This window comes from Lactobacillus sp. ESL0237 (assembly GCF_003692985.1).
Lineage (GTDB): Bacteria > Bacillota > Bacilli > Lactobacillales > Lactobacillaceae > Lactobacillus > Lactobacillus bombicola.
The window spans coordinates 57,672-115,342 of the sequence record NZ_REHE01000009.1 but is presented as its reverse complement, the minus strand read 5'-3'; the positions used below and the strand labels follow the sequence as shown (position 1 = coordinate 115,342).

Below are 57,671 nucleotides of genomic sequence, written 5' to 3'. Positions count from 1 at the left end.
AATCAAGAAGCATACACAGCTGATGGGGTCCATTTTGATTCTGAATTTTTAGATGGATTAAACATTGCCGATGCTAAGGAAAAAATGCTGGCTTGGTTGGAAGAACACCATGTTGGTCAACAAAAGGTCAATTATAAGTTACGTGATTGGGAATTTGGGCGTCAGCGCTATTGGGGCGAGCCGATTCCAGTTATCCATTGGGAAGATGGTGAAACTAGTTTAGTTCCTGAAAATGAGCTACCACTTGTCTTGCCCCATGCAACTGACATTAAACCTTCTGGAACACCAGAGAGCCCCTTAGTTAATTTAACTGATTGGGTTAATGTGGTAGATAAAAATGGGCGTAAAGGTAAGCGTGAAACTAATACCATGCCTAATTGGGCAGGTTCTTCCTGGTATTTCTTGCGTTATATTGATCCTCACAATGATCAAAAATTAGCCGATTATGAATTGCTTAAAAAGTGGATGCCGACTGATTTATATATTGGTGGGGCTGAACATGCCGTTCGCCACTTGCTTTATGCAAGATTTTGGAACATGGTTTTATATGATTTGGGAGTTGTACCAGAGGAAGAGCCATTTAAGCGGCTTTATAATCAAGGCTTAATTTTAAAAGATCATGAAAAAATGTCTAAGTCGAAGGGAAATGTTGTCAATCCAGATGAAGTGATTGAAGAATATGGTGCAGATAGTCTTAGAATGTATGAGATGTTTATGGGACCACTAGATGCTTCAATTGATTGGGATGATAATGGTCCCGCTTCAACTAAGAAGTTTTTAGACCGGATTTGGCGTTTATTTGTTAACGATCTTGATCTTGAAGCAATTCCAAAGGAAAATATTGTAGCAGATAATGATGGTGCACTAGACAGAGTTTATAATGAAACGGTTAAAAAAGTTACTGAAGATTTTGATGCCCTGCACTTTAATACGGCAATTTCTCAATTAATGGTTTTTGTGAATGAGGCGCAGAAGGTGCAAACAATCCCACGGGAATATGCTGAAGGCTTTATTACATTAGTTGCGCCAATTGCTCCTCATATGATGGAAGAAATTTGGCAAATTTTGGGTCATGAAGAATCTATCACATTTGCTAAATGGCCAACTTATGATCCTGCAAAGTTAATTGAAACTAATGTTGAAATTATGGTTCAGGTAAATGGTAAATTGCGGGGCAATTTCAAGGTGGCAAAAGATAGCCCTAAAGCTGAAGTAGAAAAAGAAGCATTGGCTTTACCACATGTTCAAAAGTTTTTGGACGGTAAAGACGTGAAAAAAATAATCGTTGTACCCAACAAAATTGTCAATATTGTAGCTAAATAAAGTTAATTTTTCCTAAAGTAGTTATCATAGTTGTTGTTAATTATAACTGTTGATTCAAAATAAGATAGTTATTAGTACATTAGATTTAGGAAACATTAATGAAAGAAAATAATTTAACCAAACCCAACACGCAAGACACCTTTATTAAGGGAAGTGCATGGATGACTTTTGGCTCTATTACTTCACGTATTTTAGGTGCGCTTTACATTATTCCGTGGTTCAGTTGGATGGGGCAGTATGGTAATATTGCTAATGCATTAACAGCTAGAAGCTACAATATTTATAGTATTTTTATTTTGATTTCAACTGCTGGTATTCCTGGCGCTGTTGCTAAACAGGTAGCAAAATATAACGCATTAAATGAATATGGAGTAGGTCGAAAATTATTTCGTCGTGGATTAATTTTAATGGTTATTATGGGAATAATTTCGGCAGGCATTATGTATTTTGCCTCCCCCTTTTTAGCTTCAAATGGATCACGTAGTGATCCTAGACAAGTTGCAGTAATGCGTAGCTTGTCTTATGCAATTTTAGTTATTCCTGTGTTAAGTATTATGCGGGGATATTTTCAAGGATATGCTGATATGATGCCTTCAGCCATGTCACAATTTATCGAACAATTGGCTCGTGTAATCTGGATGCTTTTAACGGCATATATAATCATGCAAGTGCAACATGGGGATTTTGTTAGTGCAGTTGTTCAATCCAACTTGGCAGCTGCAATAGGCGCTATTTTTGGTATTGCAATTTTAGTTTGGTTTTTACTGTCAAGACGCAAAGAAGTCAATTATTTAGTTGAAAACTCAAATAAGCAAATTCAAGTTTCTACATTATCACTGTTTAAAGAAATAATTGCTCAAGCCATCCCCTTTATTATTATTGATGCTGGAATTCAGTTATTTTATTTGGTTGACCAGTATACTTTTCATCCAATGATTGCCAGTTTGGTGCAAGCCAGTGATAATACAATTGAAACTTGGTATGCGTTATTTGCACTTAATGCTAATAAGTTAATTATGATTATTGTATCCTTAGCCAGTGCTATGGCGGTAACAGCAATTCCACTTTTGTCAGCAGCAAAAGCTAAAAAAGATATCAAAAATATTTCTGAGCAAGTAAGCAACACACTTGATTTGTTCTTGTTTATTATGATACCAGCTGCTTTTGGGATGGCTGCTATTTCAACACCTATTTATACAATTTTTTATGGCTTTGATCAGTTGGGATCGAATGTGTTGTATCTGTCATCCTTTACAGCAATTACGCTAGGGCTATTTACTGTATTAATGGCTATTTTACAGGGACTTTCAGAAAATTCGTTAGCTATTAAGTATTTAGTCTTAGGATTGATTATCAAATTAGTTGTGCAATATCCAATGATTTATTTATTTAAAATTTATGGTCCTTTGATTGCAACTAATTTGGGGATGCTTACTATTATCTTTTTTGCTCTTAGGCATTTGCGCGTTACATTCGACTTTAACCAAAATCGCACAAGTAGACGTTTTATTGGTATTACTGTTTTTTCGATAATGATGTTTATAGCGGTTTTAATAACTGAAAAAGGATTAGGGCTGTTCTTACAAGTTTCTAATCGTTGGCAGGCAGTTGTAATTGTTCTAGTTTCTGTAGTTATTGGTGCAGTAGTTTACAGCATAGCAGCAATTAAATCGAATTTAGCTCAGAGAATTTTGGGCGATAAGATCGTGCTAATACTGCAAAAATTACATATTAAAGCATAAAAATCGTTGAGTTTTATTACTCAACGATTTTTATTTATAGTTATCAATATTAATTGGCTTGCCATCTTTTTAGGCAATAAAAAAGTTAAAAACCACTTAACTTTTACCTGGAATCTATATGCCCCGAAAAAGATTCGAACTTTCACTTAGTTACCTAAACAGCGACCTGAACGCTGCGCGTCTGCCAATTCCGCCATCGGGGCCTAATATTTTTAATCTAGTAATAATAATACCAAAAATTTGGTAAAATGTAAGCATAAAACGGAAATAAATTGAAATTTTGCTTTGAAAGGAGATTATTATTTTGAAGCATAAAATTAAAAAAATAATTGGAGTACTTGTAATCGTTTGGGGATTAATGGTACCCACTCAAGTAGTTATCGCTCAAGAACTACCGAATAATTATTGCAACAATCAGTTAAACTTAAAAGTTAAATCGGCGATAGCAATTGATAGCAAAACCGGTCAATTATTATACGGACAAAATATTAATCAGCCTTTACCAATCGCTTCTATGACAAAATTAGTAACCGTTTATTTGACCCTAAAAGCAATTGAAGAAAAGAAAATCACTTGGACAACTACTGTTCAACCCACGCATCAAATTGTATCAATTTCAAATAATCGTGATTTTTCTAATGTACCGCTACGTTATGGTCATTCATATACTATCAAGCAACTTTATCAAGCAACTTTAATTGAATCTGCAAATGGAGCAGCAATGATGTTAGCCCAAGCAATCAGCGGTTCACAAGTTATTTTTGTCAAAATGATGCGTGAGCAACTACAAAAATGGGGCATAACAGATGCTCAGATTTATACAACTTGTGGGTTACCAAATAAAAGTGTTGGTTCAGATGCTTATCCGCAAGCAACAAAGAATGCTGAAAATACTATGTCAGCCAAGGATATGGCGATTGTTGGACATCATTTGATTAATGACTACCCATTTGTAATTAAGACAACCAAATTGCCGCGATTAAATTTTATTGATCAAAATTTTAAGACTCCAATGACTAATTTTAATTGGATGCTGAAAACTTTGCCGCAATATCATTCAAAAATAAATGTTGATGGCTTAAAGACAGGAACAACTGATGCTGCAGGTGCTTGTTTTATAGCTACGGCAAAGCATAAGGGAGTTAGATTGATAACAGTAGTCATGGGAGCACGTCATATTAATGGGACAGATCCTTCACGCTTTGAAGAAACGAGTAAGTTATTTGAATATATATTCAAGCATTATCATCCGGTTATTTTTAGGAAAAATGAAGTAATTATGGGTAGAACTGGTATACAAGTCAACTCCGGTAAAGCTAAGCAAATTAGCATAGGAATTAAAAAGGCTAGTGAAGTTTGGGTACCGATCGATCAAAAATTAAAAGTGAATTTGACGCAAACTGCTGTAGAGGCACCAGTGAAAGAAAATCAGGTTGTCAGTGAATATAGTTTTGAAGCTGGACCCGAGAAATTAATTTCTTTGACCAATCCTAATGGTCTAAAAATACCTGCTAAAGCTTTGGAAGCGACTGATCGAGTTAACTTTTTAGTTAGATTTTGGCGTTGGCTTTTTGGGGGATAATTTAAGTGATAGAAATTTCACAAGAAATGCTGACCAGAGTAATTAAAAAACGTTCCAGTAATACACATAAGGGTAATTTTGGTCGGATATTACTTATTGGCGGTAATGAAAATTATGGCGGAGCAATCATTATGTCAGCAGAAGGTGCATTAAATAGTGGCGCAGGTCTAGTAACCGTGGTAACCCATTCGCTCAATGCTGCTGCTTTACATGCTCGACTTCCTGAAGTAATGTATGTCGACTGGCGCCAGCGCAATTTAGCTGAAATAATCAAAAAAATGGATGTTATTGTATGTGGACCTGGTCTGGGTAATAGTTTGTTTGCTCAAAACATTTTAATTATGATTAAAGAAACGATTGCTAAAACACAAACTCTAATTTTGGATGCTAGTGCTTTAGATTTGCTAGCGCAAGATCATAGCTTAGTTCCAAGTAGTGCAGGCACAGTGGTACTTACGCCGCATCAAATGGAATGGCAGCGCCTTAGTCAAATTCATATTCCGTTTCAAGCTGATCAAGCTAACTTGACTGCGTTACAGACTCTTTTTCCTCGTGAAAATGCTATTCTGGTTTTAAAAAGTAATCATACCAAGATTTATGATGCTAAAGGTAATGTTTATCTTAATCCACTCGGGAACCCTGGAATGGCTGTAGGTGGAATGGGCGATACTTTAACTGGAATAATTGGTGGTTTTGTTGCCCAGTTTGGGTCAAATATTGACACAGTCTTAGCAGCAGTTTATTTACATTCTTTAGCAGGTGATGAACTTGCAAGTAACAATTATATAGTTCGTCCGACAAGGATTAGTGCATTGCTACCTGAATTAATGAAAAAATACGCTAATTAGAGTACATAAATAATAATTATCTGGAATAAAGTTTATTATAATTAGTAGAGGTTTACGCAGAATGAAAAATAATATTTTAAAACCGCTTACAATTTGTTTGATTATATTAATTGGTATTATCAGTTTAGCGCGAATTTCTATGCCTCCTACTGCAAATGAAGTAAATCAAAGGCATCAAACAATAATTAAAAAAAAGACAGCCGCTTCTTATCGCCCCTATAAAGACCCTGAAGATTTGCGTCGGCCCTATAATTGGCGTAAGTCAAGTGAAATGAAGCGATATCCTAATATTAAGCGATTAGAAAATGATTTAACAATTAGAGTTTCGCTTAAGGGCAATCGAGTATATATTTTGCGAGATGGTCAGCGAGTATATACAATGTTGGCAAGTAGTGGTATTTATAAAAATGGCAAATCGCTAACTCCTACTGGTAATTTTAAGATTAACTATAATCGTGGCACCTCATTTTATAACCCTGAATTAAATGAAGGAGCCAATAATTGGACTAGCTGGGATGAAAAAGATGAGTATCTTTTTCATTCCGTACCGACAAAAAGTAATGGTCGATATAATATAACAGAAGCAAGAAAATTGGGAATTAAGGCAGGTTCTCATGGTTGCATTCGATTAAGTGTTTCTGATTCAAATTGGTTAATGAAAAATATTCCTTATGGTACGAAAGTAATTATCAAAAATAATTAAAAGTATTGGCTTAGATAAATTTTCCTGCTATAATCACTTTGAAGCTGTTAGAAGTAGTAAGCATCTAATCTATTTAGCGAGTTCGCGTTGGTGTAAGACGAACTAGATTAGTGTATGAAGGCGTGTCTAACTGATAAAACAAAAAAGTTAAAGCGGATACTTTGTATCAATTAGAGTGGTACCGCGGGTAAAATCTCGTCTCTTCCTTTGTAAAGAAGGAAGAGATTTTTTTATTATTTTGGAGGTAAAAATGGATTTTAAAAGTAAGGTAGTTGACCTAGTTGCAAGTCAAGTCGATCTACCAAAAGAGAAAATTAATCAATTAATTGAAAGACCGAAAAATGAAAAAATGGGTGACTATGCTTTTCCAGCTTTTGCCTTAGCTAAAATAGTACACAAAAATCCAGTTGAAATTGCCACATCAATTGCTGCAAATCTCAAAAGTGCAGACTTTTCAACTATTCAAGCAGTTGGCCCTTATGTCAATTTTGCAATTAATCACGAAAAATTAATTACACAAACTTTGCAGGAAGTCTTGGCGCAAAAAGAGCACTACGGTGATCAAAAATTAGGTGAAGGTAATGTACCTATTGACATGTCTAGCCCTAATATTGCCAAGCCAATGTCAATGGGTCATTTGCGGTCAACTGTGATCGGTAATTCAATTGCTGAAACTTTAAAAAAGGTTGGTTATAATCCAATTAAAATTAATCACTTAGGTGATTATGGTACTCAATTTGGTAAATTGATTTCGGCATATAAACACTGGGGTGTCGAAGAAGACGTTAAAAAAGATCCGATTATGAGTCTGTTTAAATACTATGTTAAATTCCATGAAGAAGCGGAAAGGAATCCAGAACTTGATGATGAAGGCAGATCATGGTTTAAAAAACTTGAGGCAGGAGATCAAGAAGCAGTTGAACTATGGCAATGGTTCCGTGAAGTTTCTTTGGCTGATTTTAAACGGATATATCAAGAATTAGGTGTAACCTTTGATTCATATAAAGGGGAAGCATTTTTCAATGATAAAATGCAACCAGTAATTGATGAATTGAAGCAAAAGAAACTTTTGCATGAGTCTCAAGGTGCCCAAGTTGTTGATATGGGTAAAGATGAAAATCCAGCCATGATTGTTAAATCTGATGGTACTAGTATTTACTTAACACGTGATTTAGCTGCTGCAATATACCGAATGAATACTTATCATTTTGTAAAGATGATTTATGTAGTTGGTAATGAACAATCACATCACTTTGTAGAATTAAAGACTGTTTTGAAAAAGATGGGTTATGACTGGGCAGATGAGATATACCATGTGCCGTTTGGTTTAATTACTCAGAATGGCAAGAAATTATCTACAAGAAAAGGTAACGTAATTTTTCTTGATCAAGTATTACAGGATGCTGTTAGCTTGGCTGGTAAACAAATTGAGCAAAAAAATCCCGACTTAGCACATAAAGAACAGGTTGCTCATGATGTTGGTGTTGGCGCAGTTGTCTTTCATGATTTAAAAAATGAGCGGACAGAAAATTTTGACTTTGATTTAGAAGAAGTTGTCCGTTTTGAAGGAGATACTGGTCCATATGTTCAATATACAAATGCTCGTGCCCAAAGTGTTTTGCGCAAAGCAGCAAAATTAGGGCAAAAGCCAAATCTGAATAATATTGCTCTTAATGATGATTGGTCTTTTGCCGTAGCAAAAGCTTTAGCTGATTTTCCAAGAATAATTGTCCGTAGTTGTGACAAATTTGAGCCATCAATCATTGCTAAATATTCGTTAGATTTAGCCAAAAAATTCAATAAATACTATGCCAATGTAAAAATCTTAACTGATAATCAGCAAATTAGTGCCCGTCTAGCTTTAGTTCAGGCAACATCAATTGTTTTAACAGAAGCACTTAGATTATTAGGTGTTAATGCTCCTAAAGAAATGTAAAACTAATCATTTTCAAAAAATAACGCTTACATTGATTAAAAGCTTGTTCAACAATTAATTATTACGGTACAATGAAACTGTAAGTTTTATAGGAGGAAATTATCAATGGCATATTTAGATAATGGTAACCAAATTTTTAAAGATGCTCGTAAGAACCACTATGCAGTTGGTGCATACAACACTAACAACTTAGAATGGACACGTGCAATTTTACAAGCGGCTGAAGAAACTAGAACTCCAGTATTAATTCAAGTTTCAATGGGTGCAGCTAAGTATATGGGTGGCTACAAGATAGCTAAGGATATTGTTGAAGATTCAATTGACGCAATGGGAATCTCTGTACCAGTTGTTTTGAACTTGGATCACGGTGACTTTGAAGCAGCTAAAGAATGTATTGCTCTTGGCTATTCATCTGTTATGTTTGATGGTCATGCTTTACCAACTGAAGAAAACTTAGCCAAGACTAAGGAAATTGTTAAATTAGCACATGAACGTGGAATTTCAGTTGAAGCTGAAATTGGTAAAATTGGTGAAAATCAAGGTTCAGAAGGTGGAGAACTTGCATCTGTTGAAGACGCTAAAGCCTTTGTAGCTGCTGGTGTTGACAAGCTTGCTTGTGGTATCGGTAACATTCATGGTGTTTACCCAAGTGATTGGAAGGGATTAAACTTTGATCGGTTAAAGGAAATTGCTGATGCAGTTTCAGTTCCTCTTGTATTACACGGTGGTTCAGGTATTCCTGAAGAACAAGTTAAGAAGGCTATTTCACTTGGTATTTCAAAGGTTAACATCAACACTGAATTCCAATTAGCCTTCCAAGAAGCAACTCGTAAGTACTTTGAAGCTCATAAGGATGAAGATAAGGCTAACAAGGGTTATGACCCACGTAAGCTTCTTCTTCCTGGTACTGAAGCAATCACTAACTCAATGAAGGAAATGATTACTTGGCTTGGTACCCCATCAATCGATGACCAAATCAAGTCTGTTGCTTTTGATAAGAGTTCATTAAACTTAGAATAATTGCTATTTAGTTTATAAAATATATAAAAAAGGCTAACTCGATTAAGGAGTTGGCCTTTTTTATATCTAATGGTGTAAATAGTAGTACAAAAATTTCATCATATTTTTCTTCAGAATTAATACCTTTTCAGATATCCTTGCGTTAAATAGTTATTTAAAATTAACATCAATATACAAGAATATTTGATATGAATAATTTCTTCAATATGTTTTTAACGTAGGTTATTTCAAGTGATAGACTTTTGTTAGTTTTAGCGGTAGTAATAGAAAAGTCAATTTTAACTTTATCAGAAGGTAATTTAATGTAGTTAATATTGCTGTAGCAAGTATTTTGAACAGCTTCTAAACAAGTTGACATATTGCCAAGTCCTTTTCCAGCAAGCTTGAGAGCAGTGATGGAATCTCGAACATGAATTTTAGGGTAAAAACTAATTCCCATTTCATAAAAATAATTATCAACAATTTCTTGATAGCCTTGCTGACTATCAACTACAATAAAATTTTCGTGATTAAGTTGTTGCAATTCTTGTGGACTTACTTGAATTTCTTTTTTATGAGGATGATATAAATGGGAGTTTTTGCTTAAAACCAAGACCTGTTTATCGGTATATATTTGTTCACATTCAGTATTAGGAAGATGAATAATATTGCCAACAAATAAATCTAGTTGATAGTCCTGAAATGCTTTTTTTGCTTCTATCGTGCCTATTTCAATAGTTTCGGTGTTTAAAGCGGGAAATTTTTTTAATAATTTAGGTAGTATTGTTAAGTTGAAGTTTTGACCTAAAGGAGGGGTAATACCCATTCGTAAAGTAGAAAAATGCTTATTTTGGAATTGGTGAACTTCTACTTCAAATTGTCTTTCTAATTGTAAACTTTTACGCAAGTGTTTAATTAAAAGATGACCAGCAGGAGTTATTTGTATTGGATATGAATTTCTATCAATTAAAATAACATTATATTTTTGTTCATATTTTTTTATAACGCGACTAATGTATGGCTGTGTCAAATATAGCTTTTGTGCAGCTTCAGAAATAGAATTACTAGTTTCAATGGTTTCTAAAAACAGTAGTAATCGATTATTCATATTTAGCGCCTATTCCTATTTAGTAATATTAATTTTAATAACTAAGCATTTAACATACATTAAATTATAGTGTTAAATGAAAATGTAGGCAAGATTAATTAATAAATGGAGAAATTTTATGATTAATACAAAAAAAGTTAAATGGGATGCAACTTATGATGTCGTTGTATTAGGTTTTGGTGGTGCTGGTGCTGTTGCCGCCAGATTTGCTGCAGATAATGGTGCAAAGGTTCTTTTAGTAGATAGTGCGCCAGAAGGACATGAGGGTGGTAACACACGTTATTCAGCTCAATTAATTGGTACAGGAAGCGATTTTGCTAGTACTAAAAAATATTACCAAAATTTAACGGCACCAATGTCTCTTGACGAAGATATGATTGATACTTTTGTTAAGGGAATGATTGATATGCCCAATTTTGTTGCTAAATACTTAGAAACAAAACCATGCAGTGCAAAAGAATATGCACCTGAACTAAGTGACTCTTATCGAGAATACCCTGAATTAAAGGGCTCTGAATCATATGACTACACAACTGTTCGTAAAAGCTATTTTGATGCATCTTTGTGGCAAGTTTTAAAAGATCAAGTAATTAAACGTCAAGATCAAATCGACGTTTTGTATAATACACCTGCTGAAAAGTTAGTCCAGGATAACGAAAGCCATCAAATTACTGGTGTTGCTATCAAGCGTAATGGGAAGTTACTTTGTGTCAGAGCAAAAAATGGTGTTGTTCTGGCTACGGGTGGTTTCGAAAATAATCAACAAATGGTAGAAGATTACTTAGGGGCTAAAAATCTAGCACCATTGGGTACACTTTATAATAAGGGTGACGGTATTCGTATGTCACAAGAAGTTGGGGCTGATTTTTGGCATATGAATAATTTCGAAGCACTTGGATTACTTCATGGTATGGCTTTTGCAGTGCCAAAAGGTGAGCGTGCTCGTTTACTCCTTGGTCAGCAAAATAAAGTTGTTTCAACAGGAAGCGCATTAGTTGTTGGTGATGACGGTACACGATATTTCAATGAAGCTGAAGAAAATAGACATGGACATATTAAAAACCATGGTCAATGGAAAGTGCCCTTAAATCAAGAACATCCGTATCTTATTTTTGATGAAACAAAAAAGAAAGAACTTGATGCTGATGAAATTATTGGTGAATACAAGATATATACTCAAAATGTGATTTCTGCAGATTCAATAGAGCAATTAGCTGAAAAAATTGATGTTGATCCTGAAATTCTTAGCGATACGTTAAAACGATTTAATCAATCAGCGAAAGAACAAAATGATCCAGAATTTCGACGTGATCCGACAACGATTTGTGCACTAACTGGTAAAAAGATTTATGCTATTGGTTTGGAACAAACAGTGCTTAATACTCAAGGTGGACCAAGAAGAAACACTAAAGCTGAAGTTTTAGATACAGAAGGGAAACCAATTCCTCACTTGTATTCAGCAGGTGAATTAGGAGGACTATGCGCAAATCAATATCAAGGTGGAGGTAACCTAGCTGAGTGTTTGATTTGGGGTAAAATTGCTGGTGAAGAAGCTGCTCAAAGAAAAGAAGGAGACGCTTCTGTGGATATTGCTACTGGTACTTCAGAACATGAGGTATGTCTAACTTCAGATCTCAAACAAGAAGATTATCCGACCACTAAGAATCAATACATAGGTAGATCTAGTCGAGGGATGGGTGACGAAATAGTTGTTCGTGTAACAGTGGATGAAGAGAAAAATTTAAAAAATATTGAAGTTTTAAAGCAGGCAGAATCTGATGACTATGGCTTAAAGGCCATTAAGACGATGCCAGCTGAGATGATAAGGCAAAATAAAGTAGATGTTGATACAGTATCAGGAGCATCGAGTTCAAGTCGTGGATTAAAAGATGCAGTCAATGATGCTTTAAATAAGATAAAATAGCCTAGCGACCATCAATGAGGAACTTTATTGAAATGAATGTTAAATAATAAGTGAAACAGCACTAAGCTATCTTATAGCTTAGTGCTGTTTTTATAATTAACAATCCGGATTAAATATTTCTTGGAAGTGAAAAACCCCATTACTAAAATTATATTTAAGAACGGAACAATTTTTGATCCGATCTTTACGTTCAAAGGAATTATATGCAGCCCATTTTTTATAAAAATTCGCAATCGCCGCGCCGTGAGAAACGATTAGAATATGTTTTTTGGTAGAAGTTGTGACAATAGTTGTAATAGCTTGATTGATGCGCTCGGTTAATTGTTTTTGTGATTCACCACCAAATTGTACGAAAAAGTCATTATATGGCAGCGGTGGGTTAAGGTGTTCACCTTCCCCCTCATAAGTACCAAAATTCCATTCACGTAAATCTTTATGCACTTTAAATGGCAAATTAGTAATTAGTTTCAATGTATCAACTGCTCTTTCAGAAGTAGAACAGTGGGCTTCATTTAGTGGTATATTTAGTTTTTCAAAATATTCTTTTTTAGTAGCTTTGGCCTGTTTAATACCAAGTTCTGTCAGTGGAGAGTCACAAAATCCTTGAATTTTATGCTGAACATTAAACAAGGTTTGACCATGGCGGACTAAATAAATTGATTTCATAATTAATACCTCTTTTATTTAAGTTTAAACTTTATTGTAGCGAAAGAATAGCAAAATAAGCAATGTTCTTTAACATGAAAGTGATTAATTTTACTTGACTTAAAGTTGAATTGAAGGGTTAAACTAAGATAATGGAGGGAAAATTATGATATTAAATGAAAACTTAACTTTAAATAATGGTGTTAAAATTCCTAAGCTAGCTTTAGGAACTTGGCAAATATCTAATCAACAAGTCACAGATGTAGTTAAAATGGCAATTCAAATGGGTTATCGTCACATTGATACTGCTCAGGCTTATGGTAATGAAGCTGGAGTTGGGAAAGGTGTCAAAAATTCTGGAATTAAGCGTGAAGAAATTTTTATTAATTCTAAAGTAGCAGCCGAAATTAAAAATTATGCTGAAGCCAAAAAATCAATTGATGATACTTTACTAAAGCTGGGTTTAGATTATCTTGACATGATGATTATTCATAATCCTCAACCATGGGTAGAAGTTAATCAATCAACGGATCGGCATTTTCAAGGAAACCTTGAAACTTGGGGAGCCTTAGAGGATGCTGTTAAAGCTGGAAAACTTCGGGCAATTGGTGTTTCTAGTTTTGAGGAAAAAGATTTACAAAACTTAATTGATAACAGTGACACTAAACCGATGGTAAACCAAATTTTGTGTCATATTGGAGCAACGCCAAAAGATTTAATTGATTTTTCGCAAAATAATAGCATAATAGTTGAGTCTTTTTCTCCAGTTGCTCATGGAGCGGCTTTAAATAATCCTATAATTGTAAAGATGGCGCAAAAATATCATGTTTCGGTTGCACAATTGTGTATTAGATATGATTGGCAGCTTGATACAGTAGTATTGCCAAAAGCTGCGCAGTTAGAACACATTAAGCAAAATGCCGAAATTGATTTTACAATTACTGACGAGGATATGGAATCCTTGGCACAACTTAGCGGATTAGATTACGGTTCAGCTAGTCATTTTCCGGTCTTTGGTGGCAAGCTGTAAGAACATGAAATATTTCTAGTGTTACATTACATATTTATATAACAAATTTAACTTAGCCGCATATTCATTAAAATGGATATGCGGCTATTTTTTGTTCCAAATAGTTGAGCGATTATTACAATAAATTTTTTTATTAGGGCGCAAATAGCATGAAATTAAAGCTTTTTATGCTACTTAATTTAAATAAATGTCCATTGCAAGAAGTTACTACGGACACTTTTTGATTAATTACTCGTTTATATAAAAAGCAAAATATAGGTATCGGGAGGGATGAAAAGTGCAAAAAGAAATTAGTCAACAAATTATTGATTATCTTAAGGTTCATAATCGGTTCATAACTTCCGATGAACTATCAAGTGGGCTAAGTGTTTCTAAGAAAACAATTGCACGTCATATCAATAGTTTAAATGAAAAGTTTCCCAAACCAATTATTATTTCCCAGAGGGGGCGAGGCTATGAGCTAAATTATTCCAATTACTTAGATTATGCGAACCAAAATTTTCATCACGATTCATCAACACATTTAAGACAGGAAAATATGCTAACCAAGTTGCTATTTGCATCACCAAATGAAGTAAAAATTTATGACTTGGTGAATAGTTTATATGTAAGTGAATCAGTTTTATGGAATGATGAAAAGCAGATAAGCAAAAAGATCCAAAAATGGAATTTAAAACTTAAACGTAAGCAGCGATCAATTCAAATAGTTGGAAATGAAAAAGATATCAGAAATGCTCTAATCGAGTTGGTTTTGCACATTAATAATCTAACTGATATTGAAACTTTGCGTAAAAATACATCTCGACCTTATCAGAAAGACTTTAATTTTGCATTAAGTCAAGTTGAAATGGCATTACGTGTTTTAAATGGATCTTTACCATACCCATATAATATTAATTTTTTTGCTCATATTTACATTTTACTAACTAGAGCTAGTAAGTATAAATCTGTTGATAAGTCAATAATCTCAGAAAACAACCTGCAAGAAGAAATAAAAAATAATCCTGAAATTTTTAGTATTTGTAAAACTATTATTGATAACATCAAAAAATATTTAGGAGTTACAGGAACTGATTTAGACTCGGAAGTCTATTACTTGTTTAAATACTTGCTAACATCTAGATTTAATTCATTTGATGGAATTGTTTTGGATGATTGTGATTTAGCAGAAGAATTAACCGACTTTTTTATACAAGAAGTTTCGCAAAACTTAAATTGTAGTTTTGAATTATCAATTAAAGACGAGATAAAAGATCACGTTCTAGCGATGATTAGTAGACTGAAAATGAAAGTTTTGCTACCTAATGCCCTAATAAATGATATCAAGTTAGAGTACCCTAAAGTTTTTGCAGCAACTAAAATGGCGGCAATAAAAGTAAGTCGCAAGTTTGTTTTACCCAAAATTTCAGATGATGAAATTGGCTTTATCTGTCTATACTTTGCAAAATATTATGAAGAGAAAAATAAATCAAATACGAAAATTAAGACCTATGTAATTTGTACAACTGGAATTGGTACTTCTGGTATTATTTCAACCAAAATAAAGAATAGTATTCCAGATATTGAAATTATTGGATTAGCTTCAAATTTTGATGTTAAAACAATTTTAAAAAAGCAACCAACTGTTGATTTATTAATTAGTACTGTTCCTATCAATTATCATGGGGAAATTCCCATTGAATTAGTAAGTGCATTTTTTACAGAAAAAGATGAGCAAAAGGTGAAAAACGTTGTTAGAAAAATCCAAAGCAAAAAAAGATCTATTTAAAGGCAAGGATGACAGTATAACTAATCAAAAAAGTACATTTCAGGAAATAGCCACTTCTATTGCTAAAATTATGAAAATCGATTCAGATGAAGTACTTGCTAGTTTAGAAAGTAGAGAGAAAGTTAATAATACTGCTTTAGTTCAAGGATTAGCACTTCCACATATAATTTTAAAAGAAAATTTTTCACCTTGGTTATATGTTTTTACATCAGACAAATGCATTGCAGATTGGGACTGCCTTGATGACTCAAAAGTGAAAATTTTAATTTGTTTAGTTATTCCTCAAAAAGTTAATCAACAGGATGATAATTTTAAAAAAATACGTCATGTTATTAGCAAATTAGCAGAAGACGATATCGTTTCACAAATTAGCAAAGCGAAAACTGCCAAGCAGGTAATAAATATTTTAGAAAAATAGGAGGTGAAAATTTTGTCGGAAGAAAAAGTAGACATCGCTAAAATTGTGTCCCCTAACTTAATTAAACTAAATTTAGTTGGCACTACAAAAGAAGAAGTTATCGATGAACTTAGCGAACTTTTAAAACAAGATAATGATGTAGATAATAAACAAGTTTTTATTGAAGATGTGTTTAAACGTGAAACAGAAGGAGAAACAGGTATTGGTCAAGGTGTTGCGATTCCACACGGTAAGTCACTAGCCGTTAAAAACACAACAATTGCAATTGGATTGAGTAATCATCCAATTCCATGGGAAACACTTGATGATCAGCCAGTAACCGCTGTGATCCTCTTTGCCGTAAGAGATCAAGATGCAAGTACATTGCATTTAAAACTTTTACAGCAAATAGCAATTTTGTTATCAGACGATGAGTTTATCAATAAACTCCATCATGTCAATACTAAAGAAAACGTGATTCAACTTTTATGTAATAAATAAGGAGATGATTTTTATTATGAAAATTGTTTGTGTATGTGCCTGTACATCAGGAATAGCTCACACCTATCTGGCAAAGGCTAAATTAGAGAAAGCTGCAAAGGAACTTGGATACGAGATTCATATTGAAACCCAGGGGACAATTGGTACTGAAAATGAATTGACTGCTAAGCAAATTGCTGAAGCGGATGTTGCATTGTTAGCAGTTGATATTGCAATCACTGGAAATGAACGTTTTAAAAATCTACCAACTGTTAAAGTTGGTACTTCATTAGTTGTGAAAGCGCCTAAGCAATTGCTTGAAAAAATTGAAAAAGAAGTTAATGCAAAGAAAAGTCAGAAAGCGTGATACAAATGGATAAATTTGTTAGTGGTGCAAAGAAGGCAGGATCTACCGTTAAGAAACACTTGTTAACTTCCATTTCTTATATGCTTCCATTAATTGTTGCCTCTGGATTACTTATTGCAATTGGTAATTTAATGGGTGGTAAGCAAGTGAATACTTTGGCTCAGATGAACTTCCCGAATTCTATGACAACACTTGGTGTTTTGGGCATGGGGCTATTGCCATCATTTATCGCTGGCTATATTGGTTATTCAATCGCTGATCGACCAGGAATTGCTCCTGGATTTTTATCAGGACAAATTGCTTCTTTTCTTGGGTCAGGCTTTTTAGGCGGTATTATCGGTGGATTTATCGCTGGTTATATTGCTTTAGGAATTAAGAAAATAAAAGTTCCAAAGTGGGCAAGCGGATTAATGCCAATGTTGATTGTACCAACTGCTACAGCAATTTTTACTGCTTTTATTATGTTCTTCTTATTAGGTAATCCACTCACAGTTGCAACTAAAGCATTGAATCATTTTATAACCGGTTTGGATCGCTCTCAACGAGCATTATATGGTTTTTTAATTGGTCTAATTGGATGTGCTGACTTTGGTGGGGCAATTAGTAAGATTCCTAATTTAATCTGTGATGGGCTACTACTAGACGGAATTAAAGGTCCAGAAGGAATAAAAGTTTTAGCAGCAATGGTTCCACCATTTGGAATTACGATGTCATACTTGCTAGCTAAACTTTTCCATAAGAAAATTTATACTAAGCAAGAAGTTGAAACAATTGAAGTTGCTTTTCCAATGGGCTGTTGTATGATCACTGAAGGCGTCATACCAATTGCAATGAACGACTTGTTAAGAACTTTACCACGTACCTGGATTGGTTGTGGTATTACCGGAATGATCAGCTATGCTTGGGGAAATGAAAGTCCAGTTCCTTCTGGAGGAATTTTCGTAATTCCTGCAATGTCAAAACCAGTGGTTGCAATAATTGCTTTAATTGTTGGTTCACTTATAACAGGAATTTTGTTAGCTATTTTTAAAAAGTCTTTAAAAGATGCCGAAGTTAGCGGAACCACGCAAACTGATGACGAGAATGAGACTAACGTAGACTTGTCAGGAATTAATCTTCAATAGCTTTAAGGATGTGATAAATGGACCACAAAATGTTTCGAGGAAATATTCAAAAACAAATATTAAATAAAAAAGTTAATTAAGGAGATAAAATAATGACTTTAGTAAATATGAACCAGTTAATGGAAATAGCTAGAAAAAATAATTTTGCAGTAGGTGCATATAACGTTTCAAACTTAGAATTAATGCGTATTGCCATCGAACAGTGTGAAGCAGACTATGCACCTGCAATTATCATGATTCATCCAACTGAATTACGTTACTGCAAGGATGATTTTATTAGTTACGTATTAACTAGAATTCGTGACAGTAAAATTCCTATTGTACTTCATCTTGACCATGGCGACTCCGTTAACATTGCAGCACGTGCAATTCATGATGGATTCAGTTCGGTAATGATCGATTTATCTGCTGAGGAATGGGATACTAATGTTGCTTTAACTAAAGAAACGGTAGAAATGGCTCATAGAGTAGGTGTGTCGGTTGAAGGTGAAGTTGGAACAATTGGTCAGACCGGTGTCCACGTTGAAGGGCATAAAAAAGAAGGAATTTACACCACTCCTGAAGAAGCACAAAAGTTTGTTGAAGAAACAGGCGTTGACACATTAGCTGTTGGTATTGGTACCAGCCATGGTATTTATCCTTCAGATGTTACACCCAAAATTAGAATTGATATTTTGAAAGATATTGTTAAGGCTGTTCCAGATACTCCTTTAGTTTTGCATGGTGGTTCATCAAACCCAGATGAACAAATTGCAGAAGCTGTTAAAAATGGAATTAGCAAGGTAAATATTTCTTCTGATTACAAGCATGCGTTTTTTGAAAAGGCTCGTAAAATTTTATCTGAAGATGATGGGTGGGACCCTAATAATTTGTTCCCGGAGGCAATTAAATCAGCAAAGAAAGTTGTACATCATAAAAATAAATTGTTTGATGCTATTGGCAAAGCTAAATTGTATGAAGGAATTGATCCTTGGCGTGCAGATAAAATCTAGCTTTAATAAAAAAGAGAGAGTTCAAGCTTTTTATTTTGATTTATAAAGGAATAGTTAATGATAAAATTAGGATCAATTGAAGCTGGAGGAACAAAGTTTGTTTGTTCAGTTAGTGATAAAAAACTAAATATTATTGCTAAAACTAGAATTCTAACTACTGTACCAGATGAAACTATGTCAAAAATTTATCATTTTTTTCAAAAAAACCAGCCAGATGCGATTGGAATAGGATGCTTTGGACCAATAGGAATGAGTGAAGGATGTGAAAATTATGGAAAAATATTAGCAACTCCAAAAAAAGGATGGGTAAATTATCCCTTTTTAGAAAAAATACAGTCCCATATCAGTGTACCTGTATTTTGGACAACAGATGTGAATGCTGCTGCATATGGAGAGTATAAACTAGGTGCTGGTAAAGGACTTAAAAATATTATTTATTGGACTGTAGGTACTGGTATTGGGGCAGGCGCAATATGCAATGGTAAAATCTTAAATGGAGTAACCCATTCAGAAATGGGACACATTTTAGTGGTTAGAAATCAGTACGATCATACTGAAGGAACTTGTATTTATCATTACGATTGCTTAGAGAGTTTGGCTAGTGGTCCTGCAATTGAAAAAAGAGTAGGCACAAAAGCTGAAAATTTATCTAAAAGTAGTAAACAGTGGGACATGGAAGCATATTATCTTGCCCAAGCATGTGTCAATGCAACAATGATTTTGTCACCTGAGAGAATTATTTTTGGCGGAGGCGTGTCAAATCAAGAACAATTATTTCCCAAAATTCGTTATGAATATAAAAAAATGGTCGGACAATATCTTGAAACCACTTCACTTGATAAATTTATTGTTCATGCAAAACTTGGTAATGATGCGGGTACAATAGGTTGTCTTTTGTTAGCAAAAGAAGTACTAGCGATATAGATTACATGATTGGTGCCGAAGCTGGCTGTAAAAGATTCACTATCTAAAATCAAATAGTTGTTATTTCAAATATGATTAATTAAAGTCTATATTAATACACATAATGTTAACTCTCTGATTTAAATTTAAAGTCAGAGAGTTTTTATTTTGATAGCAACTTAAATTCTAAATAATATTTTTAAAATAAGTAAAATCATATTGATTACAAACAAAAATAGACAAGATCAAATTAAAAAGACTAGCTCTAATCAAATATTAGAAGTTAGTCCCTAAAAGTACTTAATAATCTCTTTTAAATTTAAACTTGTTTTTTAAAAATTGTCGGCTTATTTAATGCTGGCTCAGTCATAAGTAAAATTTTATTTGCTTTAAATTGAATTGGTAATAGTTCATGCTGGTATAGTCTTTCTTCAACAAACATTTCAGCGCGATCATTAACAATGACCGGATAATTCCATTTGCCGATTTTAACTACTAAGTAACCATTATCATCACTAACTGTCAGTAGTCCATAACCGGGGTGATAATAGTCACCACAATATGCTTGAATAGTATTAAATCGGTGGGATGCATTTCCTTTTAGCTTGGCTAAGTGAGATTCATGCGTAGTGACTTTATTTGCCATAATTTTACTTACTTTATCTGACCAATCGGTATCATTTATACCCATTATTTCGTCAATTGTTTGATAGGCCAATGAAAAAATAGCATCAGTTGAGTCCAAATTGGTTGTAAACACAAAGGCTAAGTCAAAATCAGGGACAAAGCCTAAGAATGAACAATATCCAATATAAGAACCACTGTGATAGAAATACTTGTGTCCCCGATAATCTTCCATCATCATGCCTAGACCGTAGGCAGCAAAGTTAGCCCCACCATAATTGCGACTAGGGGCCATGATTGACTGTGGTAAGTATCGTTGCGCCGTAATCTCAGTTGAAGTGGTTTTTTGAGTTTTCAATTGAAATTCAGCCCAAGTGAGTAAATCTGCAATTGTGGCTAACATGCTGCTAGCGCCACCAACTTTACCTGGTGCAATAAAAGGTACTTCTTGAGTAAGATTATTATCGCGAATAAAGGGTTTTACAATTCGTGCTTGAGGTGCTTCATGATGATTAATAAAAGTATTATTCAGTCGCAGTGGTTTAAGCAAATTTTCCCGTTCATAAGCACCATAATCTTGTCCAATTGCCTGTTCCATTGCATAAGTAGCTACTGCATAAATTAAATTACTATATTGCATTTTGTATCGTAATTCATGATTGGGTTCTAAGTAGCCCACATGTTCAGCTTTTTCCTTTAAAGAAAGGTCATTTTTGTTCATATTGGTAAAACGCATCAGATCATGAGCAGGGAGCCCACTTTGATGACTGAGAGCGTCTCTAAAGGTTAAATGATTTTCGGCCTGTTTATCAATTAATTTGAAATCAGTCCAGTATTTCTTTAATGGATCATCTAGGTTGATTTTTCCCTGATCAGCTAATTGGCAGATTGCGGTTGCTAGAAATGTTTTTGAAATAGATGCTAGTGGATACAAACTATTTTGTTCGGCTGCACCGTAAACTTGACTATAGCGATCATTGGCATGATAAATTCCAATTCCCAGACTGGGTAAGTTAAATTTAGAAATCATTGTTTCTGCTAAGTGATTAATTTTGCTATTATCCATTTTTACTCCTTTATATAGATGCTTATAAGCAAATCTTTAACTAATATTTTACTCCTTAATAAAAAACAATTAAATATTTTTTATTAAATAATGAATTAAATGTATTAATATGATATATTTATTATAATAATTAAATAAAATTTAAATGGAAGTGAAAAATTACAATGAAAAGAGAAAATATATTAGCTTCTTTAGGTATTTTAAGCATGGCTGCCATGACTTTAGCCGGTTGTGGTAAGAATAATGCTACTAAAAATGAAACCAAAACAGTTGCTAAATTTCCCGTGGAAACACCTATAAAAACACCAAAGCAAGGAGGAGTAGTTAAGATTGCAGTAGAAACAGATACCCCTTTTTCTGGCATCTTCTCTAATGAATTATCTTCTGAAGATGTGGATGCACAAGTTGGGGCACCAGGGCAAGAGACGTTATTTGATAGTGATGATCATTACAAAATAAATGATAAGGGTCCAGCAACCTTAAAATTAAATTTAAAAAATAACACAGCTACTATTAATATAAAAAAGGGAGTTAAATGGTCTGATGGTAAACAAGTAGTAGCTAAAGATTATGAATATGCATATGAAATTTTAGCTAACAAAGAGACAATGTGCCCAAGATATACTAACCAATTTGAAATCTTAAAGGGTCTAAAAGAATATCATGAAGGCAAGGCAAAAAATATTTCTGGAATTGAAATGCCTGATGGTGAAAATGGTCGAAAAATTGTACTGCACTTCTCGCATTTAAGTCCAACTATGTATAATGCCGGTAACCGATATTTGTGGTCATCAGTTGAGCCGTATCATTATTTAAAGAATATTCCATTTTCTAAATTAAAATCATCTGATCAAATTCGAAAAAATCCATTATTTTTTGGCGCATTTAAATTGGCTAAATTAGTTCGTGGTCAATCAGCTACTTGGGTACCCAATGAACATTATTGGCGTGGAAAGCCAAAATTAGACAAAATCGTAATTTCAGTTGTTTCACCGAATTCTGCGACTCAAGCAATTAAAAGTCACAAATTTGATGTAATTCAAGTTATTAATACTCAATGGGATCAAGTTAAAAATACAAAAGATGTTAATTTTGTGGCACAAATACCTTTAAGCTATCGTTATTTAGGATTTAAGGTTGGTAAATGGGATAATAAGTTAAATAGGAATGTCGAAAATCCAAATGCTAAAATGAACAATAAGGCGTTAAGACAAGCGATTGGCTATGCAATGAATGTTGATGAAGTTAATAAACATTACACCAGTTCATTATCCTTTAGAGTAACTACATTAATTCCTTCTAAGTTTGGTGACTTTTTTGATAAGGATGCAAAAGGTTTTCCTTATAGTTTGAAAAAAGCAAATGATATTTTAGATAAAGCTGGTTTTAAGAAAAAGGGCAAGTGGCGTACTCAACCTAATGGCAAACCATTGACCATAAAAATAGCAGCAATGAGTGGGGATGCTACGCAAGAACCAATTACGCAAAATTATATTCAGCAATGGAAGAAAATTGGGTTGAATGTCCAATTAGCAACTGGTCGTTTAATTGAGCATAATTCATTCTATGACAAACTTCAGCATGATGATAAAGGAATTGATATGTATATTGGAGGCTGGTCGATGCCATCGGAACCGTCGCCACAGTCATACTATAGTGAGTCAGCACCATTTAATATGGGCCGTTTTGTAACGGCAAAGAATACTAAATTGCTTGAGGACATGAATTCACAAAAAGCCTTTAACCATAAGTATCGGGTGCAAAAGTTTCATGAATGGCAAAGATATATGAATGAAGAAGCGTATTATATTCCAATTTACAATTCATATCAGATTACAGCAGTCAATAATCAAATAACTGGATACTCCTTTAAACCATCCAAAAATAATAGTGGTCAACCACTATGGTATAACGTAGGTTATGTGAAATAAAGGAGCTATTGATGAGAACAGGAAGCAAAATTATTACACTTGATAATGGCTATCATTTATGGACAAGTACGCAAGGTGAGGGTAATATTCATCTTTTAGCCTTACATGGCGGACCTGGTGGAAATCATGAGTATTGGGAAGATGCAGCTGATCAATTGGCTAAACAAGGTCTAAAAGTACAAGTAACAATGTATGATCAACTAGGCTCGCTATACTCTGATCAGCCAGATTATGAAGATCCCAAAATTGCTGAAAAATATCTAACTTATGAATATTTCCTTGATGAAGTTGATGAGGTTAGAGCAAAGCTAGGATTAGATAATTTTTATTTAATTGGTCAAAGTTGGGGTGGTTTACTAGCGCAAGAGTACGCTGTTAAATACGGACAACATCTTAAGGGAACCATTATTTCATCAATGGTTGATGACACCGACGACTATATTGCATCAATTAATCGGCGCCGCCAGCAAATTTTTCCACAAAGTGAAATAGATTTCATGCGTGAATGTGAAGCAAATAATGATTATCAAAACCAGCGTTATCAAGAAGACGTACAAATTTTGAACATTAACTTTCTTGATCGGCGGCAGCCGTGCAAGCTATATCATCTTAAGCGGATAGGCGGCTTGCCTGTCTATCATGCCTTTCAAGGCGATAATGAGTTTGTAGTAACCGGTAAATTAAAAGACTGGCATTTTAGAAAATATTTAAAACAAATAACTATGCCAACTTTGCTAACTTTTGGTGAAGAGGATACGATGCCATTAGAAACAGCTAAAATTATGCAGCAAGAAATACCTAATTCTCGCTTAGTGACAACTCCTAATGCTGGTCACCACCATATGGTTGATAATCCTGAAGTATATTACAAGCATCTTGCCGATTTTATTCGTGAAGTAGAAGATGGGACTTTTCAAGGTGACTAAGTTAGTTTAAAAAAAGAGTGTTTCATAATAGTCGATTTGTTATGAAACACTCTTTTGTTGTAGTTATTTTTGACCGTAAAAATAGTTAGCAGTGGCACCACCATCAATTAAAAATGTTGCTCCAGTAATAAAAGCACCTTGTGGGCTCATTAATAGTTGAGCTACATTGGCAACTTCATCAGCAGTTCCTGGTCGACCAGCAGGTGATTGGGCAAACATTTTTTTATAAAAATCACCGCGCGGTCCATTAAATTCATCTAAGGCCAGCGGCGTTACAATAATTCCGGGAGCAATTGCATTAAGTCGCGCTCCTCGTTGAGCCCAATTAATTGCTTCAGCCATCACTCGCTTTTCATTGCAACGTTTGGCAAGTTGATAGGCCTTGAGAGTATCTGTAATTTTTTCCGGTTGTAGAAAATCTAAAGCTAATAAATTTTCAGTTGGAGTCATTGCCAAGGCTTTGTCTTGTGTAGGAGTTAGGGCAGGCATGCGATGACCTGATTGACTAGAAATGATTACCCCCACACCATTATCAGTAATCACTTTACCAACTTCTTCAAGTAAAACTGCGGTACCATATAAGTCAACTTGCAAGATATCTTCAATACTGGCTTGACTAGGAGATAGCCCAGCTCCATTGACTAGAGCGGCAATTTTACCAAAAGTTTGAGCAAAAGCGATTGTCTTGCGTATTGAAGTTCGTGAAGCTAAGTCCATTGTAGTTGGTTTAGCATCAAAACCAGCTTCTAATAACGTTTGAGCAATTTTTTGGGCATGGTTAAAATTTTTGTCACCTACAACAATTGTATACTCGGCACCTAAGCGCCGGGCGATGGCCTGACTGATTTTGCCGGCACCAATGACTAACATTACCTGTTTTTTCATTATTGATAACTCCTTTAATTAATCCGATTAATTCCTAAACTTTTCCTTCTACCTAAATTAGGATCATGAACTAGTCTTAATACCAAATCAGCAATGCTTAAGCGGGAAACATCATATCCACCAAAAGGTTCTCCCTTTTGTGTGAGCTGGTAAGCAGTATCATTTCCGTTGTCAAACCAGCCGGGCCGAATAATAGTGTAATTAAGGCTGGAACTTTCAATTATATCAGCTGCTTTGCGGTAGGGCGTTAAAATTGGGTTAGTTATTAAATTGCCTTTTGGGTCAATAGCCGCAGGAATTTCATTATAAATCCCCATTGACGTAATAAAAATCAACCGATTCAAATGGAAAAGTGGCATTTGTTTAACTAAGATTTGTGCGATTTGTTCAATTGCACCACTGACTGCCACAAAAACAACGTCTTGGTTTTCTAGTGCCACTTGTAATTGTGTTTGATTGAGCGCATCACCAGTAATTATTTGTTCTCTTGTAGAATCAAGGCTTAACTGCAAATTTTGGGTATGTCGTGCCATCAAAGTTAGCGTATCATTAGAATGTTGCAAAAAATATTGCCGAGTAACTTGACCAATCGATCCACTGGCACCAATTATTAATACTTTCATCAAAATTGAATTCCTTTCTAATTTGATTTAAAATCATTTTAGCTCCTTATAGTAGCTCGAATGCAATACTTTTTTATGAAGAGGTGAAACAATGACTTATTCAGTTCAAGAAGTAGCACACAAAATGGGATTAACTCCTTATACAATAAGATATTATGATGATAATGGTTTGATCCCCTTTGTTAAACGGGACCCAAATAATAATCGCCTATTTGATGATGTGGATATCGAGTGGCTACAAATTGTTGTCTGTCTTCGTGAAACTGGGATGCCTTTAAAAAATATTCGGCATTATTTAGAATTAGTACAACAAGGTGAACAAACAGTCCCTGAACGGTACCAGATTATGCTTAGGCAGCAGCAAGATACTCTTGCCGAAATTTCGGAGTTAAAACAACATTTAGCAACAATTAACCGCAAAGTAAATCATTACGCTGAAATAATGCAAAAAAAACAGCCTGATTCCTATGAGCCGTCAAATATTGCTGTAAAAAGTAAGTAAAAAAGTTGGGTCAATAATTGATCCAACTCTTTTAGTTATTAATTAAATTAATTTTGCTAAAAGGCAAAGTAACCTTAATCTGCTCAAAAGAAAATGGCTTAGTTAAGGATACTTGGTAAGCTGTTAGCTGAAGTGACTCACTACCGGTAAATTCTGGATTGTAAAGTGGATCACCAATGATTGGACTGCCTAGTGCAGCTAGATGAACACGAATTTGATGCGTTCGACCAGTTTCTAGCTTTAGTTTGACTAAAGCCGAATTGTTAGCGTAACGCTGCAAAACTTGATAATTAGTTATAGAAACTAAGCCATCATTGCGAATCTTACGTTTACGTTGGTCGAGTGGGTCGTGACCAATTGGTAAATTAATTGTCCCAACATTGCGTAAATTTTGGGCATGATCAACAATCGCTAAATATTCTCGGTGGAAAATTTTTTGAGCTAATTCTCTATTTAGGATGGGGACAACGGCTGGATTTTTAGCTATTAGTAGTAAGCCATTGGTCAGCATATCTAAACGGTGTACAATAAAGGGCGTGTTCTTTAAATAAGTTGTACAATCGTTTAACGCCGTATCTGTTTCGTGTAAATTGGGATGAGTCTTTTGTCCCGTAGGCTTATTTATTATTAACAGATCATGGTCTTCATAAACTACATCTGGCAAACGCCCACTCGGTGGATATACTCCTTGCAGGGAATCAACATGATCAAGTTGCAATTCTATTTTTTCATTTGGCAAAACAAGTTGATTAAAATAGCGATAATGGCCATTAATTAATATTTTTTGTTCTGTTCGTAAAAAATGACGCCATTTTCGAGGTATTAACAAATAGCGTAACAGATTGCTTATTGAGCAAGGGGCAAGATTGGGCGGATAGGTAAGTGTAAAATAATAGCTCATAAATATTTATTAAATCTTCTTTTTAAATATAAATAATAGTTTTGGATATGATACAATTTCAATTGTTTCTAAAAGGAGCATTGTCTAATGGAAAATAATGAACCAAAAAAAAGGGGACTAAAAGTCCTCTGGAATCGATTTGATAATCGATTTTTTATCGGACGCTGGTTAATTTTAATCGTGCTCAGCTTAACTCTTTTGGTTTGTGCTTATTATACCGTTAAGGTTAAAACTTCAAATATTTCTAACTTAAAGGCCTCTTTGTCGACCACTACAGCAATTTATGACTATAAAAATCAAAAGGCAGGGTCGCTTTATTCTCAAAAAGGCACCTTTGTTGAATATAATAAAATTTCGGCAAATGTCAAGAACGCAGTCATTTCTACTGAGGATAGAACTTTTTGGCAAAACCCTGGTTTCAGTATTAAAGGCATGGCTAGAGCTGCCTTAGGACTGATTGCCCATCGTGGACAAATTGCTGGTGGTGGTTCAACGATTACGCAGCAACTAGCTAAAAATGCGCTTTTAACGCAAAAGCAGACTTTTTCACGGAAAATCGAAGAACTTTTTTTTGCTGTGGAAATTAACCATGTCTATTCAAAAAAAGATATTTTAACGATGTATCTTAATAAAGCATATTTTGGTAATGGTGTTTGGGGTGTGCAAGATGCTAGTCAAAAATATTTTGGTAAAAATGCAAGTCAACTAACACCAGGAGAAGGAGCAACTCTTGCGGGAATTTTGAGAAACCCTAGCCAGTATAATCCAATTGATCATATGTCATACTCGCTTGCGCGCCGCAATGTTGTTTTAGATTTAATGGTGCAAAATAACAAACTTACTGCTCAGCAAGCTAAAGTTGAGCAGAGTCAAGGTTTGAATTTGCGTGACACCTACCATAATCAAGATGGTTATCGCTATCCCTATTTCTTTGATGCAGTTGTAAATGAAGCAATCAGTCGCTATGGGTTAAAAGAAGAAGATGTGATGAATAAAGGTTTAAAGATATATACCTCTTTAAATCAAAATTATCAAAAGCAACTTCAAGCAAAATTTGCTCAAGATTGGCTTTTTCCACCTAATGCAGCTGACGGCACTAAAACACAAGCAGCCAGTGTGGTAATGGATCCTACTTCAGGTGCTGTTAGAGCCGTAATTGGTGGGCGAAATGAGCATGTCTTTCGCGGTTATAATCGTGCCACGCAAATGAAAAGACAGCCAGGATCATCAATTAAGCCAATCGTTACTTATGCTCCAGCATTACAACAAGACTATCATTATGACTCCTTGTTATCCAACAAATTACAACGTTTTGGGCGTAATGGTTATCAACCACATAATGTTGATAATGGCTATTCCGATAAAATTCCCATGTTTGTAGCCTTGGCTCAAAGTAAAAATGTGCCAGCTGTTTGGTTACTTGATCGAATTGGTGTGGCTAAGGGTGTTCAGTCCGCAAATAATTTTGGTATAAAAATACCAAAAGAAGATCAAAATTTAGCGCTAGCTTTAGGAGGATTGTCAACTGGAGTTTCGCCAGTCCAAATGGCACGGGCATACTCGGCTTTTGCCAATAAAGGTAATTTGCCTGATAGCTCATTTTTTATTACTAAGATTACTGATGCCAGTGGTAATGTAATTGCAGAAAATCACAATTACGGGCATCATCGTATAATTTCAGAAAATACGGCTAAAGAAATGACAACGATGCTTTTAGGTGTATTTGCTAATGGTACTGGTGCATCAGCGCAACCTGCTGGTTACCAGGTGGCGGGTAAAACTGGTTCGACAGAGGTTCCAAATTCTTATGGCTTTGGGACTAAGGATCAGTGGATTGTTGGATATACGCCTGATGTTGTTATTGCCACTTGGGTTGGGTTTGATCGAACAAATAAAAAGCACTTTATGCGCGGTGTCTCTGAAACAGGAATAACTCGGCTTTATAAAGCTGAGATGGAAGGAATTTTACCATATACCGCGCAGAATCAGTTTATTGAAAAAGCACCTAGTCAAATTATTAAAAATAATGGTGCTAGTTCAGATTGGACTAGTGGCTTTAGTAATAAAATTGAAAAAAGTATTGGATCGGCAAGTCAAAAACTTAATGAATGGTATAATGATGTCAAAGGTCTTTTCGGCCACTAACTTAGGAGGATTACTATGATAAATATTTATGATTCAGCTAATCAATTGGCTAGTGATTTACAACAAATTGATGAATTTAAAGCTTTAGAAAAGGCAATTGCTGAAGTCAAGAGTGATGAGGAAAGCTTATCCTTATTTAAGCAAATGGATAAGTTGCAGAGTGAAATTATTAGCACTCAATCTCAAGGAAAAGAGCTATCACCAGAATTACAAGAAAATTATCAAAAATTAAATGAGCAAGTTCAAAAAAACTCACAAATTTTAAAATTACTACAAGTTGAACAAGGCTTATATAAAACAGTCGATGACATTCAAAAAGTAATTACTAAACCAATTAATGATCTTTACGAAGGTCTTAGAAATTAGTAGTAATGATGAAATTTATTCATTTAGCAGATGCACATTTAGATAGTCCATTTTTAGGGCTATCTTTTTTACCATCTAACAGTTTTACCCAAATTCACCAAGCTCCTAATGAGTCGCTAACCCAAATTGTTAATGTAGCAATAAAAGAAAAAGTGGACCTTGTACTAATTGCTGGTGATACATTTGATAGTCCCCGCCCTAATCCAAGTAGCCAATTATTTTTTGCAAGTGAAGTTGAACGCTTAACTAAAGCAAAGATTCAAGTTGTAATGATTTTTGGTAATCATGACCATATGCAAGAAACCGACTTGTTAGTTCCTGATAGTCCTTATTTTAAGTTGCTCGGTAATGGCGAAAAAATTGAAACTATCAATCGACAAACTGACAGCGGCTTTAAATACAGCGTTACGGGCTTTTCGTATCTTAATAACCATATTACAATTGATAAAGTGGCAGCCTTTCCGCCAAAGAATACCAATTATAACTTTGGCATTATGCACGCACAAGAAAAATCAGGAAAAAGTAACCAAAATGTATATGCTCCTTTTAATTTAACTGAATTAAAGGAGCTAAATTATGACTATTTTGCTTTAGGTCATATTCATTTACGGCAAATATTATCTGAGAAGCCATTGATTGCTTATCCGGGTAATATTCAAGGGCGCCATATTAATGAGAAGGGCGCAAAGGGATGTTATTTTGGCGAAATAGACGAACGCACAAAAGAAACAAAAATTAGCTTCTTGCAGACTAGTCCAATTATTTGGCAACAAGTCGATATTAAGTTAAATACCCCAATTAGCCCAACTGATTTACAAAAGCAAATTTTAACAGCAACTAAAGCTAAGGCAACTACGTATTATAGCTTACAGATTAATGGAGCAGAATTTTTAAATGAAAAAGAACGTGATTTAATTCAAGATAGCCAGTTTTGGCGAATGATTTCTAGTAAATTAGATTATAATTCACAATTAGTTGATGTCCGTTTCTCTTCCAATAGCCAACTTGAAGTTGCAAGTAATGATTTAACCTATTTTAATCAGGCTAAAAAAGATGTTTTTAACGAAAATAACTTTTTAGCCTTTTGTAAAGACTGGGTTCAAAAGGATGAGTTTGCTAGTCAGCTCATTGAGGATGAAAATTTTTTACAGGAGGTTGTACAACTGACTGAAGTTGAATTGAATAATAAGCTGAAAGGAATTAGCGATGAAATTAGTTAAACTTAAAATTGTCAATTTTGGCCAATTTTCAAATTTTACAGTTGAATTGCCAAATTCCCATCTCAATGCTTTTTATGGTGTCAACGAAGCAGGCAAAAGTACAATTGTTGCTTTTATTAAGCAAATTTTGTTTGGGTTTCATTTAGCCAAACATGCGAGTGACTTTTTTGAAGATTATAAGCCACTTGCACACGTAAGTCCGATGGGTGGTGCGCTCTTTTTTAAAGACGATCAACAAAATGATTATGAATTAGAACGCTTATATGTGAGTGGTAGGGGTTCAAAAACAGGTACGCTAATAGTCAAACGTAATAATCAAGTAGTACCAGAAAATATTTTTTTTGATCAAATAAAAAATATTGACGGTGACTTTTATGCTGATAGTTTTATCTTTAATCAAGATATGCTGGGTAAAATAGATAAAATTCAACAGTCCGATTTGTTAGAGCACATTTACTATTTAGGAGCAGCTAATAGTGACAAATTAATTGATTTGCGGAATGATTTTGCTAAAAAGGCAAGTAACTTATTTAAAAAGGCAGGAACTGTTCCACCACTTAATCGTCTACTCAAAGAGTTACAAGAAAAAAGAATCAACGTAAATAAAGCTGAGGATGAATTTATTATTTATCAAAACTTAGCTAAAGAGTATACGAACTTACAAGAGCAACAAAATGCTTACGAGGCAGACCTCTTTGATTTGCAAAAAGAGTATAGTCAATTAGAACGCTTAGAAAATCTTATTCCTAGTTATAGGGAATTGATGGAATTAAAGGATCAAGTTAAGCCCGTCAATTTTGATGAAAAAAAGTATCATGTAGCGCAAACTTTAGCTTTAAAAATTCAAAATTTACAAGAACATAAAGAAAATTTACAGCAAAGAATAGATCAACTGGGAAAGGTAGCCGATCTTGCGCCTGAATCTAAGCGTATATTACAAGAAAGGTCAGAATTATTACAATGGCAGTCTGAATATAAGAATTGCAAGCAGGAAGAGTATCGTTTACAAGAAGATCAACAAGAGTTATTAGCTATCAGTCCAGAATTGAATAAAATTGCTAATTTTAACCAAGCTGAAGTTATAAATTTACAAAGGGACTATCAAAAATTACCAAGTATTGATCAAGTAAGTGAAAAAGGGGAAGCGCAAAACCATAATTTCTTATTCTTAGGTATTTTTTTAATAATTTTAGGTTTGATTTTATTTGTTACTAACTCAAAAATATTTGGTGGGTTAATATTAATTGCGGCAATTTTGCTGATGGGATGGCAGCAAAAGCAGCAACGAGAACAAAGGGTAGCAAAAGTCCACGAAGCAAATAATGTAAATGCCATCAAACAGCAACATGAGGCTTTCTATCAAAAATATGGTTTAAGTAGTACTCAGCTAGATTTAACAGGATTACTCAGTGCCTGGCGGCAATTGCAATTACAAAAGCAAAAAAAAGCAACTATTGTACAGCAAGAGGCAGAATTATTAGGTAAAATGCAACATCTGGCAGATCAAATAAGTAAAAACTTAGGTGCACCAGTTGAATACAATTTTTCTGCTGTTAGCGAGGCATTGAATCAATTAGAAGAAAAGATAGCAAAAATTAATCATTACTCAGAAGTAAAAGCTGACTTGCAGTCTAATTTAATCGAAAATAATGAGTTATTGGCTAAAACTAACGCACTGCTACAAACTGAATTTACACAGGCGCAAGTTGAAAATATGACTGAATATGCTAACCAGCAAGTAAAAAATGAGCAACAAACTGCACTTAAAATAAAAATCGACCTTTTAAATAATAATCTTAAGTCAGATATAGCAAAGTTAAAGGAATTGACGCAAAATGCACAAGCTTTTACGGACCAACTAACGACTTTATCGCAAAAAATAGCTAAAGAGCAAAATAAAATTAGTGCTAGCCAAAATAAGATTGCTGAAATTAAAGTAAAAATGGCTACTTTGGCTAGCTCAACAGCAGTTTTTTCGGCGCAACAAGAACTAGCCAACACACAAGCGCAGTTTAAAAATTTATCAGCAGAATACTTATCAAATTTAAGTGCTGCTAAGTGGATTAGTCAGGCACTTAACCTTGCCTCTAATGAACGTTTTCCTAAAATGCTGATTACGGCTAAAGAATATTTGCAGCTATTAACTAATAATCGGTATAATGATATTCAAATTGAAAAAAAATTAGCAGTCAATCGCTATGATGGCAAAAAAATCAAAGTGCAGTATTTGTCACGCGGAACTTCAGAACAGCTTTATTTTGCTCTTAAGTTAGCATTTATTGAGCAAATCAAGGACCAAATTAATATGCCAATTTTAATTGATGATTCATTTGTAAATTTTGATGAGCAACGAACTGAACAAATTACGCAGTTATTAAATAAAGTTGCACAAAGTAATCAAGTTTTGATTTTTACGGCGCAAGCTAATTTGGCTACTAAATTGCAACATCAACCATTAACTTTTACGAGAGGAAACTAAAATGTACAAGCGCTTGCTGGATTATAATGATGGCGAAGAATTAGAATTAGTTTTATTGATAAAAAGTTCACAGTTACTACATACTAAAAAAGGCAAATTGTATTTGGCCTTAACTTTTTGTGATGCTTCGGGTGAGATTCGTGGCAACTACTGGGACGCTGGTAGTCAGGATGCAGCTAGTTATAGTGAAGGAACTATTGTTGAAGTAGATGGTAAACGGGAAGAGTACCAAAATCAGCCGCAACTAAAAATATATAGTTTGCGAGTAGTTGGTCCTGAAGAGGGTTATGATTTAGATCAGTTTATTAAGGCTGCGCCTGAAACAATTTCTGTAATGAAGGCAGAAATTTATAATTATGCTTCGGAGATTATAAATTCAACATGGAGTAAAATTGTTCAATATCTATTAAAAAAATGGAATCAGTCGTTCTTTGATTATCCAGCTGGAAAAAGTAACCATCATGCTGTACGTAGTGGATTAGCATATCATACAGTCTCGATGCTGCGTGATGCTAAAGCACTTACTGCTAATTATCCCCAAGTTAATCGTTCACTTCTTTATGCGGGGTGTATTTTGCATGACATGGGTAAAGTTTTAGAATTAACAGGTCCCGCTGCAACGCAATATACTACAGAGGGTAATCTTATTGGGCATCTCGTTTTAATTGATGAGCAGATAATGTTAGCCGCGCGTGAGCTTAAAATTAGTCCGGAATCGGAAGACTTGTTATTATTGCGCCACATGGTATTATCTCATCATGGGAAATATGAATATGGCTCACCTAAATTACCAGCATTATTGGAAGCAGAGTTGCTCCATCGAATTGACGATTTAGATGCATCGATATATGCAATAACTAATGCCTTACAGCAAACTAAGCCAGGGAATTTTACTGCAAATATTATGAGTCAAGGAGGGAGAAAATTTTATCGCCCTAAGGAAGATCAGGCGTTGGCAGAATCCCAGAAGCTGGAATAACTATAATTGATAAAATAAAAATACTGCTAGTGGTTGAATTTATGTTAAACCATTAACAGTATTTTTTATTTGGTTACGGATAAATTATCCGTTTATTGTTAGCTAACAATAAAGGCTTATTGCAATTAATATTGCAATAAGCCTCAATTAAGTAGTTTATCTAACTACTTTTTATTGATGTCACCGGCACTTACGTATGAAGATAAAACATTCTTCAAATCGTTATCTTTAATTTGAATATCAGCTTTCTTCAAAACTGTCGCAATTACACTACGCATTGTTTCTTGATCTTGTGACATTGAATGATAAATCTCTTCATCAATAGCTTTTTTATGAGAAGCAAATGTCCCTTTAGCCGGATGGTTAATCATTTTAATTACGTGATAACCTGATTGTGATTTTACTGGTTCTTTAGTTGTCTGACCGGTTTTTAATTTAAATGCTGCATTTTTAAAAGCAGGATCTAAACTTGAATCAGTTGAGTCAAAGGCAGGTAATTTTCCTGCTTTTGACTTAGTGCCAGTATCAAGTGAATATTTTTTAACGAGGCTACTAAAACTTTTACCATCATTTAATTCACTAATAATATTTTCCGCTTGTGATTTTTTAGCCACCAAAATATGTTGTACAGTTACTTTAGGCTGGTATGATTTCCAAGCCTTATCTTCTTGACTCTTAGAAATTTTCTTAATATCTTTTAAAGCTTCCTCGGTAAGTAGGTTAGTTTTTAAATTTTGCTTAAAACTTGAAACAGTCATCCCATTTTGCTGCAAGACAGCACTAAACTGCGCACCATATTGTTTTTTGTAATTATCAAATTGCTTATCAACTTGTTTCTTTGAAACTTTACTGCCATATTGTTCATCCAAAACATGATTGATAATCATATTTGCTAAAGCGGTTTGACCAGCTTGTGACTTCTTCATTTCATCGTAATACTCTTGTTGAGTAATTTTCCCGCCTTTATATGAAGCAACAGCCTTTCCACCATTAGAACAAGCAGTAGTTGACAATGCAATTCCGGCTACAGCAGCAACTGTAGCAAATGTTTTAAAATATTTTTTCATAAAATAAACTCTCCACATCCTTAATAAATTAAGTCATCAGCAACTAATATAACATAAACTAGAAATTTACGTTTTTAATTTGCTAATTTTCATCAAAAAATTCAAACTTTCTTTACCATTTATTCTTTATTATTACTAAAATTTCTACTTAACTTCTGCTGGCTTGTAGCTAGATTTTTAAGGATACGATCAACTTTCATCTGGTAGTATTTAAAATCATTTTCTAATTCAACGCTAGTTTTTTTACCAGCTGGTAAAGCATCATTTAACTTTTGCTTAGCTTCTTGGAAGTTGTTAAGGGCTTCTTTGAGATTATTAATATCATTTTGAGTAGCTTGAGATTGATCTTGTAATGGTTGACCTAGGCGTTGACCATTTTTAAAACGGATTAATGACAAAATTGTCCCCGTTGCGGCACCGATTACTAGTCCTACACTAAAATTAAAGTGTTTCATAATTTCTCCTTAAAAGTTGCTTTTAATTTGAGTGGCAATCTTTTGATAGTCAGCTTTAGTATACTTTTTTTCGTTATTTCGTGTAGCTGTAGTCAAGCCATCACCTTCAAAACGAGGAATAAAATGAATGTGTGAGTGCATAATCACTTGTCCAGCACTAGTTCCATTATTAGTAGTAATATTCATTCCAGTTATCTTTGAATCAAATTGCTTAATCGCATTAGCAATAGTAGGAATGTATTGTAAATATTTTTGGGCCTCATTAGGAGTATAGTCAAATAGGTTAACCATATGTTTTTTAGGTATCATTAGGCTATGCCCTGGATTTACTTGTGATAAATCTAAAAAAGCATAAACATCTTCATTTTCAAATATAGTGTAGCTTGGTACTTCACCACGAATGATTTTACAAAATAGGCAGTCTTGTTCTAATTCGTCCATCTTTAAACCTCTTAATTTCAAAATTTAGTTTCTTTTAATATCATGCTATCATATATATTGAGTAAATTCATTAAAAGAAAGATAGGGATTATGGTTCTAAAAATTGAACATTTAACTGGCGGCTATGCAGGCGTTCCAGTAATTAAAGATATAAATTTGACAATTAAGTCAGGTCAAGCATTAGGTATTATTGGGCTAAATGGTGCAGGAAAATCGACCACAATCAAGCACATTTTAGGGCTTTTGCGACCACAAAAGGGAAAAATCACTTTAAATGAAGTTTCGTTAAATAAACAACCAACTGCTTTTAAAAGACAGGTTGCCTATATTCCAGAAGTGCCTGTTTTATATCCAGAACTAACTTTGAAAGAGCATTTAGCGTTAATTATTCTTAGCTATCAATTAAATGAAGAAAAAGCCTGGGTCAGAGCACAGCAACTGCTACAATTATTTAGGCTCGAAGATAAATTGGATTGGTTACCAGTTCACTTTTCAAAAGGAATGAAGCAGAAGGTCATGATTGTAGCAGCTTTTTTGGCTGATACCGATCTTTTAGTGATTGATGAACCCTTTACAGGGCTTGATCCGTTAGCCGTAACTAATTTGATTGATCTAATTAAAGAGGCGATTGCAACTGGAAAAATGGTGTTAATGTCTACCCATATTTTGGCTGATGCGGAACAGGTAATTTCTAATTATGCAGTTTTAAATAATGGTGAGATTGAAGTAATTGGTAGTATATCAGATATTCGGCTACATTATGGTTTAACCGCGACAGATTCATTTGATAAGATATATCAAATTCTTAATCAGGAGCAACAGCATGCAAGATTTAGCTAAAAATAGATTGCAGAAAAATTTACAGCAATCTCTTAAATATTTGACCCTGGTTTTTAACGATTTTTTTATTTTAGCCATAATTTTTTTGCTTGGCGCATTAATGTTTTGGTATGCTCAAAGTATGAAAAAAATGCCACCGAATTTGTATTTTTATAAACCCTTAGTTGGCCTTATCTTAAGTATGCCCTTACTTATAGGCAAATTAGTAACCTTGCTTCAAGCTGCAGATATCCAATTTCTATTACCTCAGGATAAAAATATGCGCGCATATTTAAAAATGATGCGCAGTTATAGTTTATTGGTTCCTCTAATATGTTTAGTATTAATTGCTGGAATCTTATTTCCATTTGCCTTAATTAAAGCCAAAATTTCCATATTATCATATTGCTTAGCAGTTTTAGCGGTTTTCCTTGCCAAAATTGCCCAACTAAAAGTAATGGAATATAATTTGTTTTATAATAAAAAAATATCCCTTTTTTTGGTAAATACGTTATTTTTTATTACTTTTGCAGTATTGATGATGTGGCCGAAGACGATGTTTCTCGTAGTTATTCTATTAGCGATACTTATTAGTGGAGCAACTTTTAAACCACAAAATGCTGCCTTGTTTGATTGGCAATATGCAGTAGAGCTAGAGCAAAGACGTAAAAATCAAGTATATGGCGTATTTAGCATGTTTACGGATGTTAAAGAGCGAAAAGTAAAAATTAGACGACGTAAATACTTAGACTTTTTACTTCCTAACTCACTCAGAAACGAAAATCCTAATAAATTTCTTTATCGGCGGGCTTTACTACGCAACCCAGAAAATTTGAATTTATTAGTTAGAATGACTGCTTTTGCTGGCTTAATTTCTTTGCTTGTTCAAAATTGGCTATGGGCCTTGACCTTATGCTCATTAGTAGTTTTTTTAACGGTTTATCAATTATTGCCAATGGCAAACGAATTTGATAATAATATTATGTATCAGGTATATCCGATTGAGCACATTAAAAGAGGACAGGATCTTTTAAAAGTCTTGTCCTTAGCTTTATTTATGCAGTGGGTGATAATTAGCATTTTTTGGTTACTTATTCTACCAGTTAATTTGCAATTATTTGAAGCAAGTAGCTTTTTACTATTATTTAGCTGGCTAATTGCTCATTGGTATTTACCGTGGAAAGTTAAGCAAAGGAAGATATAATCAGTGAGGTTACGTAACAAGCCGTGGGCCGTTAGTTTAGTTAATCAACATCCAGAGAGTGTTTTAGATCGACCGGATCCACAAAATACAATAAATTGGGCTGATCGTTTTGCTAACGATACTAAACCACTTGAAATTGAAATTGGTTCAGGGAAGGGGCAGTTTATTACGACCTTGGCTGAACAACACCCTGAAAAAAATTTTGTGGCAGTTGAGTTACAAATTTCAGCGGCGGGAATGATTTTACGTTCGAAGCTAGCAAAAAATTTAAATAATTTGCAAATTTTATGTGCTGATGCAGCTAATATCGATTGTTATTTTGCACCTGACAGCGCTGATGTATTATATTTGAATTTTAGTGATCCTTGGCCAAAAAGCCGCCATGAAAAGCGGCGTCTGACCTATAAATCATTTTTACAGAAATATCAAAAAATAATTACACCGCATGGTCACCTTGAATTTAAAACGGATAATGCTGGATTATTTGCGTATTCTGTACAAAGTATGAATAATTATGGTATGAACTTTGATTTTGTTTCAGTTGATTTGCATAATGAGGTTCACGAAATTATTGCAAACAATATTGAAACTGAATATGAACATAAATTTGCGGCCAAGGGTAATCCAATTTATGCTCTGCACGCTAATTTTGGGGTAAAATAATTAAGTACTTTATGAAGACGTGAGGTTTTAAAGATGGAACAAATTAAAGCATTTGACAAAGATAAATTAACTGAAATAACAAAAAGTGGACGAGTAATTCTGGAATTTTCTGCCGATTGGTGTCCTGATTGCCGTTTTTTGGATCAATTTTTACCAGCAATTGAAAAAGATTTTGCTGATAGCAAATTTTATCAGATTGACCGCGATGGAGCTGTTGACCTGGCTAAAGAAATGGATATTATGGGAATTCCATCTTTTGTTGTCTACCAAGATGGTCAAGAAATTGGTAGACTAGTTAATAAGGATCGTAAAACCAAAGAAGAAGTTGAAAATTTTTTGCGGTCATTGGACTAATGAAAGAGGATTTTGCTAAATGATTACTAGTATTAATAAGCGTAGTTATCCCAAGACTTTAATTGTGATTTTGGGTCAAGACCATGGTAAAAGTGAATATAACGAAAAGAACGATGTTACCCAGATTATTGATGAACAAGGCAATGTGATTGGTTATAACTTTTTTAATGTTGATCAATTAATTGATTATAATAGTTTATCTGATGGACAAGTTAAGCTTTCTGAAACTGATTTGGTGGCTTTAAATCAAAAATTAGCAGAAGTTGGTTTTACTGATCAGCTTGCCTATGGTAAACCGACTTTAGTCTATGGCTATGTGAAGACATGTGAAAAGCATCCCGATTCTGATCATTTACATGTTACAACTGTTGATGTAGGCGATAATGAAGAATATCAAATTGTTTGTGGAGCTCCTAATATTGCTCAAGGACAAAAGGTTGTGGTAGCTCTTCCTGGTACCTTAATGCCTAATGGGCAACAAATTTGGCCTGGGGCATTGCGGCATGTTGATTCATATGGAATGATATGCTCAGCACGCGAGCTAGGACTTGCTCATGCTCCCCAAAAACGAGGAATACTAGTTGTACCTGATGATTTTCCAGTAGGTGCAGCATTTGATCCTGCTGAATGTGATGAATTATTAGCAAGCGGAAAGATTGGTTTGTAATTAGCAAATAGTATAAAAATAAGTCTAAAAGTTAGTTAACTTTTGAGGCTTTTTTAATGCTGAAATATTAGTCTGTGCTGCTTTTTTGATAAAAATAATGGTAGAATGATAACCAGTGTTAAATGAAATTTTGGAGCTTAAAATATGTTAGATAAGAATAAACAAATTTGGTTTATTGGAATTAAAGGTACAGGAATGGCTTCGTTAGCTTTATTGCTTAATGATTTAGGCTATAACGTTGCGGGAAGTGATATCGAAAAATACACTTTTACGCAAACTCCTTTAGCAGAAGCTGGTATCAAAGTCACTAAATTTGCGGCCAATAATATTAAAGATACCGGTCAAGTAATCGTTAAAGGAAATGCTTTTAAAGACGACAATATTGAAGTAAGTACTTGTCAAGAGAAAAATCTATCTTGGCAAAGTTATCCTGATACAGTTGAAGAAATCATTAAATTACATACCAGTATTGGCGTCTCTGGTACTCACGGTAAAACATCGACTACTGGCTTGCTGGCTCAAGTTTTAAAAACGGCAGCGCCTACCTCTTATTTGATTGGTGACGGTGAAGGAAAAGGCGTTAAAGACTCACGCTTTTTTGCTTATGAGGCTGATGAATATCGCCGGCATTTTTTGGCTTATCATCCTGATTATCAAATAATGACCAATATTGATTTTGATCATCCTGATTATTTTAAAGATCAAGCGGATTATACTGCTGCCTTTCAAACAGCAGCTGATCAAACGCAAAAGGGGTTATTTGTTTGGGGAGCAGATGAGCGTTTACAAAAATTACATACTAATGCCCATAAATATACATACGGTTTTAATAGAAATGATGATTTTCAAGCAGTAGATATTAGGCGGTCTACTGCTGGGTCCAGTTTTAGTGTTCTGCACCATGGAGAAAAAATTGGTCAATTTTCTATTCATTTGTATGGTGATCATAACATTCTAAATGCAACAGCAGTAATTGCTGTTGCATATACAGAGAATATTCCATTAGCAGCGATTCAAAAAGGTTTATTAACATATAAGGGAGCAAAACGGCGTTTTTCTGAAAAAGATTTAGGTGGATTTAGTATAATTGATGACTATGCCCACCATCCAACGGAAATGCGGGCAACCATTCAAGCTACTCGGCAAAAGTTTCCTGATAAGAATTTAGTTGTTGTTTTTCAACCGCATACCTTCACAAGAACAAAAAAATACGCTAATGAATTTATTGATATTTTGTGTGGCGTTGATAAAGCATATATAACGCCAATTTATGCTTCAGCTAGAGAAAGTGGTGGAGCAATTTCCAGTGAGGACTTGGTGGCAAAGATTCCTAATGCTGAAGTGATTAATCTTGATAACATTGCTGATTTAACCAAAATTAAGGATTGTGTAATTGTCTTTATGGGAGCTGGCGATATTCAAAAGTATGAAGCTGCTTTTGAAAAATTGCTCTAACTTAGAAGTGTTTGATTAATTATAGTAAAAATTGATAAATTAGTTTAATTAAATGAGCAAGTAATTATATTATTTGCTTTTTTATTTTGAAGTTTTAGATTTTCAAATTGACTGCCTATTATTTTGGTTTGGTCATTTTTTTCTTGGAAAGGATTGCATTCTGCAAGAAGTAAAAAAAACTGTTAGAATAAAAGAAACTATAGCTTTACTTGTGAGGAGATTCAATGGCTAATCAAAAATTACTTTTAATTGATGGTAATTCGATTGCATTTCGGGCGTTTTATGCCCTGTACCGTCAACTTGAAAATTTTAAAAACGCAGATGGTTTACATACTAATGCCATTTATACTTTTAAAAATATGCTCGATGTTTTACTTAGTGATGTTCAGCCTGACCATATTTTGGTTGCGTTTGATGCTGGTAAAACCACTTTTAGAACTGCCATGTATAGTGATTATAAAGGTGGCAGGCAAAAAACCCCGCCTGAACTGTCTGAGCAATTACCATATATTCATGAACTATTACATGATTTGGGGATTGCTACGTATGAATTAACTGATTATGAAGCAGATGATATAATTGGTACTTTTTCAAAAATTGGTGAAAAAAACAATTTTGAAGTAACCATAGTAACTGGGGATAAGGATTTAACACAATTAGCATCAGATAAAGTAACAGTAATGGTGACTAAATCAGGTGTACTGAACCTGGAAGCATATACGCCAGAACATATGAAAGAGGTTAATGGAGTAACACCTACTGAGTTTATTGATATGAAAGCTCTAATGGGAGATAATTCAGATAATTATCCTGGTGTGACTAAGGTTGGACCTAAGACTGCTGCACAGCTTATTCAAGAATATGGTTCAATTGAAAGCTTATATGAACATGTTGATGAATTAAAAAAGTCAAAATTAAAAGAAAATTTAATAAAGGATAAGGATAAGGCCTTTTTGGCTAAGAAGCTTGCTACAATCAATTGCAGTACACCGGTGACGATTGGTCTTGCTGATTTGAAAAAGAGAAGTGTTGATTATGATGCATTACGTCATTTTTATGAAAAAATGAATTTTCGTAAATTTCTAAATGATTTAGAACCGTCGCCTAAATTATTGGAGCCAAATGACAGTGCTTATCAAGCATCTAATGTTGAATTTACTGAATTAACCGATAAAAACCTCGCCTTAAAGGTCAAGGAAGCTGAGACGATTAGCTTTTATTTAGGAATGCTGGGGGCAAATTATCATTCAGCTACTTTTGTTGGTTTTGCTTTTGCGATTGATAAGCAAGTTTATCTTAGTCGCGATGTAAATCTTTTAAAGAATAACGAACTAAAAAGTATCCTAGAGAATGAAAAAATCAAAAAAAATGTTTTTGATTTAAAAAGAACAATGGTTGGTTTAAGACGTTTAGGTATTCAAGTTCAAGGAATCGAATACGATATGCTCTTAACTTCATATCTGATTAATAATGAAAATAATTCTGATGATATGGCGGAAATTTGCAACATGTATGGTGATAATTCAGTAAAACATGATCATGAGGTATACGGTAAGGGTAAAAGTCAACAAATACCTGCTGATGATCAGTTGCTGTATAATCATCTTGCTACCAAAGTTGAAGCTATTGCTAGCTTAAAAGAATCGCTCTTGAGTAAACTTAAAGACCATGAACAAGATGACTTATATGCAAGTATTGAACTGCCTGTAGCTCGAGTATTAGCAATTATGGAGATTAACGGGATTAAAGTTCAAGCCCATACTTTAACTGATTTGCAGCAAGAGTTTGCCGTTGAACTCAAAAATTTAGAAAGAAAAATATATGAAGAGGCCGGCGAAGAGTTTAATATTAATTCACCGAAGCAATTAGGTCATATTTTATTTGAAAAGTTGGGGTTGCCTGCTATTAAAAAAACAAAAACCGGTTATTCAACTTCAGTTGATGTTTTAACACAATTGCAAGATCAAAGTCCCATTATTGCTGATATTTTAACTTATCGGCAAACTGCCAAAATTCAGTCAACCTATGTTAATGGGTTACTTGATGTAATTAAGCAAGATGGACGAGTTCATACTCGCTATCTACAGACTTTAACAGCAACTGGGCGTTTATCCTCTGTTGATCCCAATTTACAAAATATTCCTACTCGGACACAGGAAGGTAAGCAGATTAGAAAAGCCTTTGTACCAAGTGATCCAGCTGGTTACATTTTTTCTTGCGATTATTCTCAAATAGAATTACGGATTTTAGCTCAAGTTTCTGGTGATGAGCAAATGCAAGAAGCTTTTAGAACTGGCTATGATATTCATGCGCATACTGCTATGAAAATTTTCAAATTGAAATCTCCAGCAGAAGTAACCCCATTAATGAGGCGCAGAGCCAAAGCAGTTAATTTTGGTATTGTTTATGGCATTTCAGATTATGGGCTATCCAAAAATTTGAATATCAGTCGTAAGCAAGCTCAAGAATTTATCGATAATTACTTTGAACAATACCCCCAAATTAAAGAATACATGGATAAAGCGGTTCAAATAGCTCGTGAAAAGGGTTATGCTGAAACTATTATGCATCGCCGGCGTTATTTACCAGATATTCACGCTAAAAACTTTAATATTCGATCATTTGCTGAACGTACTGCAATTAATTCGCCAATTCAAGGATCTGCAGCAGATATTATTAAAATTGCGATGATTAATATGCAACGCAAGTTAGATGAACTTCATTTAAAAACAAAAATGGTTGTTCAAGTTCATGATGAATTGATTTTTGATGTTCCTAAAGATGAGTTAGCAACTATCAAAGAGATTGTTCCTGCAGTGATGCAATCAGCAGTACATTTAGATATTCCATTGGTTGCTGATTCAGGCTATGGTCATGATTGGTTTGATGCAAAGTAAGGAGATAGATCAATGCCAGAAATGCCAGAAGTAGAAACAGTTCGCCGAACTCTTCTTCCTTTGGTTAAAGGAAAAACGATTCAAGCAGTTACGGTGTGGTATCCTAAAATTATTGCTAGTGATTCTGAGCAATTTATTCAGCAATTAGTAGGTAAGAAAATCGAAACGATAGATCGTTATGCAAAATATTTACTAATTCGTTTAAGTGGTCAATTAACTATTGTTTCTCATTTGCGGATGGAAGGTAAATATCGTTTAGTAGAGGCTAATATACCTAAAGATAAGCACGATCATGTTCAAATAGCTTTTACAGACAAAACAGCATTACGTTATAATGATGTCCGTAAATTTGGACGCATGCAATTGGTTAAGACTGGTACAGAAAAGGAAGTAACCGGTATTAGTAAATTGGGCTGCGAACCTAATTCATCTGAATTCACTACACAGTACTTGATAAATGCACTTAGTCGCAAAAAAAAGAATATAAAAAATGCACTGCTTGACCAAACAATTGTTGCTGGACTTGGTAATATTTACGTTGATGAGGTATTGTGGCAGACAAAAATTCACCCACTAAGTTTAGCCAATCAAATTCCGCAGTTTCAAGGACATCAATTGCACGACAATATTAATGAACTAATTGACTTGGCCATAAAAAAGCACGGCACAACCATACATACTTATCTTGATGCAAACGGTGATACGGGCGATTTTCAAAAATTACTGAAGGTATATGGACATAAAGGTGAGCCTTGCCCACGCTGTGGGGTTTTATTAGAAAAAATCAAGGTATCAGGACGTGGTACTACATTTTGTCCCGATTGTCAGGTGATTTATAAGTGACTATCGTGATAGGCTTAACTGGTGGAATTGCTAGCGGGAAGAGTACGGCAGATGCATTCTTTCATAAAAAGAAGATACCAGTTATTGATAGTGACAGAATCGCTCATGAGCTTTTAAATATAGATCATGCAGGTTATAAAGTTGTAGTGACAGAATTTGGATGTAATATTTTAAATTCAGATAAATCAATTAATCGTGCAAAACTTGGGCAAATAGTTTTTAATGATAAGCAGCAATTGAAAAGGCTGAATGCTATTACACATCCATTGATTTTAAAAGAAATTCAGGCTAAAATTACTCGATATAAAAAGCTAGGTGAGTTGATTGTTGTTCTTGATGCACCACTACTTTTTGAATCTAAAGCTCGAAATTTATGTGATTGTAGTATTTTAATTGCTTTACCAGAGGGTGAGCAAATCAAGCGTTTAATGGTACGAGACAATTTAACTGAAAAAGATGCGATAGCTCGAATTAATAGCCAGATGTCGTTAGCCCAAAAAGCAAAGTTGGCTGATTATGTAATTTTAAATACCAGTACAATAAAAGTTTTAGAAACTAAATTAGATAAATTGATTAGTAAAATAATTAAGGAGTCAGAGTATGGAATGTCCTAATTGTCGACAAAATGCATCTCGTGTCATTGATTCACGACCTAGTGATGAAAATAGATCAATAAGACGGCGAAGAGAATGTGAAAATTGTGGTTTTCGGTTTACTACTTTTGAACGAATTGAGACAACACCTTTATTAGTAATTAAAAATGATGGTACACGGGAGCCATTTAACCGCAAAAAAATACTTCATGGTGTAATGGCTGCTGGACAAAAACGGCCCATTACTAGTTCTCAATTTGAACAATTAGTTGATCATGTAGAAAATAAAATTAGACAACAAGGAATTAGTGAGATTTCATCTAAAAAAATTGGAAAATTGGTTATGGATGAATTAGCTGAATTAGATGATGTTGCCTATATTCGGTTTGCATCAATTTATCGTGAATTTAAGGATATGTCTAGTTTTATGAAGACAATGGAAGATATGATGGCCAAAAGAGAGAAGGGTAATTAGTCATGTTTATGACGCCCAATCCTAAACAGCCTTTTTTAATTATTAATCGGGTAGAAATTTCTATAACTGCACTGCGTATTCTAGTTAAGTTATATCAACCATTAATTGGCTCGTTAGCGCTAGCTTTATATTTAAGCTTAAATGAGGATTACCGTCCACAAATGATTCTGTCAGATGCACATGGACTGTATAGTTTACAAGAACAACTAGACTGCGACCTCAAAAGCTTGTTTATCGCATTACATAAGTTGGAAGCTGTCGGATTAGTTCAAACAAAATTACTCGATAATAAAATTATGGGTCAAGTTTTAACTTTTCGTTTGGCAGAAGTACCCAGTAGTAGTGAATTTTTTGCCACAACACTATTAGCTAGTTTATTAAAAGAAAAAGTTGGTGTTACAGTTTTTCAAAAGCTAAGTAGTGATTTTGCACATGAGAATAAGCAAAATAAAAATACTGTGACCGGATTGGCTAATGCGCAAGATATATCCGCTTCATTTATGGATGTTTTTAGTTTGCCAAAAGCAGAGGCAATCGATCCTTCACCAGAAGTCAAACAAGCAGTGCGTGAAAACCAGGTTGGTCAAAATCAACAAGCAAGTATCAATCAACAAGACAGTATTGATTGGGATTTTATGAAACAGCAATTTGAAATATATCAAATCCCAAATAGTGAAATTGATAAAAATCGTGAAGCAATTCGTGGTCTAATGCGGACATATGGTCTAGCCGAACAAGAATTTGTTGATGAAACTTTATCTTGTTTGCACGGTGAATATCAATTGAACATGCCATTAATTAAGCGAACGATTGCAAACACCATTCATGGTACAGATACGCAGCAACAGAATCAAAAACGGACGTTGCAAGCAGATTCAACTTTTAATGATAAGCAATTTAGTAAAAAAGAACAGGAAATTTTGCAATTAGCACATGAAAAAACTCCGGCGCAATTTATCTATTACTTAAAAAATGAGAGTCATGATTTTGTTGATGCAAGTGAATATCAATTACTTGATAATTTATATAACCAGAAAGGCATTTCAGCAGACTTGCTTAATATATTAACGTATGTTTGTCTGCAAAGTAGCCCTAAGCTTTCTTATAATTTAACTAATACGATTTTACATGATTGGCTGCAACATGGGGTACATTCAGGAGAACAAGCCTTAGAATATATTGCTAAAAGAAAACAGGCTAAACAAAAGAATAAAGTTAGTCATTATCGTAACTATAGTAAAAAATCAGTAGAAAAGGGTACCGATTGGAGTAAACGTCAGGCAAAGAATGAAACTGATGTTTCAGCAGATGATTTAAAGAACTTCTTTAAGAATTTTGAAAGTGAAAATGGTATGAAGTAGGTAAAAAATGCGTACAATAAATCAGCTAATAATTAAAAACAATTCAAAACTAACTAAGAAAAATAATTTTGACGAGATTCGCAAGCAAATTTTAGCTGATCCTAAAATTAAAAAATTTATTAATGTTTACCGAGATAAAATAACGGATGAAATGATTAATGCGAGCCTCTCTAGTTTATACGAATTTTATATCTCGCAGCATCATAAAGATCCAGTAATTGTTGGCTATCGTCCAGAATTGATGTTAAGTAGCAATGCCATCACACTTAAATATGTTCCTGAAGAAAGCAAATTAGCTCAAGATAGAGATCATAGTATCAAAAAGCATGTTCGTTTAATTAATTTGCCACTAAATTTGCATAACGTACGTTTAAGTCAAGTGGAAGTGACTGCAGGACGCAGAACAGCTATTGCTAAAATTCAAGAATTTTTGAGTCTATATAAAACAAATGTTCATCAAAAGGGTTTGTATTTATCAGGCGATTTTGGCGTAGGCAAGACTTATTTACTAGCTGGTCTTGCTAATTCGATAGCAGCGATGAATAAACAGGTTATTTTTTTGCATTTACCAACTTTTATTGCTAACTTAGCGAGTCATTTTGGCGACAACAGTTTAACAAATGAAGTCCAGCGCATAGCTCACTGTGACTTATTGATTTTAGATGATGTTGGTGCTGAAACATTAAGTCAATGGTCAAGAGATGAAGTTTTGGGCATAATTCTTCAGGCACGAATGGACAATGAACTGCCGACCTTTTTCTCTTCTAATTTTGCAATGGCAGATTTAGAAGAACATTTTAAGGAAACCAAAAATGCAATTGACCCAGTAAAAGCAGCGCGACTGATGGAGCGTGTAAAGACACTCGCAACTGAAATAATTGTATCCGGACCCAATCGGCGTAGTTAATTTAATAAATATTGGTGGATTTCTTTGCTTTTTAAAAAATTATTGCAATTAAATGTTAAATATGTATAATTGTATTAAATGAATGAACATGATGTTGCTCGTATCAGAGAGAAAGACGGTATTCTGGAAGTTTTTTATTAGAGTCGACACCCCACTTATTCATTGTTAAAGAGTAAATAATTGGGTGAATTCCACTATCGATTCAGAAAGAGTGGGCTAGACAGAACTAGCCTAAATTGGGTGGAACCACGCTAAATACGTCCCAGTGCATAATGCACTGGGACTTTTTTTATTATTTGGAGGAAATATGAGCTTTTCAATTATTTTACCAGATGGATCAAAACGAGCTTTTGAACAAACAGTCACTATTAATGAATTAGCACACAGCATTTCAACTTCTCTTGGCAAAGCAGCACTTGCTGGTAGAGTTAACGGACAACTTCATCCAGTAGAATATGAATTAAATCAAGATGCTGAGGTTGCGATTATTACTGATCGGGATGAAGAAGGTTTAAATATTTTAAGAGCTAGTGCAGCTTTTATTTTTGAAGCAGCAGCGAAGAAAGCTTATCCAGAGTTACGCTTAGGTGAACATGGGACTGAGACAGATGGGTTCTTTGTTGATACTGACAAAGAAAACCAAATCAAGATTAGTGAATTACCTGAACTTGAAAAAGCAGTTAAGCATTTAATTAAGGCTGGTGAAAAAATTGAAGCAGTGACAATGTCACGGGCAGAACTTCAAGAAATTTTCAGAGATAATGCTTTTAAACTTGATTTACTGCAAGCTGAAGCAAGCGATGAAATTACAGCATATAGGTTAGGTGACTTTATTGATTTTGGCTTTGATATTTTGGTATCAAATACTGGTAAAATTAAGCAATTTAAATTATTGTCAGTTGCGGGTGCTTATTGGCAGGGGCAGTCATCTAATCCAATGCTACAAAGAATTTCTGGAACGGCTTTCTTCAAAAAGGCTGATCTTGAGGCTGATTTAAAGCGACGTGAAGAAATTAAAGAACGTGATCACCGTACAATTGGGCGTGATCTTGATTTATTCTTTGTTGATCCTAAAGTTGGTGCAGGATTACCATACTGGATGCCAAAAGGAGCAACTATTAGGCGCGTAGTTGAGCGTTATATTATTGATCGTGAAGTTGCTGATGGTTATCAACATGTATATACCCCCGTTCTTTTAAATGTAGATGCGTATAAGACCTCAGGTCATTGGGCACATTATCGTGATGATATGTTTCCTCCAATGGACATGGGCGATGGTGAAATGCTTGAAATTCGCCCAATGAATTGTCCGTCACACATTCAAATTTATAAGCATCATATCCGTTCATATCGTGAATTGCCTATTAGAATTGCTGAATTGGGAATGATGCACAGATATGAAAAATCTGGTGCTTTGTCAGGTTTGCAACGAGTACGTGAGATGACTTTAAATGATGGTCATACTTTTGTTACGCTTGACCAAGTACAAGCAGAATTTTCTAAGATTTTGAAATTAATTATGGACGTTTATAAGGACTTTGATATTACTGATTACTATTTCAGACTGTCATATCGTGATCCGAAGAATACAGAAAAGTATTTTGCTAATGATGAAATGTGGGAAAGAAGTCAATCAATGCTTAAAAAAGCGATGGATGACATGGGACTTGACTATGTTGAAGCAGAAGGTGAAGCTGCTTTTTATGGTCCGAAGTTAGACATTCAAACTAAAACAGCTCTGGGTGCTGACGAAACAATGTCAACAATTCAACTCGACTTTATGTTACCAGAAAGATTTAATTTGACTTATATTGGGCAAGATGGGGAAGAGCATCGCCCAGTGATGATGCACCGCGGAATTGTAGGCACAATGGAACGCTTTATTGCTTATTTAATTGAAATTTATAAAGGTGCCTTTCCAACGTGGCTTGCTCCAGTTCAAGTTGAAGTAATTCCTGTTAATCTTGATGCGCATTCTGATTATGCTAAAAAGGTTCGTGATGAATTAAATAAGCGTGGTTTTAGAGCAGAAGCAGATTTACGTAATGAAAAATTAGGTTATAAAATTCGTGAATCGCAGACACAAAAAGTTCCTTATACCTTAGTTTTAGGTGACAATGAAATGAAAGCAAATGGTGTTAATGTTCGGCGCTATGGAACGGAGGAAGAAGTAGCCAAAGGTTTAGACCAATTTATTCAAGAAATTGATCAAGATGTTAAATCTTATTCACGCAAAAAATAAGTAATTAAGAGCTACTTTGAAATTTGTTGAGCAGCCGTTGTTTTATTATTGGGAGAGTCAATATGAAGAAAATTTTTGACCTAGTTCCGGTATTAATCAGTCTATTTTTGTTAGCAGGTTGCAGTCAGCGAGTTTCTGATCAAGATGTTTTAAAGAATGCACAAGCTTCTAAAACAATTACATGGGGAATTGAAAGTGATGTCAGGCTATTCAGTTTAACAGATGTTAGAGATTATCAGGAAAAAGGTTTTGACGTTGATGTGGCTAAAGCTGTAACGAAAGAAATTTTAGGCTCACGTGGTCAAGCTAAATTTGTTTTAGCAACTGCTCAGTCAAGAATTCCACTTCTTAAAAATGGTAATGTGGATGCTGTAATTGCCACAATGACTATTACGCCGCAGCGCAAGAAACTGGTAAACTTTTCACGTCCATATTTTGCTGCGGGGCAGTCTTTGCTAGTTAGAAAAGATTCTAAAATAAAAAACGTTCATGATTTAAAAGGGAAAACCGTTATTGGAATTATTGGTGATAATTCAGTTGAAGTAATTAAAAAAATAGCCCCGCAAGCTAAGGTGGTGCAAATGCAAGACTATGGTCAAGCAGTTGTTGCATTAAAAGCTGGTCAAGGGGATGCCCTTTCCAGTGATAACGGTGTTTTATATGGTCTTGCGGTTGAAAGCCCGACATTAGAGGTGCGCGGAGGGACCTTTACCCATGAACCCTATGGAATTGCCATTAACAAGCATCAAGAAAAATTCGAGCGTGCTATTAATCGGGCAATTGTAAAAATGCAACATGATGGCCAATATAATCGTTTAATTAAAAAATGGTTTGGTCGAGTTCCTGGATTTAATTATAAAACTCTTTATAATTAAATTGATTAGCTACAATTTTGATATTACTTTAATAAATATAATACTTTATTTATTAAAACAATTTGACTAGTTAGTAGAAGACGTGTATAATCACATTAGTTGAGAACAAGAAGAAGCATCCCGCTTCTCGCCTAAGTTAAGTTGACCTCTGGGCTAATCGATATTTTCTGTTGATTAAGAGCGGGTTACTTATTACCCGCTCTTTTCTTGTCCTCAAGTTAACTATGGAGGTGAAGAATTATACCAAGGAATTTGATATTAAACGACCAAATTCGCTCACGCGAAGTTCGTTTAATTAATGAAGATGGTGAACAAGTTGGTGTTGTAACCAAAGCTGAGGCTTTACGCCAAGCAAGTGTTGCAAATTTAGATTTAGTTCTAATTTCGCCTAATGCCAAACCACCAGTTGCTCGTATAATGGACTACGGTAAATACCGTTTTGAACAACAAAAGAAGGTTAAAGAATCACGCAAAAAGTCAAAGACAGTTAGTGTGAAGGAAATACGCCTAAGTCCAACAATTGAAGGCAATGATTTTAACACTAAATTAAAGCATGCGCAAAAGTTTCTTACTAAAGAAGGAGCTAATGTTCGTGTTTCAATTAGATTCAGGGGTCGAGCTATTACTCATAAAGAATTAGGACGTGATGTGCTAGAAAAAATGGCAGAAGCCACTGCGGACATTGCTACTGTTGTAAGCAAGCCAAAGATGGAAGGTCGTTCAATGTTCTTAATACTTGCTCCCAAGAGTGATAAAAATAAATAGTTAATTTGGAGGAATTAGAAATGCCTAAAATGAAAACCCACCGCGCTTCAGCAAAGCGTTTTAAAAGAACTGCTTCTGGTCAATTAAAGCGTCATCACGCTTTTACTGGTCACCGTTTCCACGGTAAGACTAAGAAACAACGTCGTCATTTGAGAAAGGCTACTTTAGTTTCGCGTAGCGACTTGAAGCGCATCAAGCAGATGCTCTCACAAATGCGTTAATTATTAAAGTAACAGCGATATTTAGGAGGAATTTTAGATGCCAAGAGTTAAGGGTGGAACAGTAACACGTAAACGTCGTAAAAAGATTATGAAGCTCGCTAAGGGTTACCGGGGCGCAAAGCATATGCAATTTAAAGCTGCAAGTACACAATTATTCGTATCTTACAGATATGCATTCCGTGATCGTAGAAGACGTAAGAGTGACTTTAGAAAGTTATGGATTGCGAGAATTAATGCTGCAGCAAGACAAAATGATCTTTCATATTCTAAGTTAATGCACGGCTTGAAAGTTGCGGGTATTGATATCAACCGTAAAATGTTAGCCGATATTGCATATAGTGATTCAAAGACTTTTGCACAATTAGCTGAAACTGCTAAAAATGCTTTAAAATAAGTTAAAGAATGGCGCGGTTGCGCCGTTTTTTTATGTCAAAATTTATCACTTGAAGCTTATTCTCTGATATATTAGACTATGGACATGTTAATGAAGGGAAAGTTAAATGTTATTTAGACCATGTTATACAATTGATACAATTTATCATTTAGATACCAATGTACTTCATCAAATGGGTATTAAAGCGGTATTTTCAGATCTAGATAATACTCTTTTGGCTTGGGATAAGTTTGAAACAGCCAAGGAAATGGACATGTTAAATCAGCGTTTAAAAAATGCTGGGATTAAATTGGTGGTAATTTCAAATAATAATGCCAAACGAATTAGCAAGGTCCTTACCCCCTACCATATTGAATTTATCGCTAAGTCAAGGAAACCCTTACCATTTGCAATTACAAGAAAAAGGGAAAAAATGGGTTTAGCATCTAATCAGGTAATGATGGTTGGCGATCAGTTGATTACTGATATACAGGCAGGAAATTTTGCTGGCGTTAAATCAGTTTTAGTCAAGCCATTGGTTAAGACCGATAAGTGGAATACGCGTATTAATCGTTTTTTAGAAAAATTAATTTTTTTCTTTTTAGCACTTTCCCAGCCGATAACTTTTAAGGAGACATTAAAAAATGGATGACAAAATTATTTGTATCGGTTGTGGCGCTGTGTTGCAATCTGATGAAATTAATGAAGCAGGATACTTGCCAGCTAAGCGATTAAAAGATGCTATTGATACCGAAGATAATGATATCTATTGTCAAAGATGTTTTCGTTTGCGACATTATAATGAAATTATGCCAGTTGCCATTGATAACGATGACTTTTTAGCACTACTTAATTCTTTAGCTGAAAAAAAATCATTAATTGTTAATGTGGTAGATTTGTTTGACTTCACGAATTCATTATTATCTTCTCTAACTCGTTTTATTGGGGATAATGATTTTATTTTAGTTGGTAACAAATTTGATTTATTTCCTAAAAACTCACGTCAAAGTAAAATTAAAGACTGGATGAGACAAGAGGCAAATCGCGTTGGCTTATTCCCTAAAAAAATATTTTTAGTCAGTGCCAAAAAGCAAAAAAATTTAGCTAATTTAATTTCATATCTAGACAAGCGTTCTCAAGAGCAAGACGTATATTTTGTGGGTATGACTAATGTCGGCAAGTCAACTTTAATTAATGCAATCATTAATCAAATGGGCGATATTAAGGATCTAATTACAACTTCACGCTTTCCTGGTACAACACTTGACAAAATTGAAATTCCTTTGGAAAATGGTCATTTCTTAGTTGATACTCCTGGAATAATGTCTGAAAATCAACTGGCTACGCGTTTGAATGCAAGAGATTTAGCGGTAATTTCGCCGCAAAAGCCAATGAAGCCAGCAACATATCAATTACGGCTCGGCAATACATTATTTTTAGCTGGTTTAGGTAGAATCGACTACTTAAAAGGTGAACCTACAAGTTTTACTGTGTATGTTGCACGTGATTTATATGTTCATCGTACTAAGACGGAAAATGCTGATGAATTTTATCTAAAGCATTTAGGTGAATTGCTTGTCCCGCCAGCAGACACTACTGATTTACCTGCACTTAAGGGACAAGAGTTTCATACTAGTGTCAAAAGTGACTTATTATTTGGTGGTATTGGTTTTATTACGGTACCGGCAAATTGCTTAGTTAAAATATACACACCTAACCGCATTGGATTAGGAATTAGACGTGCTTTAATATAGAGGAAAAAATGGTTGCGATTGCAAAAGATTTAAAAAATAACTCTGTAGTAGAGGTTCAAGCAGAAAAATTAAAGGCACATGATGGTAAGCAAATTGGTATTTTTGGTGGCACATTTAATCCAGTTCACATTGGACACTTGCTTGTAGCAGAACAAGTATTAAGTAAGCTGCATTTAGATGAAATTTGGTTTATTCCGACCAATATACCTCCGTTAAAAAATACGCCAATTGTTTCCGCTCAAGATCGAGCAAATATGCTAGAATTGGCTACGCAAAATAATGCGCGGTTTCAGGTTAAGTTGTTTGAATTATTTCGTGGTGGCGTCTCATACACTGTAGATACCTTACGTTATTTACATGAAATCTACCCCGAGAATCGTTATTATTTAATTATGGGTAGTGATCAAGTTAATCAATTATTTGAATGGAAAGAGCCAACTAAATTAGCCCAATTGGCCACTTTGGTTGGGATACAGCGTGCCGGCTATCCCCAAAAGGCAAGGTTACCAATGATTTGGGTAGATGTACCAGGCATTGATGTAAGCTCAACCTTAGTTCGGCAAACTATTGCAGTGGGTGGTTCAATTAGATACTTAGTACCAGAAACAGTTTTAAATTATATTCAAAAAAAGGGATTATATTATGAGTGATTTGTTTTTTGAAAATACTTATTCACCATTATCTAGCAATGAAATAATAACTAAAGAAAAAAATAATATGGATCAAAGTCGGTTTAATCACTGTGTTAGAGTCAGTGAAACAGCAAGAAAATTAGCCAAATTGAATCACTATGATGAAAATAAAGCAGCTTTAACCGGTTTTGTTCATGATTATGCTAAACAAATTCCAGCTGATGAATTTCGTAAAGTAATTAAGGAACAAAAGATGGACCATGACCTTTTAAATTGGGGTCCAGCTATTTGGCATGGTATGGTAGGAGCATATTTTGTGCAACGCGACTTAAAAATTATAGATTCGGAAATTCTCAATGCTATAAAGCGTCATACAACAGCTGACGTCGAAATGACCCTGTTAGATAAAATTGTTTTTATGGCTGATTATATTGAGCCGGGAAGGACTTTTGCTGGAGTTGAGGAAGCACAAGAGGTTACGTGTAATAACTTAGATTCGGGTGTGGCTTACCAACTAGCACATACTCTTGAATTTTTGATAAAAAAGAGAGATAAAATTTACCCCCGTACTCTAGATGCGTATAATGTGTGGAGTACTAAGGAAAATAATGAGGAGAAAAATTGACTAGTAAAGATATTTTAACATTTACATTAAAGGCAATTAGTGATCGCCATGGTGAAAATACTGTTGCCTATGATATGCAAGGCTATAGTATTCTGGCTGATTACTATGTTGCAACAAGTGCAGGTTCTAATCGTCAACTACATGCAATTGCCAATGCAATTATTGATGCAGCACATCTGGCTAACTTTAACGATTATCGCGTTGAAGGATCTAGCGAGTCAAATTGGTTATTACTTGACTTAGGTGATGTTGTGGTTAATGTATTTACAGAAGAAGCTCGTGATTTTTACAACGTTGAAAAATTATGGACTGATGGTAAAAAAATAGAAATAAAGGAAGACTAGCTGAATATGAGTGTTGTTGGGATCATTGCAGAATATAATCCCTTCCATAGTGGACATGAGTTTTTAATGAATCAAGCACGTTATCTTGCTGGTAGTAGAGATCCAATTGTCGTCATTATGTCGGGTAACTATGTTCAAAGAGGCGAGATGGCGATTATTGATAAATGGGCAAGAGCACAGGCTGCATTAGAAAGTGGTGCTGATTTGGTTTTTGAATTGCCATTTTCTACGTCAGTCCAGCCAGCGGACCTTTTTTCGTTAGGTAGTATTGATCAGTTAGTTAAACTAGGGGTTAGCGACTTAGTTTTTGGGGTTGAAGATGCTAGCCAAAATTTTGCTTATTTGGGTGGTAGAATTGCTGAGATTCCCCAAAGTCATATGGATTTTAATGATTATAGTCAAACATATTCGACGCAGTATAATCAAATGGTTGCCCGTGAAGTTGGCCATGAGGTTAATGAACCAAACGCTATTTTAGCTCTAGCATATGCAGTTGCTAATCACAATCTTGGTGAACCATTAAGTTTGCATCCAATTAGTCGTATTGGTGCAGGGCATGATGATTTATTGCATGACAGTGGAGTAGTCCAAAGTGGCAGTGCTATTAGGAATATTATTTTGCATAATGGAGCAAATATTGACCTTAATCAATGGTTACCTGAAAAAGAAGTTGAAAATTTACAGCAACAAAAAGTGTATCCAAATTGGAATATTTTATTTCCATTTTTAAAGTATCGGCTTGAATCAGCGACATACACAGAATTGCGACAAATTTATCAAATGAGTGAAGGGCTTGAATATAAGATGAAACATGAAATTCATTTAGCTCAAACTTTTACAGAATTTTTACGGCGAATCAAATCTAAAAGGTATACATATTCACGGCTACGACGCTTGAGTTTATATACTTTGCTAAATGTTACACAAGATGATATAATTGCCAGTTTTAATAATGAGGCGATTCTGCTACTTGGTTATAGTAAGATAGGTCAAAAATATTTGAAACAGATTAGAAAAGAAACATCGGCTAATATTGTATCTAAGGTCGACCAAAAAAATACTAAGACTGGTTCGTTGCATTTGCAAAAGCGAGTTGATCGGCTATTCGAGCAGGTTATGCA

At 34.4% G+C, this 57,671-nt stretch carries 56 protein-coding genes, 1 tRNA gene and 1 other annotated feature (2 of these 58 cut by a window edge); of the genes, 47 read left to right on the top strand and 10 right to left on the bottom strand.

What is annotated here, in order from left to right; genetic code table 11:
- Nucleotides 1-1,323: the 3' portion of a leucine--tRNA ligase gene (gene leuS, locus F5ESL0237_RS05310; protein WP_122022018.1), read on the top strand. The gene continues 1,092 nt to the left of window position 1, outside the view; 1,323 of the gene's 2,415 nt are visible here — the last part of the coding sequence; its start codon lies beyond the left edge, outside the window; it ends in the stop codon at nt 1,321-1,323.
- 98 nt (nt 1,324-1,421) lie between these two features.
- Nucleotides 1,422-3,065 carry a polysaccharide biosynthesis protein gene (locus tag F5ESL0237_RS05305; RefSeq protein ID WP_122022017.1) on the top strand — a complete coding sequence of 548 codons (1,644 nt, stop codon included), beginning with the start codon at nt 1,422-1,424 and terminating at the stop codon, nt 3,063-3,065.
- Nucleotides 3,066-3,184: 119 nt separating this feature from the next.
- Here the strand turns inward: F5ESL0237_RS05305 and F5ESL0237_RS05300 are convergent.
- Nucleotides 3,185-3,268 (bottom strand) — tRNA-Leu (locus F5ESL0237_RS05300).
- A gap of 95 nt (nt 3,269-3,363) precedes the next feature.
- On the opposite strand from F5ESL0237_RS05300, the gene F5ESL0237_RS05295 reads away from it, so the two are divergent.
- The 5 genes from F5ESL0237_RS05295 (at nt 3,364) to fba (ending at nt 9,154) form a co-directional block, all read left to right on the top strand.
- Nucleotides 3,364-4,647 (top strand): serine hydrolase, encoded by a 1,284-nt coding sequence (locus tag F5ESL0237_RS05295; RefSeq protein ID WP_370448616.1) that lies wholly within the window; start codon nt 3,364-3,366, stop codon nt 4,645-4,647.
- A 5-nt stretch (nt 4,648-4,652) separates the two neighbouring features.
- Nucleotides 4,653-5,495, top strand: coding sequence for an NAD(P)H-hydrate dehydratase (locus F5ESL0237_RS05290; protein ID WP_122022016.1), 843 nt, complete (start codon nt 4,653-4,655; stop codon nt 5,493-5,495).
- Between the two features lie 61 nt (nt 5,496-5,556).
- The gene (locus F5ESL0237_RS05285) at nt 5,557-6,198 is read left to right on the top strand and encodes a L,D-transpeptidase (RefSeq protein WP_090092939.1); all 642 of its coding nucleotides are present in this window, start codon (nt 5,557-5,559) and stop codon (nt 6,196-6,198) included.
- 250 nt (nt 6,199-6,448) lie between these two features.
- Complete coding sequence (gene argS / locus F5ESL0237_RS05280; protein ID WP_122024842.1) at nt 6,449-8,134, top strand: arginine--tRNA ligase; 1,686 nt, start codon at nt 6,449-6,451, stop codon at nt 8,132-8,134.
- A 105-nt stretch (nt 8,135-8,239) separates the two neighbouring features.
- A complete protein-coding gene (gene fba, locus F5ESL0237_RS05275) occupies nt 8,240-9,154 on the top strand; it encodes a class II fructose-1,6-bisphosphate aldolase (protein WP_118896372.1) in 915 nt (304 codons plus the stop codon).
- Nucleotides 9,155-9,320: 166 nt separating this feature from the next.
- On the opposite strand, the gene F5ESL0237_RS05270 is transcribed toward fba, so the two are convergent.
- The gene (locus tag F5ESL0237_RS05270) at nt 9,321-10,241 is read right to left on the bottom strand and encodes a LysR family transcriptional regulator (RefSeq protein ID WP_122022013.1); all 921 of its coding nucleotides are present in this window, start codon (nt 10,239-10,241) and stop codon (nt 9,321-9,323) included.
- A gap of 118 nt (nt 10,242-10,359) precedes the next feature.
- Between F5ESL0237_RS05270 and F5ESL0237_RS05265 the strand changes: the two genes are divergently transcribed.
- On the top strand, nt 10,360-12,165 hold the full coding sequence (locus tag F5ESL0237_RS05265) for an FAD-binding protein (protein WP_122024841.1): 1,806 nt from the start codon (nt 10,360-10,362) through the stop codon (nt 12,163-12,165).
- Between the two features lie 96 nt (nt 12,166-12,261).
- Here the strand turns inward: F5ESL0237_RS05265 and F5ESL0237_RS05260 are convergent, their stop codons facing one another.
- Nucleotides 12,262-12,831 (bottom strand): histidine phosphatase family protein, encoded by a 570-nt coding sequence (locus F5ESL0237_RS05260; protein WP_199688768.1) that lies wholly within the window; start codon nt 12,829-12,831, stop codon nt 12,262-12,264.
- Between the two features lie 145 nt (nt 12,832-12,976).
- Here F5ESL0237_RS05260 and F5ESL0237_RS05255 point away from each other — a divergent pair, with 145 nt between their 5' ends.
- The 8 genes from F5ESL0237_RS05255 to F5ESL0237_RS05220 all read left to right on the top strand — a co-directional run bounded on the left by F5ESL0237_RS05255 (nt 12,977) and on the right by F5ESL0237_RS05220 (nt 19,892).
- A complete protein-coding gene (locus F5ESL0237_RS05255) occupies nt 12,977-13,840 on the top strand; it encodes an aldo/keto reductase (protein WP_199688767.1) in 864 nt (287 codons plus the stop codon).
- 277 nt (nt 13,841-14,117) lie between these two features.
- Nucleotides 14,118-15,608, top strand: a complete 1,491-nt coding sequence (locus F5ESL0237_RS05250) for a PRD domain-containing protein (RefSeq protein WP_122024838.1) — start codon at nt 14,118-14,120, stop codon at nt 15,606-15,608.
- Nucleotides 15,571-16,026: a PTS sugar transporter subunit IIA gene (locus F5ESL0237_RS05245; protein ID WP_122022008.1), complete on the top strand. Its 456-nt coding sequence runs from the start codon at nt 15,571-15,573 to the stop codon at nt 16,024-16,026. The genes F5ESL0237_RS05250 and F5ESL0237_RS05245 overlap by 38 nt, the downstream gene beginning before the upstream one ends.
- A gap of 12 nt (nt 16,027-16,038) precedes the next feature.
- Complete coding sequence (locus tag F5ESL0237_RS05240) at nt 16,039-16,506, top strand: PTS sugar transporter subunit IIA (protein ID WP_122022007.1); 468 nt, start codon at nt 16,039-16,041, stop codon at nt 16,504-16,506.
- A 16-nt stretch (nt 16,507-16,522) separates the two neighbouring features.
- On the top strand, nt 16,523-16,852 hold the full coding sequence (locus F5ESL0237_RS05235) for a PTS fructose transporter subunit IIB (RefSeq protein WP_122022006.1): 330 nt from the start codon (nt 16,523-16,525) through the stop codon (nt 16,850-16,852).
- Nucleotides 16,853-16,932: 80 nt separating this feature from the next.
- Nucleotides 16,933-17,976 (top strand): PTS fructose transporter subunit IIC, encoded by a 1,044-nt coding sequence (locus F5ESL0237_RS05230; protein WP_233551929.1) that lies wholly within the window; start codon nt 16,933-16,935, stop codon nt 17,974-17,976.
- 92 nt (nt 17,977-18,068) lie between these two features.
- Nucleotides 18,069-18,968: a ketose-bisphosphate aldolase gene (locus tag F5ESL0237_RS05225; protein ID WP_122024836.1), complete on the top strand. Its 900-nt coding sequence runs from the start codon at nt 18,069-18,071 to the stop codon at nt 18,966-18,968.
- A 57-nt stretch (nt 18,969-19,025) separates the two neighbouring features.
- On the top strand, nt 19,026-19,892 hold the full coding sequence (locus tag F5ESL0237_RS05220; protein ID WP_122022003.1) for an ROK family protein: 867 nt from the start codon (nt 19,026-19,028) through the stop codon (nt 19,890-19,892).
- A gap of 298 nt (nt 19,893-20,190) precedes the next feature.
- On the opposite strand, the gene F5ESL0237_RS05215 is transcribed toward F5ESL0237_RS05220, so the two are convergent.
- Nucleotides 20,191-21,561: a serine hydrolase gene (locus F5ESL0237_RS05215; RefSeq protein ID WP_122024835.1), complete on the bottom strand. Its 1,371-nt coding sequence runs from the start codon at nt 21,559-21,561 to the stop codon at nt 20,191-20,193.
- Between the two features lie 164 nt (nt 21,562-21,725).
- Here F5ESL0237_RS05215 and F5ESL0237_RS05210 point away from each other — a divergent pair, with 164 nt between their 5' ends.
- Together F5ESL0237_RS05210 and F5ESL0237_RS05205 are read left to right on the top strand one after the other, a co-directional pair.
- Nucleotides 21,726-23,492 (top strand): oligopeptide ABC transporter substrate-binding protein, encoded by a 1,767-nt coding sequence (locus F5ESL0237_RS05210; RefSeq protein WP_122022001.1) that lies wholly within the window; start codon nt 21,726-21,728, stop codon nt 23,490-23,492.
- Nucleotides 23,493-23,503: 11 nt separating this feature from the next.
- Nucleotides 23,504-24,418 carry a proline-specific peptidase family protein gene (locus F5ESL0237_RS05205; RefSeq protein WP_118896364.1) on the top strand — a complete coding sequence of 305 codons (915 nt, stop codon included), beginning with the start codon at nt 23,504-23,506 and terminating at the stop codon, nt 24,416-24,418.
- Between the two features lie 63 nt (nt 24,419-24,481).
- On the opposite strand, the gene F5ESL0237_RS05200 is transcribed toward F5ESL0237_RS05205, so the two are convergent.
- Complete coding sequence (locus F5ESL0237_RS05200) at nt 24,482-25,303, bottom strand: SDR family oxidoreductase (RefSeq protein ID WP_122024834.1); 822 nt, start codon at nt 25,301-25,303, stop codon at nt 24,482-24,484.
- A gap of 14 nt (nt 25,304-25,317) precedes the next feature.
- Nucleotides 25,318-25,929: an NAD(P)H-binding protein gene (locus tag F5ESL0237_RS05195; protein ID WP_122024833.1), complete on the bottom strand. Its 612-nt coding sequence runs from the start codon at nt 25,927-25,929 to the stop codon at nt 25,318-25,320.
- 88 nt (nt 25,930-26,017) lie between these two features.
- Between F5ESL0237_RS05195 and F5ESL0237_RS05190 the strand changes: the two genes are divergently transcribed.
- Entirely contained in the window at nt 26,018-26,428 is a 411-nt protein-coding gene (locus F5ESL0237_RS05190; protein ID WP_122024832.1) for a MerR family transcriptional regulator, read from the top strand.
- A 31-nt stretch (nt 26,429-26,459) separates the two neighbouring features.
- Here F5ESL0237_RS05190 and F5ESL0237_RS05185 read toward each other — a convergent pair whose 3' ends face one another.
- Nucleotides 26,460-27,329 (bottom strand): RluA family pseudouridine synthase, encoded by an 870-nt coding sequence (locus tag F5ESL0237_RS05185; RefSeq protein WP_122021997.1) that lies wholly within the window; start codon nt 27,327-27,329, stop codon nt 26,460-26,462.
- 87 nt (nt 27,330-27,416) lie between these two features.
- Between F5ESL0237_RS05185 and F5ESL0237_RS05180 the strand changes: the two genes are divergently transcribed.
- The 5 genes from F5ESL0237_RS05180 to F5ESL0237_RS05160 are packed head-to-tail and all read left to right on the top strand — an operon-like array spanning nt 27,417 to nt 34,518.
- Complete coding sequence (locus F5ESL0237_RS05180; RefSeq protein ID WP_122024831.1) at nt 27,417-29,474, top strand: PBP1A family penicillin-binding protein; 2,058 nt, start codon at nt 27,417-27,419, stop codon at nt 29,472-29,474.
- Between the two features lie 15 nt (nt 29,475-29,489).
- Nucleotides 29,490-29,840 carry a YlbF family regulator gene (locus F5ESL0237_RS05175; protein WP_122024830.1) on the top strand — a complete coding sequence of 117 codons (351 nt, stop codon included), beginning with the start codon at nt 29,490-29,492 and terminating at the stop codon, nt 29,838-29,840.
- An 8-nt stretch (nt 29,841-29,848) separates the two neighbouring features.
- Complete coding sequence (locus tag F5ESL0237_RS05170) at nt 29,849-31,060, top strand: DNA repair exonuclease (RefSeq protein ID WP_122024850.1); 1,212 nt, start codon at nt 29,849-29,851, stop codon at nt 31,058-31,060.
- Nucleotides 31,047-33,539, top strand: a complete 2,493-nt coding sequence (locus tag F5ESL0237_RS05165; protein ID WP_122024829.1) for an AAA family ATPase — start codon at nt 31,047-31,049, stop codon at nt 33,537-33,539. Before F5ESL0237_RS05170 ends, F5ESL0237_RS05165 begins: the two co-directional genes overlap by 14 nt.
- Nucleotide 33,540: 1 nt before the next feature.
- Complete coding sequence (locus tag F5ESL0237_RS05160; RefSeq protein WP_122024828.1) at nt 33,541-34,518, top strand: 3'-5' exoribonuclease YhaM family protein; 978 nt, start codon at nt 33,541-33,543, stop codon at nt 34,516-34,518.
- 164 nt (nt 34,519-34,682) lie between these two features.
- Here the strand turns inward: F5ESL0237_RS05160 and F5ESL0237_RS05155 are convergent, their stop codons facing one another.
- The 3 genes from F5ESL0237_RS05155 to F5ESL0237_RS05145 form a co-directional block, all read right to left on the bottom strand.
- A complete protein-coding gene (locus F5ESL0237_RS05155; protein WP_122021992.1) occupies nt 34,683-35,585 on the bottom strand; it encodes a peptidylprolyl isomerase PrsA in 903 nt (300 codons plus the stop codon).
- A gap of 119 nt (nt 35,586-35,704) precedes the next feature.
- Complete coding sequence (locus F5ESL0237_RS05150; protein ID WP_122021991.1) at nt 35,705-36,040, bottom strand: hypothetical protein; 336 nt, start codon at nt 36,038-36,040, stop codon at nt 35,705-35,707.
- 9 nt (nt 36,041-36,049) lie between these two features.
- Nucleotides 36,050-36,481, bottom strand: a complete 432-nt coding sequence (locus F5ESL0237_RS05145) for an HIT family protein (protein ID WP_122021990.1) — start codon at nt 36,479-36,481, stop codon at nt 36,050-36,052.
- 90 nt (nt 36,482-36,571) lie between these two features.
- Here F5ESL0237_RS05145 and F5ESL0237_RS05140 point away from each other — a divergent pair, with 90 nt between their 5' ends.
- The 23 genes from F5ESL0237_RS05140 to F5ESL0237_RS05030 all read left to right on the top strand — a co-directional run.
- Complete coding sequence (locus F5ESL0237_RS05140) at nt 36,572-37,321, top strand: ABC transporter ATP-binding protein (RefSeq protein ID WP_122021989.1); 750 nt, start codon at nt 36,572-36,574, stop codon at nt 37,319-37,321.
- A complete protein-coding gene (locus tag F5ESL0237_RS05135) occupies nt 37,305-38,504 on the top strand; it encodes an ABC transporter permease (protein WP_122024827.1) in 1,200 nt (399 codons plus the stop codon). The genes F5ESL0237_RS05140 and F5ESL0237_RS05135 overlap by 17 nt, the downstream gene beginning before the upstream one ends.
- A gap of 3 nt (nt 38,505-38,507) precedes the next feature.
- The gene (gene trmB / locus F5ESL0237_RS05130) at nt 38,508-39,167 is read left to right on the top strand and encodes a tRNA (guanosine(46)-N7)-methyltransferase TrmB (protein ID WP_122021987.1); all 660 of its coding nucleotides are present in this window, start codon (nt 38,508-38,510) and stop codon (nt 39,165-39,167) included.
- 33 nt (nt 39,168-39,200) lie between these two features.
- Nucleotides 39,201-39,521, top strand: coding sequence for a thioredoxin family protein (locus F5ESL0237_RS05125; RefSeq protein ID WP_090092903.1), 321 nt, complete (start codon nt 39,201-39,203; stop codon nt 39,519-39,521).
- Nucleotides 39,522-39,540: 19 nt separating this feature from the next.
- Nucleotides 39,541-40,188, top strand: coding sequence for a YtpR family tRNA-binding protein (gene ytpR, locus F5ESL0237_RS05120; protein ID WP_122024826.1), 648 nt, complete (start codon nt 39,541-39,543; stop codon nt 40,186-40,188).
- Between the two features lie 144 nt (nt 40,189-40,332).
- A complete protein-coding gene (gene murC, locus F5ESL0237_RS05115; RefSeq protein WP_122024825.1) occupies nt 40,333-41,643 on the top strand; it encodes a UDP-N-acetylmuramate--L-alanine ligase in 1,311 nt (436 codons plus the stop codon).
- Nucleotides 41,644-41,867: 224 nt separating this feature from the next.
- Nucleotides 41,868-44,540 carry a DNA polymerase I gene (gene polA / locus F5ESL0237_RS05110; protein WP_122024824.1) on the top strand — a complete coding sequence of 891 codons (2,673 nt, stop codon included), beginning with the start codon at nt 41,868-41,870 and terminating at the stop codon, nt 44,538-44,540.
- 12 nt (nt 44,541-44,552) lie between these two features.
- Nucleotides 44,553-45,383 carry a bifunctional DNA-formamidopyrimidine glycosylase/DNA-(apurinic or apyrimidinic site) lyase gene (mutM, locus tag F5ESL0237_RS05105; RefSeq protein ID WP_122024823.1) on the top strand — a complete coding sequence of 277 codons (831 nt, stop codon included), beginning with the start codon at nt 44,553-44,555 and terminating at the stop codon, nt 45,381-45,383.
- On the top strand, nt 45,380-45,997 hold the full coding sequence (coaE, locus tag F5ESL0237_RS05100; protein ID WP_122024822.1) for a dephospho-CoA kinase: 618 nt from the start codon (nt 45,380-45,382) through the stop codon (nt 45,995-45,997). The genes mutM and coaE overlap by 4 nt, the downstream gene beginning before the upstream one ends.
- Complete coding sequence (gene nrdR / locus F5ESL0237_RS05095; protein ID WP_090092894.1) at nt 45,984-46,451, top strand: transcriptional regulator NrdR; 468 nt, start codon at nt 45,984-45,986, stop codon at nt 46,449-46,451. The genes coaE and nrdR overlap by 14 nt, the downstream gene beginning before the upstream one ends.
- Before the next feature lie 2 nt (nt 46,452-46,453).
- Nucleotides 46,454-47,812 carry a DnaD domain protein gene (locus tag F5ESL0237_RS05090; RefSeq protein WP_122024821.1) on the top strand — a complete coding sequence of 453 codons (1,359 nt, stop codon included), beginning with the start codon at nt 46,454-46,456 and terminating at the stop codon, nt 47,810-47,812.
- A 7-nt stretch (nt 47,813-47,819) separates the two neighbouring features.
- Nucleotides 47,820-48,719 (top strand): primosomal protein DnaI, encoded by a 900-nt coding sequence (gene dnaI / locus F5ESL0237_RS05085; RefSeq protein WP_122024820.1) that lies wholly within the window; start codon nt 47,820-47,822, stop codon nt 48,717-48,719.
- A 307-nt stretch (nt 48,720-49,026) separates the two neighbouring features.
- Complete coding sequence (thrS, locus tag F5ESL0237_RS05080) at nt 49,027-50,961, top strand: threonine--tRNA ligase (RefSeq protein ID WP_122021979.1); 1,935 nt, start codon at nt 49,027-49,029, stop codon at nt 50,959-50,961.
- A gap of 62 nt (nt 50,962-51,023) precedes the next feature.
- Nucleotides 51,024-51,836: a transporter substrate-binding domain-containing protein gene (locus tag F5ESL0237_RS05075; protein ID WP_122024819.1), complete on the top strand. Its 813-nt coding sequence runs from the start codon at nt 51,024-51,026 to the stop codon at nt 51,834-51,836.
- 101 nt (nt 51,837-51,937) lie between these two features.
- Nucleotides 51,938-52,050: a sequence feature (ribosomal protein L20 leader region), on the top strand.
- A 38-nt stretch (nt 52,051-52,088) separates the two neighbouring features.
- Entirely contained in the window at nt 52,089-52,601 is a 513-nt protein-coding gene (gene infC / locus F5ESL0237_RS05070) for a translation initiation factor IF-3 (protein ID WP_090092887.1), read from the top strand.
- A gap of 20 nt (nt 52,602-52,621) precedes the next feature.
- Entirely contained in the window at nt 52,622-52,822 is a 201-nt protein-coding gene (gene rpmI, locus F5ESL0237_RS05065; RefSeq protein ID WP_090092886.1) for a 50S ribosomal protein L35, read from the top strand.
- A 37-nt stretch (nt 52,823-52,859) separates the two neighbouring features.
- Nucleotides 52,860-53,216, top strand: coding sequence for a 50S ribosomal protein L20 (rplT, locus tag F5ESL0237_RS05060; RefSeq protein ID WP_090092885.1), 357 nt, complete (start codon nt 52,860-52,862; stop codon nt 53,214-53,216).
- A gap of 106 nt (nt 53,217-53,322) precedes the next feature.
- Nucleotides 53,323-53,847: a YqeG family HAD IIIA-type phosphatase gene (locus F5ESL0237_RS05055; RefSeq protein WP_122021977.1), complete on the top strand. Its 525-nt coding sequence runs from the start codon at nt 53,323-53,325 to the stop codon at nt 53,845-53,847.
- On the top strand, nt 53,840-54,949 hold the full coding sequence (gene yqeH / locus F5ESL0237_RS05050; protein ID WP_122024818.1) for a ribosome biogenesis GTPase YqeH: 1,110 nt from the start codon (nt 53,840-53,842) through the stop codon (nt 54,947-54,949). The genes F5ESL0237_RS05055 and yqeH overlap by 8 nt, the downstream gene beginning before the upstream one ends.
- A gap of 8 nt (nt 54,950-54,957) precedes the next feature.
- A complete protein-coding gene (locus tag F5ESL0237_RS05045) occupies nt 54,958-55,599 on the top strand; it encodes a nicotinate-nucleotide adenylyltransferase (protein ID WP_122024817.1) in 642 nt (213 codons plus the stop codon).
- Entirely contained in the window at nt 55,592-56,206 is a 615-nt protein-coding gene (gene yqeK, locus F5ESL0237_RS05040; RefSeq protein WP_122021974.1) for a bis(5'-nucleosyl)-tetraphosphatase (symmetrical) YqeK, read from the top strand. The genes F5ESL0237_RS05045 and yqeK overlap by 8 nt, the downstream gene beginning before the upstream one ends.
- Nucleotides 56,203-56,550 (top strand): ribosome silencing factor, encoded by a 348-nt coding sequence (gene rsfS / locus F5ESL0237_RS05035; RefSeq protein WP_090092877.1) that lies wholly within the window; start codon nt 56,203-56,205, stop codon nt 56,548-56,550. The genes yqeK and rsfS overlap by 4 nt, the downstream gene beginning before the upstream one ends.
- Nucleotides 56,551-56,556: 6 nt before the next feature.
- Nucleotides 56,557-57,671: the 5' portion of a nucleotidyltransferase gene (locus F5ESL0237_RS05030; RefSeq protein WP_122021973.1), read on the top strand. Its footprint extends 40 nt past the window's final position; 1,115 of the gene's 1,155 nt are visible here — the first part of the coding sequence; its start codon is at nt 56,557-56,559; its stop codon lies off the right edge, out of view.

Bases quoted from the DNA above. Each gene is read 5' to 3' on its own strand.
- mutM (WP_122024823.1), top strand. From the start codon at position 44,553: ATGCCAGAAATGCCAGAAGTAGAAACAGTTCGCCGAACTCTTCTTCCT.
- F5ESL0237_RS05045 (WP_122024817.1), top strand. From the start codon at position 54,958: ATGGTTGCGATTGCAAAAGATTTAAAAAATAACTCTGTAGTAGAGGTT.
- F5ESL0237_RS05180 (WP_122024831.1), top strand. From the start codon at position 27,417: ATGGAAAATAATGAACCAAAAAAAAGGGGACTAAAAGTCCTCTGGAAT.
- F5ESL0237_RS05305 (WP_122022017.1), top strand. From the start codon at position 1,422: ATGAAAGAAAATAATTTAACCAAACCCAACACGCAAGACACCTTTATT.
- yqeH (WP_122024818.1), top strand. From the start codon at position 53,840: ATGGATGACAAAATTATTTGTATCGGTTGTGGCGCTGTGTTGCAATCT.
- dnaI (WP_122024820.1), top strand. From the start codon at position 47,820: ATGCGTACAATAAATCAGCTAATAATTAAAAACAATTCAAAACTAACT.
- F5ESL0237_RS05230 (WP_233551929.1), top strand. From the start codon at position 16,933: ATGCTTCCATTAATTGTTGCCTCTGGATTACTTATTGCAATTGGTAAT.
- F5ESL0237_RS05135 (WP_122024827.1), top strand. From the start codon at position 37,305: ATGCAAGATTTAGCTAAAAATAGATTGCAGAAAAATTTACAGCAATCT.
- F5ESL0237_RS05265 (WP_122024841.1), top strand. From the start codon at position 10,360: ATGATTAATACAAAAAAAGTTAAATGGGATGCAACTTATGATGTCGTT.
- F5ESL0237_RS05200 (WP_122024834.1), bottom strand. From the start codon at position 25,303: ATGAAAAAACAGGTAATGTTAGTCATTGGTGCCGGCAAAATCAGTCAG.
- F5ESL0237_RS05055 (WP_122021977.1), top strand. From the start codon at position 53,323: ATGTTATTTAGACCATGTTATACAATTGATACAATTTATCATTTAGAT.
- F5ESL0237_RS05150 (WP_122021991.1), bottom strand. From the start codon at position 36,040: ATGAAACACTTTAATTTTAGTGTAGGACTAGTAATCGGTGCCGCAACG.
- ytpR (WP_122024826.1), top strand. From the start codon at position 39,541: ATGATTACTAGTATTAATAAGCGTAGTTATCCCAAGACTTTAATTGTG.
- F5ESL0237_RS05145 (WP_122021990.1), bottom strand. From the start codon at position 36,481: ATGGACGAATTAGAACAAGACTGCCTATTTTGTAAAATCATTCGTGGT.
- murC (WP_122024825.1), top strand. From the start codon at position 40,333: ATGTTAGATAAGAATAAACAAATTTGGTTTATTGGAATTAAAGGTACA.
- F5ESL0237_RS05285 (WP_090092939.1), top strand. From the start codon at position 5,557: ATGAAAAATAATATTTTAAAACCGCTTACAATTTGTTTGATTATATTA.
- F5ESL0237_RS05125 (WP_090092903.1), top strand. From the start codon at position 39,201: ATGGAACAAATTAAAGCATTTGACAAAGATAAATTAACTGAAATAACA.
- F5ESL0237_RS05165 (WP_122024829.1), top strand. From the start codon at position 31,047: ATGAAATTAGTTAAACTTAAAATTGTCAATTTTGGCCAATTTTCAAAT.
- F5ESL0237_RS05255 (WP_199688767.1), top strand. From the start codon at position 12,977: ATGATATTAAATGAAAACTTAACTTTAAATAATGGTGTTAAAATTCCT.
- F5ESL0237_RS05155 (WP_122021992.1), bottom strand. From the start codon at position 35,585: ATGAAAAAATATTTTAAAACATTTGCTACAGTTGCTGCTGTAGCCGGA.
- rplT (WP_090092885.1), top strand. From the start codon at position 52,860: ATGCCAAGAGTTAAGGGTGGAACAGTAACACGTAAACGTCGTAAAAAG.
- F5ESL0237_RS05270 (WP_122022013.1), bottom strand. From the start codon at position 10,241: ATGAATAATCGATTACTACTGTTTTTAGAAACCATTGAAACTAGTAAT.
- F5ESL0237_RS05225 (WP_122024836.1), top strand. From the start codon at position 18,069: ATGACTTTAGTAAATATGAACCAGTTAATGGAAATAGCTAGAAAAAAT.
- F5ESL0237_RS05260 (WP_199688768.1), bottom strand. From the start codon at position 12,831: ATGAAATCAATTTATTTAGTCCGCCATGGTCAAACCTTGTTTAATGTT.
- F5ESL0237_RS05185 (WP_122021997.1), bottom strand. From the start codon at position 27,329: ATGAGCTATTATTTTACACTTACCTATCCGCCCAATCTTGCCCCTTGC.
- thrS (WP_122021979.1), top strand. From the start codon at position 49,027: ATGAGCTTTTCAATTATTTTACCAGATGGATCAAAACGAGCTTTTGAA.
- nrdR (WP_090092894.1), top strand. From the start codon at position 45,984: ATGGAATGTCCTAATTGTCGACAAAATGCATCTCGTGTCATTGATTCA.
- F5ESL0237_RS05090 (WP_122024821.1), top strand. From the start codon at position 46,454: ATGTTTATGACGCCCAATCCTAAACAGCCTTTTTTAATTATTAATCGG.
- yqeK (WP_122021974.1), top strand. From the start codon at position 55,592: ATGAGTGATTTGTTTTTTGAAAATACTTATTCACCATTATCTAGCAAT.
- F5ESL0237_RS05210 (WP_122022001.1), top strand. From the start codon at position 21,726: ATGAAAAGAGAAAATATATTAGCTTCTTTAGGTATTTTAAGCATGGCT.
- F5ESL0237_RS05205 (WP_118896364.1), top strand. From the start codon at position 23,504: ATGAGAACAGGAAGCAAAATTATTACACTTGATAATGGCTATCATTTA.
- F5ESL0237_RS05075 (WP_122024819.1), top strand. From the start codon at position 51,024: ATGAAGAAAATTTTTGACCTAGTTCCGGTATTAATCAGTCTATTTTTG.
- F5ESL0237_RS05175 (WP_122024830.1), top strand. From the start codon at position 29,490: ATGATAAATATTTATGATTCAGCTAATCAATTGGCTAGTGATTTACAA.
- F5ESL0237_RS05235 (WP_122022006.1), top strand. From the start codon at position 16,523: ATGAAAATTGTTTGTGTATGTGCCTGTACATCAGGAATAGCTCACACC.
- F5ESL0237_RS05220 (WP_122022003.1), top strand. From the start codon at position 19,026: ATGATAAAATTAGGATCAATTGAAGCTGGAGGAACAAAGTTTGTTTGT.
- fba (WP_118896372.1), top strand. From the start codon at position 8,240: ATGGCATATTTAGATAATGGTAACCAAATTTTTAAAGATGCTCGTAAG.
- F5ESL0237_RS05190 (WP_122024832.1), top strand. From the start codon at position 26,018: ATGACTTATTCAGTTCAAGAAGTAGCACACAAAATGGGATTAACTCCT.
- rpmI (WP_090092886.1), top strand. From the start codon at position 52,622: ATGCCTAAAATGAAAACCCACCGCGCTTCAGCAAAGCGTTTTAAAAGA.
- polA (WP_122024824.1), top strand. From the start codon at position 41,868: ATGGCTAATCAAAAATTACTTTTAATTGATGGTAATTCGATTGCATTT.
- F5ESL0237_RS05215 (WP_122024835.1), bottom strand. From the start codon at position 21,561: ATGGATAATAGCAAAATTAATCACTTAGCAGAAACAATGATTTCTAAA.
- argS (WP_122024842.1), top strand. From the start codon at position 6,449: ATGGATTTTAAAAGTAAGGTAGTTGACCTAGTTGCAAGTCAAGTCGAT.
- F5ESL0237_RS05170 (WP_122024850.1), top strand. From the start codon at position 29,849: ATGAAATTTATTCATTTAGCAGATGCACATTTAGATAGTCCATTTTTA.
- F5ESL0237_RS05140 (WP_122021989.1), top strand. From the start codon at position 36,572: ATGGTTCTAAAAATTGAACATTTAACTGGCGGCTATGCAGGCGTTCCA.
- F5ESL0237_RS05160 (WP_122024828.1), top strand. From the start codon at position 33,541: ATGTACAAGCGCTTGCTGGATTATAATGATGGCGAAGAATTAGAATTA.